Below are 56,629 nucleotides of genomic sequence, written 5' to 3'. Positions count from 1 at the left end.
GACCTTTATGCCCAACAGGTATTTGCCGGGGGTTTGGCCGCCGTTGGCCGTGGCCAGGGTGAAATAGCCGATGAATGCGACGGAGTTTAGGCCGTAAACCAGCCATACCAGCGAGAACAGCGCCTCGAATTCTCCCATATCACTCGTATCGCCCGCCAGTGTGCCCACCGAAACGATAACGGTGAATATGACGATTATGAAGTTATCCAGAAAATATGCCACGAACCGCCGGATAAACGAGGCGTAAAGGGCAGGGGGGGCTATGGAAGGAGAAGGACCCTCCAGAGGGGGAGGCAATGCGGGAGCGGCGGGCGGCGCCGGATTTTCCTCGCTTATATTTTCCACAAGGCCGACGGGGCTAAAGTTTCAGGCCCAGGTCGTCGTCGCCTATTTGCAGATCCAGATCGCCCAGGTCTATCTCTTCATCGCCACCTTTTTCACCGAACAGGTCTTTATCGTCCAGAGAGAGCTCTATGTCGGCGAAATCGTCTTCTTCAGGTTTTTTAGCGGTTTTGGCGGCGGCGCCTTCTATCTTGACGGTATCCTCATCGGCTTTGGCGTCTTTTATCTCGATATCGCCTATCCCCTCGATGTCCAGATCCAGGGAAATCCCTTCCTCCTCTTCGGCGGCGGACCCGCCTATGACTATTTCCCCAGGCTCTTCCACGGCGGCGGCTTTTTCTTCCAGGGCGGACAGGGTGATACCCCCTTCGTCCTCTTCATCAAAGCCTCTCATTACAATGCCGCCTTCTTCTTCCGGCTCACCCAAGGATATGGATCCGCCGGTCTCTTCTGCGGGGGTTTTTTCATCGCCCATGCCGATGTCCAGCTCATCCCCCAGGCTGAGGGTGAAGCCGCTGTCGGAGGCGATCTCGTCTATACCGGCGTCAAACTTGATTCCTATGTCTTCCGTTCCGCCGGTTTCGGAGAGGATCTCTTCGGTGGACTCGCCGAAATCAAGCTTAATGTCGTCGGCGGAAAACTCCGCTACGGCGGGCTCCTGCGCTGACGGGGCTGAAACATCTTCTATGAGGATGCCGTGATCCGCTTCCTCATGGAAAGAGAAACCGGCTGGAGCTGATGGCTCCGCGGAGGGCGCGGCCCCTTCCACAAAAGTGAGGACGCCCAGCGACACCGGCTCAAGGAACTCAATGCCATACTGTTGCTTATGGGAGGATAAATCCTTAGAGCATTTTTTGCAGGTGTCCAAAAACTCGAAACTGACGTAACTGCAATACGGGCATCTCATTTGGAAACTTCCCCCAAGCCGGATAATTTAAAGATAATTATCGTATAAATAACACAAAAAGTCAACAGGATTGAATTATTTACTTCATCCTATTTCTAAGTTTACACAAAATTTCTATGCCTGAAAAGTCTTCGCTAACCTCTCCAGCCCCTCTTCCGTGTTTACTAATGGGGTGTAGCCTAACTCTTCCCTGGCCTTTGTTATATTAAAGTAGTGGGGCATGGCCAGTTGTTGCGCAAGAAACCGGGTCATGGGCGGCTCGTCGTTTCGTCCCAAAACGCCATAGATAAATTCCAGCGCCCCGCCGATTGTGTACGCCACCGGGTACGGGATATGTTTGGTCACCGGTTTCCCTCCCAGTTTTTCCAGGATGCGGTTTACGAACTCCCAGCAGTTCACCGGCTCCCCCTGGCTTATGAAATAGGCGGAACCCGCCACTTTGGAGCCTGTTTCCAGCCGCTGGGCCGCCAATAGATGGGCATCCGCCGCGTTCTCCACATATACGGTGTCTATAAGGTTTGCGCCATCGCCCACTATCCGTAGCCGTCCGGCCTTGGCGCGGGCCAGCAGGCGGGGGATTAAATTCGTGTCCCGGGGGCCCCATACCAGATGTGGCCTGAGGGAGCATGTTAAAAGTCCGGGGCCGTTGGCCTCTAAAACCTCCCGCTCCGCTATGGCCTTGGTCATGGGGTAGAAGGCTGTGTGTTTGGCAGGGTATGGGTATGTCTCGTCTATTCCTTCGTGGGGTTTGCCGTCGAACACCACCGAAGGCGAACTGGTGAATACCAGTTTCCGCGCGCCCTGGGCCCTGCAGGCGTTGATAACGTTCCGCGTGCCCACCACGTTTGTCTGGTGAAACTCCCGGTGATTCCCGCCGATACCAACCTTGGCCGCCACATGGAAAACCGTGTCCACCCCAGCCGTGGCTTTCATCACCTCATCGCTTTCGCCCACGTCGCCGCAGAACGTCTTCACCCCCATGGCGATAAGCTCCGGCTGAGGGTTTCGCGACAGGGTTTGAACATCGGCCCCAGCCGCTAAAAGCTTTTCTACGATATACCGCCCCAAAAAGCCGCCTCCGCCGGTTACCAGCGCTTTCATGGCGCCGCCTTGTAGAAACCGGAAGCGGGCAGGGACTCGGCCCAGTCTTTAAGATTTTCGCGGAATATCTTGGCGTTGTGCCGGGCATCGGTAGGAAATTCATTATGGAACACGATTAACTTGATGGGAGCGCTGATCGGGTTTTTGGCTCCCAATTCAAAAAGCTCCGAGGCGATTTTCCCTTTATCCGCATCGCAGGATGAGCGGTTCAACTCCACCACTATCACGGGCATCTGCTCAGGCGCCTGCCCGATGCCAATGAGCGCGGACCGGAACACCTGCGGATGCTGGTTGAACACCGCCTCGCAGGGGATGGTGAACAAAGGGCCATTATTTGTGACCACCCGGTGGCTTTTCCTGCCGCAGAACCATATCCTGCCTTTTTCATCCTTGTATCCGGCGTCCCCCATACGGTGCCACACCGCGCCGGTTTTTTTATCATATATCTTCGCCAGCCGGGTGTTTTCGGGCAGTCCGTAATATTGCCTGGTCACCACTGGCCCTGTGGCGGCGATTTCGCCAATCCGGCCTGGGGCAAGGCAAAGGGTTTCATCCCAATTATCAATCACCCCGTCATTGATCCCGATTATCTCCACCCGGATCTCCGGCAACGGTTTTCCCACGCATACCCCATGTCCCTGTTTGGTGGATTCCGAGGTTTCGCTCAAAACTTCCTCACCGGTGATGTCGGCTATCGGAAGACATTCGGTTGCGCCGAAGGGTGTGTGCGTGGCCGCGCCCGGGGATAGGACCCCATGCCGTAGCAGACGGTGGTGGATGGAGTCCCTCACCGGCGCTCCGGCCATGAGCGCTTTTTTTAACGTGGGCAGTTTCACGCCGTTATCCACGCAATAGGCGCTCACCTTTCGCCATATGGCAGGGGAGCCGAAAGTGAAAGTGACTTTCTGGCTGTTGATTGCCTCCACCACTTCCGCCGGGTCGGCGGAAACCGGGCGTGTGGGATCTATTCTCGGGATCACCACCCTCATGCCCATGGACACCGAGAAGAGGGCGAAAAGCGGGAACGCCGGCAGGTCCACATCGTTCCCGGTTATCCCGTACTGTCTTTGTATCAGCCGCACCTGCGCGCCGAAAATGCCATGCTCATAAACCACCCCTTTCGGGGCGCCGGTGGAGCCGGAGGTGAACAGGATGGCGGCGGTGTCTTCTTCCCTTGTGGGGGCCGTTGTGAATGGTTCGGCGCCCTCTTTTCTAACCTTTTTCCACGAATGGCCGCCCCAGAAAAGCCTGGGCCCCACCGTGATGAATTTATCAACGGTCCTAAAGTAACCAGGATAAAGAATCCTGCCTATGTGGGCCTTGGGAATACCGATAAGGGCCGAGGCTTCAGCCTGCCGGACGCAGTTTAAAAAATTCTGTTTCCCCACGCCGGGATCAATCATCACCGGCACGGCGCCGGTCTTGAAAAGGGCGAACGCCAACGCCATAAAATCGAATCCCGGTTTTACGAATAGCAGGGTTCGCGCCCCGTCTTTTATCCCCAATTCCCGAAGACCCCTGGCGTACCTGTCGCACTCATCGTTCAACTGGCGGAAAGTGTGGTGTTGGTATCGGGTGCTGGCGCCATGCCCGCTTATGGGGACAGACACGGCTACCCTGCCGGCGTATTTACCCGAGGCGGTGGTGAGCAGATCGCCAACGTTGAAAAGACCGCTCATTGGGTTCTTTCAAGGAACGCCTTTATGAAGGGGATTATCTCCTCGTGGGCGTCTTCCAGCGCCAGATGCCCGGCGTTGGTTAGCATGTGCGCCTCCACGTTTTTCAGCCTTTTGAGCCATTCTTTTAGAAACCCCTCGTGGAAGCAGAAATCCTTCATGCCCCAAAGGGCCAGGGAAGGGGTGTTCTCGAAAATCTTCAGGTTATCGCCTATGTTCTCCACCAGCCTGTAAGTAGGGTGGGCGGGCGACATGGGAATGTCCTGCACGAACCGGGCAATGGCTATCCTGTTCTCCGGGCTGTCGTATGGGCCCAGGTAGCCCTGTTTTACCGTGTGGGTAAGCCTCTCCGGTTTGTTGGTGGCCATTTTAAGGTTTATGGCCCCACCGGCGAATGCGTTGAGTTTCCTTACAAGAAACTCCCCCACATAGGGCCACGCGCAAACTTTTATCCTCATAGGCACGTCGGTTGAGGGGAAAGCGGCGGTGTTGAAAATGATGATGGATTTAACCATCTCCGGATTCCTGATGGCGTGGCCAAAACCTATGGCCCCGCCCCAGTCATGCACCGCCAGCGTGAACCGTTCCAGCTTTAGTTTGGCAACAAGCGCCGACAGGTTGCCTATATGCGTTTTAAGGGTGTAATCGTAATCCTGCGGTTTGTCCGAAAGGCCGCAACCCATATGGTCCGGGGCTATCACCCGGAACTCCCCCCGCAAGGCCAGCGCCAGTTTCCGGTAATAGAACGACCATGTGGGGTTGCCATGCAGGGCCAGTATTACCGGCGCCTCCTCCGGCCCCTCGTCCAGATAACTTAGCTGATGGCCGTTTATGTCTATTCTTTTGGGGGTGAACGGGTATTCGTCCCTTATGTCGGCCAGATCAATCCCCATGGCCGCTCCTCACCATTCCAGCCCCAGCATTACGCTGTTGAGCCCGCTTCCTATGCCCATCAACACAGCCCTATCCCCTTTCTTGAACGCTTCTTGCTCCAGCCCCATGCCAAAGGTTATGGGCAGGGAAACCGACCCCACGTTCCCCAAAAACTCCAGAGTGGCGAAATCTTTGGCCATGTCCACCCCGATGGATTGATACAACAGGCGCCGGTGGGCCACTCCCACCTGATGGGTGAAACAGCGGCTTATGGTTTCCGGGTTCCAGCCGGTATGGCTGATGAAATCTTTCCACGTATCGGCGGCCAGTTTGCAACCCGCTTTCAAAAGCTCTTCCGAATCGGTTTGCATCAGCGGCGTGGCGTTGGAACTGAAGCCCAGGTCCATATCGCTGGTGCACAGGTTGTTGCTGGAAGTGTCCGCCCGGGCCACGCCCCCAATAAGCTTGAGGCCGGTTTTGGATATTTTGCGGGAGGCCAGCGTTACGGCCACTGCTCCGGAGCCTATGGTGAGCGAGGCGAAAGCCAGTTTCACGCTTTGCCGGGTAACGTTAGGGTCGGACAACAGCGAGTTTATGGTGCTTTCCACCAGCGTTTCACCCATCTCCCCCGCCATCACTATTCCCGCCTCGATATGGCCAAGCTCAATCATCGCGGCCAGTGTAATTATTCCGTTCAATACTCCAAGGCAAGCGTTGGATATGTCGAACACCATGCAGTCGGGGCGCAACCCCAGGCTGTTGTGCTCAAAACTGGCGGTGGCAGGCTCCAGGTAATCCCTGCAAACCGCGCAATGGAACAGCGCGCCGAATTTTTCCAGCGGTATTCCCGACGCGGCCACGGCTTGTTTGCCCGCCTCCTGGGCCACGGCGCTGGGCCGCGTGCCGGGGTTCCAGAACCTGCGTTCCCGGATGCCGGACATAAGCTCCAGCCTTCCATGGGGCAGTTTGAGACGGTCGTAAAGAGGCGCCAGGCGTTCCTCTATCATGGCTGAGGTAACCACGTTGGGCGGAAGAATATACCCAACCGATTCAATACAGACGTTTTCGAACTTCATTACGTTGGCGTTGGCTCAAAATAAAACAGTTTCGGGTTTGGGTGGTGTCCCAGTTTGAATCTCAAATAACAGACAGATCCTTCACTTCGCTTGCGCTTCGCCCAGGATGACAATGTTATCAACGGCTTTTATATTGTCATTCTGGGCGTAAGTGAAGAATCTCCCCTGTACTTTCAAACTGAGACACTACCCGGGTTTGAAAACCCTTGATACAAACGTTACATTCTATATGTTGAGGCCGCCAATTGCAAAAATCCTGTGGTAGGCGTATATTTTAATAAAGAGTATGAATTATTCACTTATACTCTTTACTCACTCCGGCGGAAAAGGTGATCATGAATGCCAACCTGACTAAATCCTGAAAAAACAATGGATAATCTTGGAGGCACAAACCAAATTGAAGCGTCCAATCCGCATCGCCTAGAAGAAAAGGCGCCAGGTGAATTTTATTCCCATCGCTTCTCTCCAAAATTACTTCTCATTGTATCCGTGTTGGCTATATTCGCCGCGGAATACATGGGAATGTTGGTTTTGGAGATGTTTCAAGATATGCATTATTTGGCCAAAGCGGGCCTGGACGCTTTGTTCATATCATGTACCGCGTTGCCTCTCATCTACTTATTGTTTTACCGCCGTATTCTCCGGCACATGGAGGATATGCGTAAGGCGGCCATGGATTTGAAGCGTGACGATGATTGGCATAAATCAATATTGAACACCACCAACGACGGTTTCCTGGCTTTTGACGATAAACTGCGGTTTCTGGAGGTTAACGCCGCATACTGCAAAATGACCGGGTATGGTCACGATGAACTGCTGAAAATGTCGGTGCTTGACGTTGAAGCCGATCACAATCCCGATAAAATGACCATCCAAAAGGAAAAAATAGACAAGACCGGCTTCACGCGCTTTGAGACCCGCCACAGGCGGAAGGATGGAAGCCTTGTGGATGTTGATCTAAGCGTCTCATATCTCCCCCAATATGAAGGCGGGCGGTTCATATGCTTTCTCCGCGACATCACAGAAGCGAAGCTGGCGCGGACCAGGTTGCGGGAAAGCGAGGAAAAATTCAGGATAATCAGCGAATCCGCCAACGACGCCTTGATCATGGTGAATCAACGGTGGGAGGTGTCTTATTGGAACCGCGCCGCCGAGCGGATATTCGGCTGGCCGGCCGGGGAGGTTGTCGGGGCGCAATTATTTGGTCTGCTCCTTCCATCGGCGAACCGCGCCGACGATAACCGGGTCTCCGGCCTTTTCAGCCAGACGGGCGAGGGGCCCCAATACGGAAAAACCGTGGAATTGGCCGTTTCCAGACGCGATGGGATGGTTTTTCCGGCGGAATTTTCGTGGTCCATACTTAGAGCTGGCGACGGATGGAACGCCATTGGAGTGGTAAGAGACGTGTCGGAGCGTAAGAAGAAAATGGAGGAACTTATGCTCCAGTCCGAAAAAATGGCGATTATCGGGCAAGTGGCGGCGGGGGTAGCCCATGAGATCAACAACCCGCTTGGTTTTGTTTATTCAAACCAGGCATGGATTGAAAGAAACTGTGTCGCCGCTTTCGACTTGATGGGCGAAGAGGGGGGCGTTATCACTCCCGAGATCAAAACCCGGATTCTGCGGTTGAAAGAAAGCTTGCGCGAAGTGATGGCCGAATCGGCGGAAGGGCTAAAAAGGATCATGAAAATCGTGCAGGACTTAAAAACATTTTCCCATCCATCGGGCGAAATGTGGGAGCTTTCCGACATCATAACGATAGTGAACAGCGCCCTGAACATGATGCGCCACGAGATAAAATACAGGGCCGATATCAATTGTGAATATGGCCCGGCGCGGATGGTGGAATGCGTTCCGGCGCAACTGGGGCAGGTTTTCATGAATATTTTGTTAAACGCGGCCCAGGCCATGGATGCGCGTGGCGTCATAACCATAAGGACCAGCGCGGAAAATGGCGGCGTTGTGGTGGAAATCAGGGATACCGGTAAAGGAATCCAGCCCGAACATTTGAACCGGATATTCGATCCGTTTTTCACCATCAAGCCCGCAGGTGTGGGTACAGGATTGGGTCTTGCCCTGTCGCGCGAAATCATAAACAGACATCATGGGACAATATCCGCCGAAAGCGAATTCGGTCACGGGGCTGTTTTCCGTGTATGGCTTCCTGTTGCCCAGCCCCATCCGGAGCCGGTGGTATTTTGACGGTCTTCCAGAATTAACCCGGGCCGTCACATAATGCCTGACCCGCCCGCCTGGAAAAAGCCGATATGTATTCAAACAAAACCCTGTGGCAAGCCCGGCCCGGTGCTATAATTTCCGCTTTAACTGATACATTGCGCTGGAAACAATGGGAAATACCGCTGAAAACGACATACAAAACATCCGGGACGAATTTATAAGCTCGCTTACGGCCGCCGAGGGGCTGGCCGGGGTGGAAAGCGTCCGCGTCAAATACCTGGGCAAAAAGGGGACAATAACCAACATCTTAAAATCCCTGGGGGGCCTTTCGCCGGAGGAGCGCAAGGCGGCGGGCGCTCTGGCCAACAAGCTTAAAGCCGAAGCCGAAAGCCTTGTGGCCGAAAGGGAAGAGCGTTTTAAAAAAGAAGAGCGCGCCCGCAAGCTGAAAGAAGAACAGCTGGACATCAGCCTGCCTGGCGCCTACTACCGCGCGGGCAGTTCCCACCCCATTCCGGCCACCCTTATCGAAATATGCGAGGTGTTCACAGCCATAGGTTTCACCGTGGCCGAGGGGCCGGAGATAGACACCGAAGAGAACAACTTCGACATGCTCAATTTCAAGAAAGACCATCCCGCCCGCGACATGCAGGACACTTTCTACATAAGCGAGGGTATCCTTTTACGCGCCCACACCTCCACGGTGCAGATACGCACCATGCTAAAACAGAAACCGCCCATCGCCATAGTGGCGCCGGGGCGGGTGTACAGGCGCGATTCGGACCAGACCCATTCCCCCATGTTCCACCAGATTGAAGGGCTGTTCGTTGACACAAACGTGACCTTCAGGGACTTGAAGGGGATACTGAAAATCTTCCTGGAATCCACGTTCCGCAAGGGCATTCCCATACGGTTCAGGCCCAGTTTCTTTCCGTTCACCGAGCCTTCCGCCGAGGTGGACATAGGTTGCACAGTGTGTAACGGCTCCGGATGCAGGATGTGCAAGAACACCGGCTGGCTGGAGATAATGGGTTGCGGCATGGTGGACCCAAACGTGTTCGAGGCGGTGGGGGTGGACCCGAAGGTTTACTCCGGTTGCGCTTTCGGGATGGGCGTGGAGCGCATAGCCATGCTCAAATACAGGTTGTCGGACATCCGCAAATTCTACGAGAACGACATGCGGTTCAACCGGCAGTTCACGGGTTTGCGGTAAGGTTTTTAACGGGGCGCGGTTACCGGCCCAGGAACGCCCCAAGCCGTCTTACGCCTTCTTTAATGTTCTCTTCGCTGGTGGCGTAGCTAAGGCGGATGTATCCCTCGCCGGACGGGCCGAAATCCACCCCCGGCGCCACGGCCACCTTGGCTTTCGCCAGCGCCTCCATGGCGAACGAAAGCGAGTCGCCGGAGAATCCTGAAACGTCCACAAAAACGTAGAACGCCCCTTTGGGCCGGATGGCTATTTTCAATCCAATCCGCTCCAGCCCATCAATCATCAAGAGCCTTCTGCGGTTGAACACCGTCCGCATCTCTTCCACATGGCTGGCGCATTCCGTGATAGCCGAAAGGGCCGCCCACTGGGCCACCGACGAGGCGGAAATATACAGGTTTTGCTGGAGTTTTTGCATGGGCCGGACCAGGTTTCCGGGCGTTATGGCGTATCCCAGCCTCCAGCCGGTCATGGCGTACCGTTTGGAGAACCCGTTTATCACGATATTGTCGCCGGGCAGTTCAAGGATAGAGGTTGGTTTATCCTCGTAATGCAGGCCGTGATAAATCTCGTCGGACACTATGCTAACGCCAAGACTTGCCAGGCGCTCCATGGCATGCCTGCCCATCATGGAGCCGGATGGGTTCGATGGGGAGTTTATTATGATGGCTTTTGTCTTTAGGGAAAGCTTTCTTTTCACGCTCTCCATGGTTAATTGAAAACCCTCGCTCTCCCGCGCTTGCGCATACACCGGTGTTCCACCAAGGAACCTTATGAAGTTCGGGTAGCACGAGTAACACGGATCGGCGATTATCACCTCGTCGCCAGTATCAATAAGCGACGCCAGGGCCATGAACAGGGCGTTGGATGACCCGGCGGTTACGATTATCCGTTCCGGATTTACTTCCACCCCATAATCTTTCGTGAAGCTTGCGGATATGGCCTCCCGCAGTTCCGGCAGGCCCAGGCTTGGGGTGTATTTTATGTGCCCACCCTCAATGGCGGCGATGGCGGCTTTCCGCGCGGGCTCCGGCGTGTCGAAATCCGGCTCGCCTATCTCCAGGTGGATTATGTTTTCCCCGGCCCGTTCCATTCGCCGGGCTTCCTCCAGCACGTCCATTACGATGAACTGGGTGATTTTGGATACCCGTCCGGAAGGCTCGCGCGGCATGGTCACGCCTTGCTGAAATGGTAAAGCGCCGCGCTCACCGCGCAAAGCCCGGCGGTTTCGGTCCGCAAAACAGTTCCGCCCAGCGAGGCGGTAACAAACCCCCGGGCCGTAAGCCTTCGCGCTTCATCGGCGCTCAAACCCCCTTCAGGCCCCACCACCAGTATCAACGAACGGCCTTCGCCGCTATCGGCCAGCGCGGACTTTAAGGAGGCGGTTTCTTCCTCCCATAGCGTAATGGAAATGTCCGCCAAAGGTATCTCATCTATGGTGGAGACATCGGCCACCATGGCCGGTTTATGGGCCCGGCACTGTTGCGCCGCGGCCTTGGCGATAGCCCTCCAGCGCTCAACCTTTTGTTTCATGCCCGCCTCGTCCGGCCTGGCCACGCACCGTTCCGTAATGACAGGTATTATCTTCTCCACCCCCAACTCACAGTTCATTCGGATGATATCGTCCATCTTCCTGCCCTTGGGAAGCGCCTGGGCCAGGGTTATAGAAGGGGCGGTGGAGGCTTTCGAATGACTCTCGCCGATAACTTGCGCTTCCACCAGGTCGCGCTCGATACGGCTTATTTCGCAGGACAGTTTCGGGCCTTCGCCGGTGGATACGGTAATGATGTCCCCCGGCGCCATGCGTAACACGGCGCATATGTGGCGGGCGTCCGGCCCCTGGATGGTAACGGTGTCCCCCGTCACGGCGCCGGGCTCCACGATGAACAGCCTCAAGAGAGCGCCTCGCTAATGGTGTTCATCGTGCGGCGGGGATGGCGCAAATCATTTCACCCCGGAGCCGTCCACCGCCATGTGGCCGGTCTTTATGGAACACAGCGACGCGCACATGGTGCAAACTTCCTGGTCGTCCGGGTTTGTTTCGGCCCGGCGTTCCCTGGCCTTTTGCGGGTCCATGGCCAGGTTGAACTGGGCCTCCCAGTCCAACGCTTTTCTGGCGCGGGCCATGTTGTCGTCCCAATCCCTGGCGCCCTTGATACCCTTAGCGATGTCCGCCGCGTGGGCGGCTATGCGGGTGGCGATGACCCCGTCGCGCACGTCTTGCGGCGTGGGCAGGCGCAGATGCTCCGCCGGGGTGACGTAACACAGGAAATCCGCCCCGGACGAGGCGGCGATGGCCCCGCCGATGGCGGCGGTGATGTGATCGTAACCCGGAGCCACGTCTGTCACCAGCGGGCCTAATACATAGAACGGGGCGTTGTTGCACAGCCTCTTCTGCAACTGCATGTTGGCGGCTATCTGGTTCAACGGCATGTGGCCGGGGCCTTCTATCATCACCTGCACGCCAGCTTTTCGCGCCCGTTGGGCCAGTTCGCCCAGCACTATGGTCTCCTGCACCTGGGCGCGGTCCGTGGCGTCCGCCAGGCATCCGGGGCGAAGCCCGTCGCCAAGGCTCAATGTCATGTCATATTCCCGGGCTATCTCCAGCAAACGGTCATACTGGGCGTACAGCGGGTTCTCGGCGTCGTGGTAATCAATCCATTTGGCGTGTATGGCTCCGCCCCGGCTCACTATGTCCAGCAGGCGCCCCTCTTCTTTCATCCTTCGCACGGACTCACGGGTGATGCCGCAATGGATGGTTATAAAATCCACCCCGTCCCTGCCGTGGTCCTCTATGGCGCGGAACATGTCCTCCGCCGTCAGGTCCAGCAGGTGTTTCCCTTCGGCCACATTCTCGGCGGCGCATTGGTATATGGGCACCGTGCCGATGGGAACAGGGCATTGGGCCATCACGGTTTTCCTTATTAACGGTATGTCGCCGCCCGTGGAAAGGTCCATTATGGTGTCGGCCCCGGCGGATATGGACACGCGCATCTTCTCCAGCTCGTTCTCCATGTCCGTGTCGTACCCGGAGGAGCCGATGTTGGCGTTGACCTTGGTTTTCAGCCCCGCGCCGATGGCCAGACCTTCGATGTCATGCCGGTTGTTCTTGGTGATGACGATGGAGCCGTTCAATATGCCGTCGCGGATGAACTCCGGCGAGACGTTCTCGCTACCGGCAAGGGTCTTCATGGCGCCGGTGATCTTGCCCTCGCGGGCGGCCAATAGCTGTGTAGTCATGATGTTACATCCCGTGTTTCAGGCGAATTCCAATAATAAGGCGCGCGGGCGCGGATATGCTGATGAGGGGGATGGCGATGGCGTCCATTTGCGCATCCCTCCGCCGGCATTACCCGGATCAGGTTGTAAGGGTTGCTTCTCAGCCTGTGTCAAGAAAGGCGCCCCTTGCGCGTTAACAATAGATTTAAAGATAGCGCAGGGGGCGAATGGAAGTCAAATATGGCGGATTGAGGATTTGATGCCCTAAAACTCGCTCAACACCCTCTTGGAGGCGGAACGGATAACTCCGCGCCATTGCTGGTAAACCTCGCGGAACACGTTCTCGTCCACCACGGTCACCATCAGCCCGGCCCGGTCGCCGCCGGTAAAGGGCCTTACGCCCACCCGGTAATGACCCTGCACGTTTTTGTAGAAGATCATTTGCCGGTCGTAATCCTTGCCGTCATACATGCCGTATTTTGAGATGTACTGGTCGGTCATGGACTCTGGCGTAAGCAGACCCGACGGGTCGCACACCACATATTCGTAAGAGTACAGTTTGCCGGTCGCGGCTGGTTTGGTTTCAGCGGCGGTGGTGACTGCCGCAACCGGGCCCGACAAAAACAAAAGCCTCGGCGCGGAGCCGCATCCCTGTTCCGGGGATGTCACCGTCATCACCGGTATTTTAGCGGCTATGCGTTCGGATATCTTGATGTCTTCCGGAGCCGGGGCCCACACACTTAGTTTGTCCGCGTCCTTGGTGAACTTGAGCCAGTTGGTTTGCCCCGAGTCTTTCAAGGCCGGGGCCGTTTCCAAAAACAGGGGCGCGCCGGGGGTGAACGGGCCGAAATCCACCCGGTTCTGCCGGATCTTCACCGGCTTGTCGGCGGCCATGGCCGTGGTGGCTATAACCATAAAAAATATCGCAACCAGCATTATCACTCGTTTCATCGCGCTACCCTCATGTTTACGGGGTGGAACAGGCTCTTGTCATTCACCGCCAGGCTATACCTGGGGAACTCGGTGGAGTCTCCCCTCAAAGGAAAACGGTACAGCGCCGCCGAACCGGGCACATGGCTCCCCAGCGAAACTTTCATACCCTGGATGTGGGGATTGTTCGAAAGGTACACGCCGGGAACCGATGGGGAACCGTGGCCGTAAACCCAGCCGTAAAGGCTCTCTATATCAGTCTTCCACCGGTTTTCCACCAGGAAATATACGAATCCCGCGTCCCGGTCTATATAAACCGGATCCAATGGCCTGGCGTTGCTGGCCATGGCGGGGCCAAAGGCAATAATTGCCCAAACAGCCAGCGTGAAAGGCAGAATTTTCATGTTATACGCCCTGGTTTACCTTTTTTCCCTTCTGGTGATGGATAAAAGCAAGCGCCGGGCCAAAATGCGGTTTGCTTGATTTGGCTGTTGAAATATACTAACCCCATCCCCGGCGCCGGGGACAATAACAGTTCGCGTTCGAGGTTTGGGAAATGTCCGATTTTTATGACTTTAAGGGTATAGAGGCCAAGTGGCGCTCAATTTGGGAAAAGAATAAGACTTTCGCGGTGGAGCGGGATCCCGCAAAGCCCAAATACTACCTTCTGGAGATGTTCCCATACCCCTCCGGCAAAATACACATGGGGCATGTGCGAAACTACACAATCGGCGACGCCATCGCCCGCAGGAAAACCATGATGGGGTTCAACGTGTTGCATCCCATAGGGTGGGACAGTTTCGGCATGCCCGCCGAAAACGCCGCCATCGCCCACAAGTCCCATCCATCCCCGTGGACTGTGTCCAACATAGACAGGATGCGGGAACAGTTCAAATCCCTCGGCCTCTCATACGACTGGGATAGGGAGCTGGCCACCTCACACCCAGGTTATTACAAATGGACCCAATGGATATTCGCCCGCATGTTCGACGAGGGGCTGGCTTACCGGAAGAATTCCTTCGTCAACTGGTGCGAAAGCTGTCACACCGTGCTGGCCAACGAGCAGGTGATAAACGGCCAGTGCTGGCGGTGCGACTCGGTGGTGGTCCAGCAGGAGCGGGAAGGATGGTTCCTTAAAATCACCCAATACGCCGAGGCCCTGCTCAACGCCTTGGAAGAATTGAAAGACAACTGGCCCGAGAGGGTGTTGACCATGCAAAGGAACTGGATTGGCCGGAGCGTGGGGGCGGAAGTGGATTTTCCCATAGAAGGGGGCGGAGCCCTCAGGGTTTTCACCACGCGGCCCGACACGCTTTATGGCGCCACGTTCATATGTCTGGCCCCGGAGCATCCGTTAAGCCGCCAACTGGCCGCCGGTACGGAGCTGGAAGGCGAAGTGGATGAGTTTATCCAAAGCGTCATCAACCAGGACAAAATAGAGCGTTCCGCCGAAGGAGCCGAGAAGAAAGGGGTGTTCACCGGCCGTTACGCCAGGAACCCGTTGAACGGCGAACTTGTGCCCATCTGGATAGCCAACTTCGTTCTTATCGAGTACGGCCACGGAGCCATTATGAGCGTTCCGGCCCACGACCAGCGGGACTTCGATTTCGCCGTGAAGTACGACCTGCCTATCCGCATCGTCATCCTCCCGGAAGGCAAAGGCGCGGACGAGGCGGGCGAGATGGACGCCGAATCCATGGCCGAAGCCTATGATGGCGATGGATTGATGGCCAATTCCGGTCCGTTCACCGGCTTGCGCAACCGGGAGCAGGGGATTGAAAAGGTCATCGAACACCTGGAGGCGAAAAACATCGGCAAGAAATCGGTGAACTACCGCCTCCGCGACTGGGGCGTTAGCAGACAAAGGTACTGGGGCGCGCCTATCCCGGTGGTGTCTTGCCCCAAATGCGGGCCCGTGCGTGTGCCCGATGAACAATTGCCGGTGATATTGCCCACCGATGTGGAGTTTCCGGAGGATGGCAAATCGCCGATAGCCTCCCTCGACAGGTTCATTAATACCACCTGCCCCAAATGCGGTGGCTCCGCCCGGCGGGAGACCGACACTATGGACACGTTCATGTGCTCCTCCTGGTATTTCACCCGCTACACCTCCCCACGGCTTACAACCGCCATGGTGGAAAAAGATAATGCAAACTATTGGCTTCCGGTGGACCAGTATGTGGGCGGCATCGAACATGCCGTTTTGCACCTCCTGTACGCCCGGTTCTTTATGAAGTTCCTTAAAGACATCGGCGTAGTGCCCGTGGGGGAGCCGTTCCAGCGGCTTCTCACCCAGGGGATGGTGATTAAAGACGGGGCCAAAATGAGCAAGTCCAAAGGAAATGTGGTGGATCCGGACGATCTGATCAACCGGTTCGGGGCGGACGCCACGCGGCTTTTCATCCTCTTCGCCGCCCCGCCGGAGCGCGACCTGGAATGGGACGACGCGGGTATAGAAGGCGCCTCGCGGTTCATGAACCGTGTATTCAGGATCGTCAGTTCCAACGCGGAGGTTGTAAGCACCGCTGGCTCGGCTTCTGATGGGCTGGACGGGCTGGAAAGGGAAACCGCCTCCCTGCGCCGCATGACGCATAAGACCATCGCCCGGGTGAATAACGATTTCGAGCGGTTTCAGTTCAACACCTCCATCGCGGCAATCATGGAGTTCGTCAACGCCCTTTCGGCGTTCAATCTGAAAGAGGGTGACGTTCAGGGGGCCGCTATTCTGAGGGAGGCCATTTTAACTCTCATAACTCTTCTCCAGCCTATCACCCCCCATCTCTCCAGCGAGCTTTGGGAAACTGTTGGTGGGGAAGGGGAGATAAACAGGACCTCCTGGCCCATCGCTGACGAAGCCTGCATGAAAGAGGATGAGATAACCGTAGTGGTGCAGGTAAACGGTAAACTTAGGGGTAAAATAACCTTGCCCGCCGGGGCTAGCGACGAGTTAGCGCAAAACACCGCCCTGGCGGATCCTAAGGTTAAAGCATCGCTGGAGGGCAAGCCTGTGAAAAAGGTGATTGTGGTGTCAGGACGGCTGGTGAACATAGTTATATAAGCCTATGCCGATAGCGCCATAAGCATAGTTTAAGCCTATCGGCATGGGCATCTCGTGGGCGATATGGGTATTCCTTTCAGGAATCCGGAATTACTAAAAGATTGGCTGGATTCCTCTTCCCTCCGCCTTATCCCGCTGGAAGTGTGAACCTGAAAACGCTTCCGGCGCCGGGCGAGGATTCGGCGCTTATTTTTCCTCCAAGGTTTTCCACTATTTTCTTGCACACGGCCAGCCCAATGCCGGAACCGGAGAACTCCGCTCTGGAATGGTTGCGGGCGAACATGCCGAATATTTTTTCCTGAAACTGGGGCTCGAAACCAATCCCGTTGTCTTTCACGGAAAATTCCCAGAACGCGCCCTCGGGAACCGCGGAGACGCTTATGCGTGGCGTTTGACATTTCGGCTGGAACTTTATGGCGTTTGCAAGAAGATTCTGGAAAACGCCGGTAAGCTGGCTTTCTACAGCAATAACGGCAGGCATAGCTGATTTCTCGATCACGGCTCCCGATTCCTGAATAGCCGCCGCCAGCGCCAGGATCGCGTCATCAACGCAAATGCCGGCATTCACCGTTTCCGGGCTGTTTTCACTTACTGTTACGCGGGAGTAGGCGAGGAGCCCTTCAATGAACGAGGACATCCTCCTTGCCCCATCCACGGCGTGATTGATATAAATGTTAGCGTCCTGCCCCAGATTTCCGCTGTATTCCTTTCTCAGCAGTTGCAGGAAACTTATGACTGTGCGTAACGGCTCCTGAAGATCATGAGACGCTACAAAGGCGAACTTCTCCAGCTCCTCATTGGATCTTGCCAATTCCCCAGCCAAAAGGCTGACCCTCTCTTCGGCTTTCTTCCGTTCAGTGACATCCATTCCCATGGTCAGCGCGGCGCGCCTTCCATCGGCCAGGCGGGGCAACTGGGCGCTGTGCATTAGCCAAATAAGTGTTTCTCCTTTTGCTGTGGTTATACGGCGCTCACCTTCCTCCCGGATTCCGGAAAGGCTGTAACTCTCGTCCAGTTCGCGTTTCATGGCGCTACCCGAATCGCCGAAGGCTTTTTGCGCCCAAAGGCCAGTTGTGCGGATTTCGGCTCGGGAATAGCCGGTTAACCCGGTCCACGAATTGCTTATGAGTAGAATCTCGCCCCCCTCCGCGTGCATCATGGCTGGATGTGGAGAGTTTATGATAGCTTCCCGGAACCTGGTTTCACTGTTGCGGAGGTATTCGTTGGCGTTGACAAGCTCCTTTGTGCGCTCACGCACCATGTCTTCCATTCGCGCATACGCCCTGCGCAACCTCCATCCGCCAAAGGCCAGGGAAGCGAAAACCGCCGCCACCAACAGGGCACCCATGGCATAAAACAGGCGCGGATCCACTCCATGAGGTTGCAGGCCAATCCATTTTACCCATATCTCATCTCGCTGGCTCTGGGGTATTGTGGCGATGGCCTTGTTAAGAATCCCCACAAGCTCCGGCATATCATTGCGGACACCTATGCGCACACGGTTAACAAACCCGGCCTCGGCCGCCACTTTCAGTTTGGTGATGCCGAATGTTGTAATGGCGTGGCTGGCGGACGCAAAGTCTCCAACATACGCGTCCGCCTCACCCAAGGCGACGGCTTCCATGGCGTTAGATGTGGTTTCCACTGGTAGGAGATTGATTTCCGGATGTTCCCTTTTCAGCCATTCATGGGCAACGAAATTCCTGGCTACCGCCACCACCTTACCGGACAGGCTCGATATTCCTTTGACGTGTGGGTAATCCGATCTTGTGATGATCACATATGGAAGGTCGATAAGCCCGTCGGAGAAATTCATGTATGTGTCCCGCTCCGGGGTCTGGCCGAGAATCATTACCACATCCAGTTCTTTTTTCCGGATTCTTCTTAGCGCCTCTCCCCAGGGTATTCCGTAATCGGTAAGTTCAAGCTTCACGCCAAGCTTGTTTTCGATGAGCGCCTTGTACTCGCTGGCAATGCCGGAGAGTTTTCCGCTTGAATCAAGCATCATTATGGGATCCCAGGATGGCACGCCGCCGAGCCTTAAAACAGGGTGGGCGCGCAACCATTCCCTTTCAGCGGCTGTTAGCGGTTGGGGCATGGGCCTGGGCTGGGCGAGCGCATTGGCGCTGAACAGACAAAACCCCATGAACAGCGCAATGGCGAAACATGGCATTCTTCCAGCGAACATTTTCCGCCCTGAAAAACGGAGGAGATGGAGAACGCGTTTAATAAACCTGAACCTATTATACACCTTACATGTAACACAATAAGTTGAAATAGCGCGGGTTGTGTGAAAGAATAACTGGCTGGATTGCGTCATCAAGAGCGTTAACGGCTAGATGGCGGTTGGATTACAAATTTTCCGGGACATTAAGAGTATCCAGGTGGCGTTGATGATGAAAATAGGGGATTTATTATTAAAGCCATGACGAAGATAGAAACCCGATTAAAGGCTTCCATCGTACCCGCGGCCACAATGGCCATTGTGGCGGTTGCGCTTGTTTTCAACCCCGCGCAGGCCGCCAAGAAGAAAAAGGCGGAAACACCCCAAGCGGCGAAAAGCGCGGAGCCTGCCGCCTCCAACGGATCGCATGATGTCAACGGTGTGTTCTTCGAAGGATTACTCCTGGACGCCGACAATAAGGCAGGCAAGGGGATAATCAGCATCGGCGCTAAAAACGGTGTGAAAAAAGGGGACAGGTTCATCATCATCCGGAAGGGTGAGCCGATTATGGATCCCGGCACAAAGAAGGTTATTCGGATTAAGCAGACGATGATGGGCGAGTTGGAAGTAATCGCCGCCAACGAATCTTTCTCCGACGTGAAGATAACCAAAGGCTCTTCGGACGTGGCCAAGAATGACGTGATCCGGAGCAAGACCTCGGCTCCGGCAGGCGTAAAAGCCAAAGCGGTGAACTTCCGTAAAATAGAAGTCTCCTGGAACTACCAGCCGGAGCCGGAAACGAAAGGTTATCAAGTTTACCGGGCAGACTCCCCCTCCGGTGAGTTCAAACTTGCCGGTAAGGTTTCCAGCCAGGAAACTTTGCGTTATCTGGACGAGCATTCTTCCAGCATGCCAATGGAAGACTCGAAGTATTATCACTACAAAGTCACCGCCATCAACTCTCTGGACAGGGAGAGCGATAAATCAGCTGTGGTTTCTGTGGCTAGCATGGGCCCTCCATCACCACCCAGAGGATTTATCGGCGAGTCTGGAAAAGTGCGTTCAGCCCCGTTGAAATGGGAGCCTCACGATTTGGACGTGGCAGGTTACAAGATATACAAGGGAGATTCGCCCACCGGCAAGTTTGAGCTTATAAAAGACATAAAGGGTAAGGGGGAGAAGAGTTTTATAGATTATAATCCCGGCGGCTCCGCCTCAGAACCCAAGCTGGATGATTCCAGAACTTATTATTACGCCATATCAGCATATAGCCCTTTCAATGACGAAGGGCCAAAAAGCCAACCCTCCCTGGTAAGGACGGCCAACCCTCCGTCGATAACAAAAGATTTCGGAGCCAAAGGCTGGCAACCGCGCAAGGTGCCGCTTACCTGGAAAGCCCATAGCGATGAGAATGTCCGCGGCTACTATATTTACCGTTCCAGCGAGGAAAAGGGGCCCTATGCCCAGATAACGGAGATAAAGGGCCGCGAGAAGACCAGCTTTGTGGACATGGGCGATTCGTCCATATTCAGTGGCGGTGGCGCCATGGGGAAACTGAAGGATTTCACCCTCTATTTTTATAAGATAGAGGCGTATAACTGGGCCGGTTCCCGCTCTGGCATGAGCGAGGCTGTATCCGCCACCACCAAGCCCGCCCCCATGGCCCCCGAGAACCTTAAAGCCACCGGCAACCGGCCCAAACAGGTTCCCTTGGACTGGCGGAAGAACCCGGAGCCGGACATAAAGGAATACCGCGTTTACAGGGCCGATGATGAGAAGGGCGCGTTCAGGAAGATTATAGATATACCAGCGGACAGGAACTACCATCTCGACAGCGGGCTGGAAAACAGCAAGACATATCTCTACCGCATCCAGGCAGTGGATGTGTTTGGCCTTGAAGGGGAGACATCTGGTATTGTCAGTGGGACCACAAAAAGCCCTCCTGCTCCACCGGCCGGCCTTAAATCGTCCAGGGAAGGCGAAAAGGTTGTTCTCCGCTGGGAGAAAAACAGGGAAGTGGACGTGGTGGAATACATCGTCCACAAGCGCGGTTTCTTCGGCTGGCAGAAGGTGGGAAGCGCCAAAGACTCATTCTTTGTGGTTCCGGACATGAAGGCCGGATCCAAGGAGGATTTCGCCATATCTTGCGTGGACGCGGATAAGCTGGAAAGCGAGAAGTCCGGCGTGCTTACGGTGGACCTCCGGTAATAATCAGTTTACCGCGCGGCTGAACAGCGGTTAAAGCCTGCCTAAAAGAGCGTTGCTTTACGCCTCTCCTGTGGGTTAGGATTATTCCAAAGGATGGGAGAGCGGCCGTGAACTTGAAAAAAGCGCCCATACATATTCATCACATTGGTAGCCATTTTACCAATGGGCTTTTTCCGGTGGCCTCGGTTCTTCTTACCGCCTTCGTTTTAACGGGCGACAGGAGCTTTGAAACAGCGGCGTTCTATTGCGTTGTTTTCGGCCTCCTCGGGATTCCGCCCACATATTTATCTGGTGTGTATGACTGGAAAACCAGGTTCAAGGGCCGGCGCACCCGAATATTCGACCACAAGATCGGGTTTGGCCTGTTCTTCCTCACCATCTCCCTGGCCATGGTCGTGGCGAGGCTGATATGGCCGGAGATCATGCTGGAGGAGACGGCGGGGAAATGGGTTTATCTTGTTTCCCTTTATGCGGCCACCGCCGCGGCCACATACCTGGGCCATTTGGGCAGTAAATTCTTGAACTGAAGCTCACAAGCGAAAGAAATGCCGCAGGGAGATTGCTGGAATGTCTGACAAGAAACTTATTAATGAGCTCAAGGCCAAGATAGAAGCGCTGGTTATTGCCATACCCAAAGAACTTTCCGCCTATGAGTTTTACGTGGACCTGGCGGCCAAGTATGAGGACCAGGCTTCCAAGGAGATGTTCCTGTTCCTGGCCAAACAGGAACTTTCGCATAGAGATACGCTGGAGCGCCTGCTGGCGGACCTTCAGGCAAAGCTGGAGCAGGCGCTGACAGGCAGGAAAGCCTCTTAAGCTAAAAGGCAATGTTTCTTCTTGCGGGCCATGTGATGTGGATAGCCGGTGGGCGCCGGATGGATTCTGATTCGGGGCTAAAACCGCCACCGGTGGATTTATAACCATTTCCTGAGGAGTGGCTGATGGCTAAATACGTTTGTGACGTTTGCGGTTACATTTATGATCCCGAAGTGGGCGATCCGGAGAGCGGAATAGCCCCCGGCACTTCATTTGAGGATGTGCCGGATGACTGGGTTTGCCCGGATTGCGGAGTGACCAAAGCCCAGTTCAGCAGGGTGGAGGAATAAATCCGGCCAGCCGAAGTTTTAGCGCGATTTAAAAACGCCCTGGAAGGGATCCCGATAAGGGCTCTACCAGGGCGTTTTGCGTTAAAAGGTTATTTCCTGACAACCAATGGTATGGCTATGGTGTCGTTGGGTCTGAGGCTCTCTATTTTCGAGTTGTTGTTATAAAGCCTCACAAGCCACAGGGGCGGTTCGTTAGGTTCGGAAGAGACGATATCCCAAATCGTCTGTCCCCTGCCAACAGTTACGACCTTCTCCCCATCCACCCGGAAATCGCTGAAGAAATCCTCGATGATCCCCATGTGATATTCCATCCGCTTGCGCTCAAATTTATCCCGGGACACCTTGTTGAGAGGCACTTTCACCGAACCGCCGATGCGGAACGATTTGGCGGCGCTCCTGCCGTTGAGCCGCAGTATCTGCCTGCGGCTTACGTTGAGCCAGTCGGCGTAATGCCCCAGGGTCTCTTCGCTTTTTATCTTCACCAGACCTACGCCGGAATTTATCACCCTTACGGAGAAATCCTGGGGCCGCACTTTCAAGGTTTTGCCGTTTATCGTGAACGCCGCTCCATCCTGCGTGATGATGGGTTCCATATAGTTTTTGGCGAAACTTTTTTGGTCCGGCTCGATGGATGCCAGATCATCGGAAGCATTCCTCGACGCGACAGGAGCCGGAACCACCGGAGAAAGGGAGGCCACTTGTGTCCCCATGTCGCTGGTTGAGTCTTCAACCTCGCCGCCGTCCAGGATCAGTTTTTGCCCTGGGTGGATGCGGGCTTTTTTGGAAAGGCCGTTTAGCGAGGATATCTGCGCCACGGTCAAACCGTATTTCTTGCTGATGGCGAAAAGTGTCTCGCCACGTTTAACGTAATGGAAATCGGGGGACTCCTGCTCCTGCGCTTCATCCGCCACGGCGGCTTTTACCGCGGCCCCTTCGAGCGGAGAGGAAGGGAGCGCAACCTGTTTAATATCATTCACCACGGCCTGCTTCACCGTTACTGGCGCTGGTAGCCGATTATCCAGCGACGCCACCTCGATGGTTTCATACAAGGTCTCAGGCACCCTGAGCTTCATTCCCCTCCGAACCTTTAGCGACCGTAAACGGTTGGCTTTTTTCAAAGCGGCCACCGTGGTTCCATAGGTTGCGGCGATGGAGCGCAACGTTTCGCCTTTTCTGGCAATGTGAGTTATATATTCAACCCTTTTGGACGATGGTTTGTTCATGAGCCGGGCGGAGGCAAGGGACGGCGCGGGCCTGCGTTCATCCGAGGCCATCGCCACGTTGGTCCTGATAAGCGTATCCATGTTAGTGGTGACAGGCGCCCGGAGACGGTATCCCGCGGGAATGGGTCGCTTGCCGGTCCAGACTACCGGCCTCAAAGAAAGGTTGTGCTCTTTAAGGGTCTCCACCGGGATTTTCAGCGCCGCCGCCACAGTTGAGGGGGCGACGCTTTTCGTAAGCACCACCTCGCGGAACCTGTATTCCGGTTCGAACTCCACCGCTTCGAAGTATTTTTTATAGTCCCGCGAAACTTCCATAGCCGCCATGAACTCGGAGTAAAAGTTTTTTGAGGCGAACCCGAAAGACTTGCTTTTATAGTTATTGATGATCTCCGCCATGTCGTCGCCATGAAGCCGCTTGGCGTTTTTCATTCCGTTGAGCCCATGGTTATAGGCGGTGATGGCCAGCGGCCAGGACTGGAGCTCGTTATAGTTGATGCGCAACAGCCGCGCCGCCGCCTCGGTTGCGGCTATGGGATCCCGCCGTTCATCCACGGTGTAATCAACCCGCATGAATAGCCGCCCGGTGTACCTCATGAACTGCCAGATACCCGCCGCGCCAACGCTGGAATATGCTTTGTAGTTGAACGATGATTCCACGTGGGGCAGGGCGGACAACTCTTCGGGAAGGCCATAGGCGCGGAACACTTCACGGATATAGTTGATGTATTTTCCCGACCGCTCCAGCCCTTTCTTGAACCGGTCCGCCTGGCCAAGCTGTAGCCGAACGCCCTCAGCCGCATCGGAGAATTTCCTGTTACCAGGGATGTGGCCGAACTTGGCGGCTATGGCCTCCTCTTCGGACGTAATCGCGTTGCCCTTGTTGCCGGCCAGTCTGTTTAGGATGGATACGATGCGGCGCTTGCGCTCTATAACGTACCGCTTGGGATGGGCGTCCAGATCCACCACTTCATAAATTATGTTCAGGTCGTCATTGTCGTGGATGACCACCTGGCGGGTGGTGTATATGGAGTATATCTTCTTCCAGAAATCCACCCTGGAGCGCAAAGCGGGCGGTACCGCGAATTGAGGGCTAATTTCCCGAGGGCCTTCTTTATCACTGACGACGCTATCAGGATTGATAGAGGCGGTCCCATCCAGGCCTTCCAGCTTTATCTCTGTTTCAGGGTCGCGGGAAGCCTCGGACAGCGCCGGGCAAACCGCCACCAGTGAAAATATCAGCAATATTAAGGCATGCCACATCTGTTTTTGCCCCATGATGAATGTGGAATTTATTCTAATTGAGTGTAAGTTGATATAAATTACCTGATTATCAACCCTTTCTCAACAATAATCGCGCTGTTTTATAATCGCCGGGCGATGTAACGAAACAAGCGCCCGGCCTGGAAATTTATCGTTTCGTGGGCGAGGATTCCATTCCAACCCTCAATGCGCCAACGGCGAAAAATCCGGTGACCGTGGTGATGTAGTCCGGCAGGGATTTAGTGATAAATTCCGTGCCGGTAATGCCCCCTTCCAGAAATGGCGTAACATCGCCGGTAAGGAACGCCGCCGTGGCCGCCAATATGCCCGCCGCAGAGGCTATGTAGGTTTTATACCCGGCCATCGCGCCGCGAAGCTCGAAAAGAAACCTGATAACGCCTAAAATCTGTGTCATTTTTCCTCCTTCTTACGAGTGTTTGAAAATATCGCCGGGAATCGCCACCAAAACCGCGCAACCCAGATGGTTAAGGGGCGTGGCTCCTTTTTGCCATCGGCTCCGGCTTCTTGTTCGGGTTTCACGTCAGCTGTCCCTGGACATCACAAGCCGCGCCGAGCGGCCATTCTGATCCCATGCCTCTATGACGTAAGAGCCCAAAAGGTCCGGAGCGAATGACCAGGAAGAGCCGTAAATACGTTCTGAATCCAGTGTGGCCCCATCCGGTTTTGTCACGGTGATCTGGTACACGATCTCCGGCAAATTCATGGAGTCCATGATGAATACCGTCCATTGCGACGGCGCGATTATTTCCCCGGTGGCGCTATCCACCACAGCCGGGGTTACCGCCACTTCCAGCGATAGTGACGATGAAGATTCCGTCTGGCCGGTTTGGGAGGATGTTACGTTCCCGCTCTGGCTTGTGGATGTGGTGTTGGTGGTGTTGAAGTTGCCGCAAGCCGTGAACGACAGGGCAGTAGCCAAAATCAATACGATCCTCATTTCACCTGCCTCCTTCCGCAAGGGTGGCCAAGCCCAGAAGGATGGCGCCCACAAAAAGCGCAACCACAAAAAGCGCAACCCGGGCCGTGTTCGCAATAACCTCACTCATTTTCCGAGACCTCCGGAAAAGCTGGCGCGGTATTAATGAACTTGCGGGCCAACGCCCCAGCCTCTTCCGGGTCGCTCATGCCGTGGGCTTCCACCACCGTCATTATCTTTACGGAGCGGGAGCCGGATACGCCTGCATGGAGTGACGCGCCTCCACAACCAGCAAGCGAAATGATCGGGGCGGCGGCCAGCCCGAAAAGCGCCAGCGCCCCCAGGGCCGCGGGCCGTTTGTCATGCGGGAAAAAACTCATCTGTATCCTCCTTTAAAAAAAGTTCGCGTTCCGCCAAACGCCGTTTTACGAGACCGGGCAGGGGTTTTCCCCGGGCCTTCACCCATCGTTTGAACTCTTCGGCGGCCAGGGCGTAATCGAGGGCGTTCAAGCGCCGGAGAAGGGCGGACTTCCTGAAGCTTTGAACCCCAACGTTGTAAACGAACGACACCAGCGCGGAAAACCGGTTTGCGGTGAGTTGTACTTTCACCAGCTCAGACACGGCTTTTTCGAACGCCGCCAGGTCCAGCCTTAACAGCCGCTCGGCCTGATCCTGCGAAAGGGGCGCGTTAAATCCCTCGGGCAACGGGCCTGTATGCCCGAAACCGATGGTAGGTTTGCCAGCTGGACAAAGATACCAATCGGCTCTAAAACCTTCGCTATCCATGATCAGCGCCAAACCCTCGCTGTTTGTTTTCATCCCTCTCACAGGTTCAGCGCGGCCCCCATTGTGTATATGGTCATGCCGCCGGAGCCCGCGTCCCGTTTGTAATAGAACTGGCCCGCGTCGTTGAGGGGAAGCTCCTGATATGCGCGGTTGATGCCATAGGCATAGGCCGAGGCGTTGGAGCCGTCCAGCGAGAATGAAAAGTTATTGGTTCCGCCGTCCAGCGTGAACCTCGCCGCCACCGACATTGGAGGCAAAGTGGGGGTAACGGTGGTGAATGTGGTGGCGGTACCGGCGCTCAAGTCGGTCACCGGGGTGTTGTAGTAATAGTTGTTTCCGCCCTGCCTGAACCCAAGGAAGTTGGACGAGGCGTTGTTGCGCGCGGCCCCCAACAGGCGTTTGTAGGTATAACCGGAGGGCATTGATGGCGTGGAGCCTGAAATGGAGAAAAGCCCGGCCACGGCGGTTCCGTTGGAAATGGCCCACAGGTAATACCACGCGCTGGCTGACTCGGCGCCCGTGTCCAGCCCATTGGCTCCGGTAACGGTGATGTCCACGGTGAGGCTGACAGCCCGCATTTTCACTTCCGCGCCGGCGGAGTCTTCGAGGGTGATGGCGTCGGCGGTGATGTCCACCTTGCTGTTCGGCGCGGTGGCGTTGTTCTTTATTACAAGCCTTGCGAAGGCGCCAAAACCCGATGATGAACCGCCTCCGCCGCCGGAAACGGTGGCCGGTTCGTAGCGGGAGTTGGCTGAGACGTACTTTAAAACCTGCCCGTCGGACGGCGCTGTGGAGACCACGGACACGCCCTGAATCTTGTCCGCGTTCCACTGGGCTGTGGCGTTTCCAACCTGCGAAGCGGTGACGCTGTGCGGATTTGCGGTTTCGGTGATGTGAGATTGTATGTTGGCATTGGCGGGCTCGTAAGTCCCGGTGTGATTGTGGCTCAACACGGAATATGAAGCGTCATGATTGTGCGTTGAGGCGGCGAAGGCCGAGGCGTCCTGCCCGTCCAGCTTGTCGGCGTTCAATCCCGTTACAAGTTGCCCCTGGGCGTTGGCGCCTAACGCAAAAGGCGCCTGCGCCGTAGCCGGGGCAAAAGTGTGCGCCGCGGTGATGCTGGCGGAAACGGATTCCCCCACAAGTTTTGTGGGGCCGTCTGGAAACGTGAAATCCCGGTTGGCTGTTAATCCCGTGGTGAGCAGACGGGCGCTGTTACCGGTGTAATTGATTTCGAACGAGGCGGCGGAGGTTCCCAAATCGGTGTTCTGGTTGTGCAGGCGCGAGTCGTTACCCTGACAAACGGTGTTGGCGGTGGCGCCGTAAACAGGGGAGATGACCGCGTCCACGTTATTGCCGGTGTTGGATACGCCGTTGGCGCCGGTGACGGTGTTGGTCTGCCCGCCGGAGCCGCCGGATGGGTTTTGCGGATTAAAAAAGATGGCCGATGACGAGAGGGCGAACCCCAGCTTCGTGGTGGTTTGGGCGGTGGTGACGGTTCCCGAGGCGGAGAGATAAACGTGTTTGTCCGCCGGGCCGAAATTCCAGCCGTTGTCCTGCACGCGCCCGGCCAGGGTGAGCCTGGCCGGGCTGTTCGAAGAGACGGTTTCGTTCACCACACCAAGCGGATCGCCCATCGTCACGGCGCCGGAAGCGGCAAGATACGCCTTCTTGGCGCCGGATCCGTCATCTTTTATAACGGCCACCTGGCCCGCCGGGAGATTTTCGGCGGCGGTTATCTGGTAGATGAGCGACGGCGCGTCCAGCGTGTCGAAATTCTGGTTGAGCCACGCGTCCCAATTGTCGGTGGAGCCTTGAAGGATTTTGGCCAGGGCGCGGTTTGGGGTGTAGCCTGAAATTGGCATCGGTCAGTTCTCCTGAATCTGGCCAAGGCCGAAAGGGGCCTGGCCGAATGTGGTTTGTCCATAGCCTCTACGGGCCTTGAGGTACCGCCGAAGGTTTAGTGTAATGGTGGAAAAATCGCCCTCGGCGAGGTTTCCCGGGTCTATCTCCACCGAGACCACACGCATTTTAGTGTTCGAAAGCGAATCCATGGACGCGCTGATGGTGGCGATATCGTTGGGCTCCAAAGCCAGCGCGGGCCCCAGAGGGAAGGTTAGTTTGTAATAGTCCGCCACGTCGCAATACTCGTTGAGAATTTCCAGCGCGTATTCTTCGGCGGTTTGGGTAGAGGCTGTGGCGGGCATTACGGTTTCCAGCCGTTTGACCCCATAAACATCCACGGAACCCTGGTCGCGGAAAGTGGAGGTGATAACGGCTCCGGAAGTGTCCGTATAGGTGACGGCCACTTCGTTTATCACCGACTGCGGGGCGGAACGCAAGCGGCTGATCATTGGGGCGCCGTCATCACCGGCCAGTAATCCGGCTTCGTTTATTACCGCCAGCCCGCCGGTTGCGGGCGGGAGATTAAAATTGCTGGTGATGGCGGATTTTTCAACCAGGTCCCACTTGCCGGAGCTGTTGTTGAACGATAGCTCGCGGTTGGAGCTTAATGCCACGGAACAGGCGAAAGTGAACGCGTCCTGCTGGGAGTCCACCCGGTATTGGAGCGCGGGCAGGGAGGGGTCCGTAAAACCCGAACCGATGGAGCCGGAAGGCAGAATGCGTTGGATGATGTCTCCGGCGGTAACGGCGCTGTCGCCCATGATGGCGGTCACCTTGGGAGATTCCAGGGCGGACTCCACCCCATCGAACAGCGCCTCCAACTCCACCGAGAGCAGAATGAAACTGTTGGTAAGCGGCCATTGGGTTCCGGAGAACCAGAGCCGCACCCGGTCGTCGAACCCATGTGCGCCATCAATGGCGCTTATGGCGTCGGCGGTGACATCGCGGGAAAGCTCGAGGATGTCCCAATATCGCGGGTCGGGGCTGGTTTGGGTGTACGGATAGCCGTTGTTGTTGGGCCAAATCTCGAACTGGGCGCCTTTTTGATCTTTGTTGAGCCACCAGCCGGAGGATGCGATGCCCGCGCCGTCATTTAACTCCGAGGCGGCGAAAGAGTAGCTTTGCCCGAAAATCTCCAGGTTGAACGAGCCGGTGGAAACCTCCAGCCCCGTGTAACGCATTACGAACCGGACGGAGGCCAGGCGGGCGCCTATATATGGATAGCGGATGGAGTTTATAAGCCCCAGGGTTGTGGAAGCGGGCGCGCCGCCGCCGGAGGCAGGCACGGCGAAATCGCCGAGGATGCACGGGTTGGTGTCGGCGTTGTATCCATAGGGATATTGCGCGGTGAGCTGTTGGGGGCGTAAAAACTGGTCGCCGGTGGTGAAGACCGGATCCACCGCCGTCCACTTTAGAAGGATGGATTTTGGGTTGCCTATCTTGCCCAGCGCCCCGGCCCGGGCCAGCTTGAGCCATGCGATGCCGAACGGATTGTCTATGACGTAATCGGCGGCCGCAAGCTCTTCCCCGTTGACGAAAATGGATTTTATGAACGGCCCCGGCTTGCCGGGGTTGTGGCCGTCGCTGGCATTGCCGGTATCCGAAGGGCCGTGATGGAACTGGTACGGGACGCCAGTAGGAGGCTCGGCGCTGGAGTATGGGCCATAGCCTGTTTCGTCTGAACGCCTCCACAAACCCTGGGCGCTGGGGATGAATAAAGGCTCCGCTCCCAGAAGGGGCGTGGGTATGAAGTAATTGGCGGGGCCGGAACCGCCGATGTCGTAACGCCATAGGGAGCCGGAAATCTTGTAGGGAGGGGCGATGACGGATACGCGCCAGTCGCCCAGATAAATGTCGCACGGGGCGGGGAATGGGATAGCATCCGCGCCGGACGCGCCGAAATTCACCAATATGTAATTGACTCCGGTGGCCGGGTCGAAAAGCGCATCGGGGCCCGCCAGTGTGCCCGCCCGTTTGGGCTGTAAGAGGGCCACGCCATCGCTAACGGCGTTATCGCCGAAGACCTGCGGTTTCCATTGCCCAACGAGGTTTTCCGGCAGGCCTTCCCACTGGTTTGCGCTGTATTTGCCGGTGAGAAGGTCGCCCAGCTTTGTTTCCTGCGGGTCTGCTCCGGAGTGGCCGGCCACGATGTCCAGCGGGCATATGAAGGGCGTTATCTCCCCGGCCAGTTCCGGAGCGCCGGTGATAATGGTGAGCAGGTCGTTCTGGCTGGAACCGGATGGCTCCATCAAACCGGCTCCGTCCAGCCATAGATAGATGGTGGCGGTGGACGCGGCCAGGTCGTATTTTCTGAAATACCAGCTTATGTTGGGCTCGCCGGGGCCGAGAGCCTCGCGGAAGTTTACAAGCTCCACGGTGATGTCCGACACGCTGACGCCGCCCAGGTTGGGGTCGAAATACCTGTCTATGCCGCCCCACTGTTTCACCAGCGGAAGCCAGTTTGCGCCCCAGAGGGTTACAGGCCTGTCGGCGAGATAGAACACGCGGCCCGGTGCGGCGCCCTCTTTCATCGCAAGCTTCAACAGCCATGCCGGTTTTATGACGCCGGAGGACAGGGCGGCCAACATCGTGTTAGATAATGTTTTCACGTCAATCTCCGATAGGATTCAGCCGGTGATAAGCAACTCTATGGGGCCGAGGGTCCATCTGCCCGGCCCTGTGGGGAAAGAGTCCACCGACACGGAGGCCAAACGCGCCTGATGGACGGATCCGTCATGGTTGCGGTACTCAAACAGCGCGCCACCTGCGGTTGCCAGGAACCCGGAGCCGGAGGGCGACATAAAAGAGTCCCGCTCGGCGGTGGTGAGGAATTTGTAGGTCAGCTGAATCCGCCGCTCGGTGACGGGTGAGGTCTGCCGGAAAAACGAACCTCCGGCGGAACGCCCTTCCGCCTCGAACCTTATGAAGGTGAACCCGGCGCCCTCGATGGCCGGCCAGCGGGATGGGGCGAAGGTGGCCGTGGCCGAGGCGAAGGAGGGGTAGGCCATTTCCGGTTTTACAGCCATGGCTATAATCCCTCCACGCCGCCAGAGAACATGCTTTTACGGCCAGACCGGATGAGGTAACGGTTAATCTCCGGGGCGATTTTCGACCGGGCGTAACGCCTTTGATCGGCGGCTGGCTTCCCATGGGCGGCTGATTGCGGTTTCGACAAAGGTTTAACCGCGCCGGTGGCGGGCGCCGCCCCGCCTTTAAGGAACCGCGTTACCGTTCCGGCTCCGGTTTTGATGTAATTCATAGTGATAAAACTCCAGCGGTTAATTGTTGATGCCCGGGTCAGTAGGCGGACAGGTCTTCCTGATAAGAGAGGCTGTATTCGGCGCCGTAAACGGTGACGGAACGGGACGACTCCACCACGGTTTCCCGCTCCAGGACCAGCGGCGTAATCTCCAGCCCCAACGTCTGGTTTAACAGCAAGCGCTTGGAGGTTTCCAACAGCGTGTAAACCTCGCGCCGCCGGGCGGGCTCCGATTTCAAGTTCATGGAGGCGTGGAGGACTGCGAACCGCACGGTACGCTCGAAACACGGCTCGTCATCGGGCAGATATGTGGCCCCGGTGAAGGTGACCAGCGCGGCGGGCAGAAGTACTATTGTCTGGTCGCGCCCGGTCAGAGCTTCTTCGAACTGCCCTTCGTAGGAGCCCAGAGTCCTCAATGGGCCGCCGTTGGCCACGCTCATGGGGGCCAGGGCTGTCAGGACGGCGTCTTCTATCTCGCTTATGGTGTAGTTCATGGATCACCTCTGGTAACGGTCACATCCCTTTAAGAGAGTCGCGGGAGAAAACCCGGCCCGGCGCGGAGAAAGTGAGGGCGGAGGCCACCGAATCGGCGGGTGGCGGATTTTCCGGCGCCCCGTCAAGGGTTGCGTTACCCTCGGCCACCCCTTTCAATACCGTCATGGCGCGGTCGTATGCTTGCGACCATGCGGGCGACTCCACCGAGCGGAACCGGTGCAGGCTGACGATAGCGATTGTGGCCGAAAGGTCCGCCACCAGCGCGGGAACCGGGCTCATGGGGGTCTTGTAATGCTTGGCCACGAACGAGTCTATGAGCGCGTCGGCGTCGCGGATGGCCCGTTCCACCTTCGCGGCGTCCACGGTTCCGGTTCCGGCGGTGTCTGTAAGCTCGATGAGCGTCCGTTCGTCCAGCTTCTTTGTTATGTCGTCTATCACGCAGTAAGACATTTATTCACCATTCCTTTTTTTGTGGCGGGCCGCCTCGCCGAAACGAAACGGCCCGCCATGGGAGAGGAGGGGAGAGGGCGGAAACACCCCGGCCAGCGGGAGGGGTGGTCATGCCGCGCTTGACGCGGCATCAGGCTCTGTCCTGATGCCGGCTCGCGCTGTCGCTTGGCCGGGATGACAATAAGGCGCACGGCATGATTATCGCCGCCAGCCCTTTCACAAAGCCCCGCCGGTGGAGCCGAAAATGAGCTGGGGCAGGCCATAACCTGCGGCGCCGCGATAGTCCACGCCGTAGATGTACTCCTTGCGCATGAACACGTTCTCGTCGTCGGGGTTGTCCAGGGAGACGAACTGCGCCTCTTTCCTCATCTGGAGGATGAAAGGTTTCACCGGTTTTTTCAGACACGCCAGGAACCAGTGCGTGGGCGTGGCGGAAAGCTCCGGCGCCACTATCACGTCGGCGGAGTTCTTCCACACGTTGGAGACGGCCCCGGTGGCAAGGTCGGCCCGGAGGATGTCCAGCGCCTCTTTTTCCAGCTGGGGCGGCACGATGATGTGCGACGGCATAACGCGCATGGGCCTGCCGTCTTCGTTGACGAGGCTCATCATGCCCTGCCGCGCGGCCTCGTAAGAGGCGGCGGAGAGCGGGTCCACACCCTTGTTGCTCCAAGGGGAGAGGGCGCCGTTGGGATGGGCGGTGTCGAAGAAATTCATGCCGTCGAAACATGGGGTGGTGAACCCGGCGGACAACATGCTGAAGATAAGCTCGTCGGGGTGCTGTTTGGCGTTCTCGCCCAGCTGGGAGAAGAGCGGGGCGTACACGCCGATGTTGTCGTCTTCCACGTCGTTGCGGCTGACGGCCACGGTGGCCTCGAAATCCCGGTTCTTTATCACGAACCCGTTCATGGCCAGGTCTTTGACGGCCCGCTCGCCGATCCACTCTTTCAAGCCGGGGAAGGCGCCAAGCCAGCGGTACTCCTCCTGTTTGGTTTTCGAGTCCACCCGCATGGCCAGGTCATTGGAGTGGGTGATGGCGGCCTCGTAGGCTTTTGAGAAAACGGTTTTGAAACCCCGCATGGTGTCGGACAGGGTTTGCCGGTTTATGACCGGGCCAAGGATGACCGGCCACATGGCCGAATGGGCGGAGCTTTCGCCATCGCCAGAGACGTAAGCGGCCACTGCGGCCAGAAGAAAAAGAAGAGCCATGGTTATGTGAGGCATTTTCGACAACCTTCCTTTAATGGGTTATTACGGTTAACGGTCCTTCTAGAACCTGCAGGCGGAGAGTATGTCCACGAACACCGACGCCGAGGAGACCACCTCCACGATCTTTCCGCAACGGATGTGGCGGAGCTGGATGGTGTCGGCCTGGTCGGAGCCTGGCAAAGAAGCTGAAGTGACCAGCGCCAATATCTGCGAGCCGTCGGCGGCTGTGAGTACGAATTCGCCGCCCGCGCCCACGTTAACGGCGGTTCCGCCGCCATAGGCGAGAGTGGTTCCCGTGGCGGTGTATGAAAGCTGGCGGGAACCGCCCCGGCTCATGGGTATCCGTTTAAGCGATACGCCGGTGACGTTCACCGGCTGGGCCACGACGCCCCGGCCCACGGTGTTGTCGTCCACCACGTAGGCGTCGGCGTTGATGTCGGCCATGCTCATGCCGGAGGCGTTGAACTCGAACACGCCCGACCGCCGCCCTTCCACGCTGGCGTCGCCGTTGGCTCCGGTGAGGTTGTCGCCGCGGTAGTCGGCCTTGCCCGCGAAAGTCTGGGCGGAATTGTCGGCGGCGGGCACGGCGTAGCCCGAGGCGTTCAGGTTCACCAGCGACCCGGAGTACACAGCCGTTGCCGCGGCCACGGGGTAGGCGAAGAGCGCTCCGTCCTTGCGGATGGATTTTCTGTCGGATGTAAGGTTGGCCACTTTATTGATCTCCTTTTCTTGCAGGGCGCTTCACGAAGCGCCCCTACGGTTTTATGCGGGCGCTTCACGAAACGGCCCCACGGTTTTATGCGGGCGCTTCACGAAACGGTCCTACGGTGAATTACAGGTTTCCGTATTTAGCGAAATCGGACTCGGAGATGTTGAGCAGGGCGCAAACGTTGGCCTCGCTCTCCGATACCGGTTTTTTCCCGGAGGAACAGGTGGTGATGTAGCCCCCCAACGGCGCCGGGGGGCCGCTGTTGGCCAGGAACACTTTCAAAGCCTCGGGGTTTTTTCTGGCGAGGTTATTGGCCCACCCGGCCAGGGCGGGGCGCAGTTTGCCCGCCGATACCGCATCGTTTACCAGTTGGGTGGTCTGCGACTCGACATCCCGGGCGGCCTCTTTTGCCATCTCTTCGATGCGGGCCAGAATCTCTTCCTCAGTGGCGTCCGGCGTGAGGCCCAGCAGGGCCACCTTGTCGCCCAGGGCGGTCTTTAACGGCTCCGCCTGCGCGGACGGTTTTTCCAGTAGCGCCTTTACCGCCTCCAGCGCGGCGCTGTCTGGCGCGTCGGGGCCCAGCCCCAGAATTTCCCTTATGGATCGGTTTAAATCACTGGTCATCATGGTCTCCTTGTTGATTGGGTATTCGTTAACCAAAGGGGGCATTGCGTGGATGTTGGGGTTGTTGGTCAATCCCAGGTTGAGAATGCCGTTTATACTTTTACCGTCGGTGATGAACACCGGCGACAGGAAGCGGTACTCTTTCGACTCAATGGCGTTCAACGCCCCGGCGGTCCATTCGATGACCGCCTCCACGCCATCTTCGGCAAGACGGGCTGTGGCGGTTTTTACCCATCCGGCGGCGGGGGCGCGGCCACATTCTTTCAGCGATTCGTGCATGTAATCCACCACCACGTCGCGGCCCCAGGACTGAAACTGTTTTAAAATCCGCTCCGCCGTTTGACGGTCCACCACTTGTTCGCCCAATGGATGGGGGAAAACCCCCAGCGGCGCTATAAGGGTGTAACCGTCTTTTGCGTCCAAAACCGTTCCGTTCATTTCAATTGCCTCCTTTGGGAGAGAGGGGCGAGTCCATATCCCCGATGAGCGGCACGCCGGTTATCTCCGCCGCCACCCGGGCGGGAACCTGGGCGCCCAGTTCTATGAGGGTTTTCAACTGCGCCAGTTTTTCCTCCGACTCCCCGGCGCGGGTGAGGCGGGTGACGACGCGCGGATATCTGGCGCGAGGGCCGAAATTTACGTCCACCAGGGGGCGGACGAAATCGTGGGTGAGGGTTTCGTCCAGCGCTTTGCAGTCGAAGGCCAGGATGTCCTGCCGCACAAGGTCGTGCACCTTGCCCAGGGCGTAGGCCCCGCCGGAGCCACCGGAAACCTCGGTGGTCAATGTTTGCCCCAGCACGCGCTTGGATTTAAGCCGGTTGAAGAACTCCACCGCGTCCATATACAGGGCGCTGTTTCCGGAGACGGCGGACTGGATGAACTCTATGGTGGTGTCGTCGGAGATGACCGCGGCCGCGTCGGAGCCCAGATTGGCCACGGCGTCTTTGAGCGTGGAGCGGGCCTGTTCATCGGCGGTGGGGCGGTATTTGCCCAGCCGCAGGGGGATGCCGTATATGTCCATGAACGACAGCCAGTCTTTCACGGTATAGTTGGTGAACAGGTAATACCAGGCGATGCCGCGATAGAGCCCGGATTTCAAAACGTCCCCCGGCCCGTGGGCGGTTTTGTGGAAGATGAACTTGTCGCGGGGCAGTTTTATACCCGCGCGGTTATGGGGATCCAGGTAATTCGGGAAATCCAGCAGGCGCGCTGGGTCTTCATAATCCACGAAGGTGAACAGCTTTTGAGGCCGGGGGGCTATCTCGGTGACAACGGCCTGACCCCCGGACACGTCCCAGATCATTTCCGCCATGGAAAACCCGTGGCTGAAGGCCGACATCAGTGACGCCAGCAGAGACTGTTTGCGGGGCAGGTTTTCGAAAACCTCCCGCACGAAGGCGGCTATCTTTTCATCTCCGGCGGAGGAAGAAGCGGGGGCCACGTCACGGTCCTTGGAGATAACGGCGAGGGCGCGGGTTTGGGATACGGCGCCCAAGTGCAGGTCTTTCTCGCCCATTTCATCGAACAGGGCCATGGCCTCGGCCACATCACCCGCGTCCAGCCCGTTCAACACCGCCGTGAGGGAGCCGGGCGTAAGGGCGCGGGGGGCGAGCCCGGCGTAGAAGGTGAGAGGCCGGGTGGGGATTATCTCCCCTTTTCGCGGGACAGGCTTTCGTGTCATCGCGGCTTTCTCCATTGTTGCTTTCATTTGTTAAACCAGAGCCCCGCGCCGCCGTGACACGGAGACATAATCCGACGTGGCGGGCCGGTCTTCACGCCGGGCGGCGTCCAGCGCCAGGAACAGGCTCCAGGCCAAGTCGGCGTGATGGGCCTCGCCCCCTTCGGGCTGATAAATGGTGGCGCCGGACCCGGTGACTATCTCGCGGATGGAGCCTATCTCCGCCATCAGTTCCCGGTCGGCTGGGATCTTTATCCTGCGGTCGGCGAAGGCGTTGTAGGCCCCGGCCACCAGGCGGGATTTGGACTGGAGGGTGAACGTTACGCCTTCGGCCACGCCGGGATAGGCGCGTTGGAGCCGCTCGGCCATGTCCATGCCGATGCCGGTGGAGTCCATCCGCAGTCCGGCGCAACCGAGGGAAAGGACCGTTTCCAAAGCGCTCCGTTGCCGGGCAAAAGGAGTATCCCGCATGGATACGGTCATGCGGGTTTCAAACCTTCCCGCGTGGAAGTCCAGTATCACCATGGCGGCCTGGTCTTTTTTCCTGCCCGGGTCGAACCCGGCGAAAAGCCTTCCCTTGCGGTTGCGGCGGAGCCATTCCCAATCCGTATCCGAAGGGACGCGGGCCACCTTGCGGAACACCAAATGCGCGCCGGGGTCTTCGGCGAAATCCGCCTCGGCGCAGGCGATGATGACGTTCATGGGGAATGCGGCGTTCTCGATGTCGCAAAACTCGAGCTCCGACTCCTGCTGGAAGGCCCGCAGGGGCATGGAGGCGAAAATGGTTTTCAAACTGGCGGAGCCGTACTTGGCCACCCGGGCGCCGGTATCCATAGACGGGGCGTTTTGGGCGGCCTCCGCCACGCCCACGCACAGCGCCGAGCAGAGCCACCATGGCGTTTCGTAACGGACGAAGCCCGGATAAACACCCCGGCAAACGTCGTGAAACACGCCCCCCTTGCCCAGGGGGGTGGACTCGATGGTCAAGATGTCATCCATATTCCGCGCGGTGACGTGCAGGGCGCCTTCGTATATGGCCTGGGAGTTCCAGCAATGGGGAAGCTCGGAGATGCCCACGTCGCCGCCCCGGCCACGCGGGGCCTTTGCGGCGAGGGAACGCAAGACGGCGCGGCGGCCGTTGGAGTTTACAAAGGCTATCTCGTCCTTGCTCCGGCGGACGCGTTTTAACCGCCAGCGGAGCGGAAGGGAGTCGTGCAACTCGTCCACGTAATCTATTTTTCCCCGCGCCTCTTCCCGGTTCATGCTTACGAACACGCCGGAGTAGCGCCCCCGGGTCTGGGAGCGGATGAAAAATTTCATGGCCATTATCCAGGAGCCTCCCACCCGGCGGCTTTTAAGGAGGCACACAAGCTTGGCCGGGTTGCGCAGGTAGCTTTTCTGCCACGGGTCCAGCTTTACCGCCTGGCCGTTGGCGCCCATAAGCCCCTCGGCGAAATTGGCGGGATCAGCCAGCCAGCCCAACAGCTTTTCCATTTCCGGCCCGCTCCTCGCCACAATCCCCGGCGCCGTTGAGCATGGCCGCCGATAACCGTTCGATTCCATCGTTCTCCCTTTCCATTTCCTCGATAGATTCCCTGTCGAACTCCGCCCCGGCCCAGCTTAGAAGCGGTGCGCGCAGGGCGCGGATCTTCTCCTGGTCCTCTTCGCCGGACATCTCCTCCACCTTGGCGAGGATCTTCACGCACAGGCGGGCGGCGGTTTTTTTAATGGCCGCGCTGTCTTTGCTCCGGCTCTCCTCGCGCCGGGCCTGCAACCTGGCCCTGCGGTAATAAATATCCAGTTTCAACAGCTGTTCCATGGAGATGCGTTCCAGCGCCTTGTCGTCGTCGGCGTATCTGCGCAGGAGGTCGCGGTATATGGCCAGCTCCAGCAGGGCGGCCATGTCTTCCACGTCGCTACCGGTTTTGGCCCGCTCCAGAAACTCGCGGATGAGCCTGGCGCCTTCCTGTTTGAAGTGGCGCTTCAGCTCCATGGCCTGGGTCTCCATGTCGTCCGGAACGGCGCGGAGGGTAATAGAAGTGTTACTCATGGCCGGTAACTCCGGGGTCTGCGGCTATGCCGTCGGCCACGTCCATCCCCAGCGCGGTGATGCGGGCCAGATAGACCACGTCGCCGTTCACGGGTTGCGACCTCAGGTCCAGAAAACCTTTTCCCGACAAGTACCAGATGTGGAACCGCACCTGGTCTATCAATACGCGCTCCATGCCCTGGTCGGCCAGGGTCATGCCCATTTCGTCGTCGCCGTTGAAGGATTCCGGGAACTGGCGGCAATAGTTGAGCAGGGCCTGGCGGATGGACTTCTTGGCGGTGAGGGCCGAAAGGTCTGCCCTGCCGGGAAGCACGCCGTCGTCTTCCATGGCGCCGTCCACTATGTCTATCCCGGCGGGGGTTATCTGCGCGGAGAGCGCCCCGTCGCCCAAGCGGGTGATGGAAACGTAACCTTTCTTGGCGAGGTATGAAAGGCAGTCCCGGACGGATTTGGCGTCCATGTCCGGGAAGCGTTTTCGAAGGGCGCCGGCTATGGCCCGGTCTGCCTGCGGGAAGAGGTATAGCCCCGCCAGAAGCTGGAGGGAGAGCCTTCGCAGGGCGCGAATTTTGTCTGTCTGTCTTGGCTGGGCCATCAGTTTTTGACTCCATGAGAAATGACGTGGTTGTATATGGCTTCCACCATCCCCTGAAGGTTAGCGGCCAGCAGGTTGAACTCGTGACGGGTGACCAGATGGCGCCGCTCGTTTTCGATGCGCTCTTCCAGCGCTTTTCTGGTGGCGGAGTCGCTGGCGGCCTGGTGGCGGGAGATTCTTTCCAATTCGGCGCGGCGGGCCTCCATGGCCGTATCCATGCGGTTGGAGAGGTCTTTTAGCTCGGCGCGGTAATCGTCCAGCAGGTCGCGCAGGCTCCGCTCGATGCGGTACTTGGTTTCGCCCATGCTGGCGCCCATCTGGCTTTTCAGCTCCGCCACGGATCTGGCGTTGTCGTCTATCTTCCCCTCCACCTGGGCGATGGCGCGGCGAAGCAGGGCCAGCAAAGCCGACCAGCCGACGCCGATGACGGCCAGAAGGAAACGGTTGTCGGACAAAACGTAATTTTCCATGGTCACGCTGGAATGGCGCATAAAAGCGCGGTAAAAGAGCTGTCACCCCGGCCAAGCGGAGCGCGAACCGGGGCCACGGCCTCAAGCATGGCGCTGACAGGCCATGATCCCGGGTCTTCGCCTGCGCTACGCCCGGGATGACGTGGCGAAGGTGGCGAAAAACGGTTTGAGAGCCCGACTAACGCGCCCCCGGGAAAAAGATGGGGTTGAGGATACGCGGTGGAAGGGACGGCTCCCGTTCGCCGGGCCATGCCCCGAATGTTGAACGGGGCGGGTGGGAACCCAGTAAGGCGGGATCCGGCAAGGTTGGGGGTAACCGTTCCGGAGAGGGGGACGCCCGGGAGCCGTTCCATCCATCGCGTAATCACTTCAGCCTCCTTCGTTACGTTTGTGGCGGGGCCGGTCCTTTATAGGGGCCAGCCCCCGCCAAATACCGGCGGCGGGGTTTGGAAGACCCCGCGTTGGCCGAGGGTTTAATAAACCCGTCATCGGGTTCCCAAGGCCCGCCGCCCGGCCAGCCACAGCCAGCCACGGAACGCAGTCTAGCCGCTATGTTTGCGAAGGTTAATCGAAGGTGGAGGAAAAGGAGAATTTGGAGGATTTGAAGGACTTGAGGGATTTGAAAAAGATGATAAAGATGAAAAACGTGGGGAAGAGGAGGATGCCGTGGTCAGCGACCACGGGGTAGCGAAAAACGTGGGGAATCCGTGGTAGGGCGATATCCAGTAGGGGCGATTTGCAAATCGCCCAGGGTAACTCAACGGGTCGCCAGCACGGGAGTCCGTGGTCAGCGACCACGGGGTAGCAATTATAAAGGCGCGCTGGGGGGAACTATAGCTACCGCACGGTGACAGACTCCATCCAGCTTATGCACTGGGCCATTTTCTGTTTCATCTCGGGCAGGGTGTAGTGGGCGCTACCGGAATGGCCGGGAAGTATCCACTCGAAATCGTATTCCGCCAGGCGTTTCATGGAGGCTATCTGCTCGCTCCACGAATACCAGCAATGGTTGTTGAACGCGGTGGGATGGGAGTGGCCCGGGTTTTGCGCCAGATGGTCGCCGGTGAAAAGGAAACCCTTGTGCAGAAGGCACATACTGCCTTTGGTGTGGCCGGGCACGGGGATTATTAATAGGTCGTCCGCCAGTTTCACCGGGTCCTGCCCATCTATAAGTATCTCCACATCCTCCAGCCCGCGGCGCTGGTCCCAACCGCTCAGTATCCGTTTCGCCTTGAAATGGGCGGCGAAAGCCGAGTGTTCGGCTACGTCGTCTTTATGGGTGAGGAAAATATATTCGATGCCGCCCATGGACTGGAACTTCTCGATTAGCTCCGGCTCGAACCGGGGCGAGTCCACCAACACGTTCCCCTCTGGCCTTCGGACGAAGTATGACGAGGCGCCGAAGCTGAGCGGCGAGTTGAACCCGCAATAAAACACTTCGCCGTCTATCAATTGGGGGAACAGGGCGCGGGTTTGGGTTAACCCCTCATCGTTGGCTTCCAGCCGATTCTTTATCGTTGCCATAAATTTAATATACACCCCCTGGCGGGATGAGGGCCAATGCGGGCGTGGCTAAACGCCGTCCGGGGTGAAGGGTGTCCACTTTGGGGGATTGGACGGATCGTAATCCGGGTTTGCCCCGGCTATCATGCTTTGGCACCGGTCGCAGAAAAACCCGGCGTATTGGGCGGTGATGCCGAACACCTGGTAGCGGATGTCCGGTTTAAGCCCCGCCTCGGTTTTAAGGGATGGTTTGAACACCAGGTCGTAATAAAGCGACGAGCCGGTATAGCCTTTGTCCTCCGACCAGTTCCGGTGCTGGGCCAGGACCCGGCCGCCGCGAAGTTTTAAAACATCTACCAGCGGCTGGAGATGTTTGCAGGATTTCATGATGGCGCCTCCTGCCGGATATGGTCGCATTATTTTACGAGGGAGGATATTACGAATATTTGAAGACGCTGTTGCATCCATGGGAACCGCCCCGGCGAAAGGCTTCGCCTTCGCCACCCCTCCTTGTTAAGGCGGGGAAAAGGAGCCGTGGCCGGGCGATATCCGGTAGGGGCGATTTGCTAATCGCCCAGGGTAAGCCAACGGGTTGCCAGTACGGGAATCCGTGGTCGGGCGACCACGGGGAAGCGATTGAAGGGCGGCCACGGGGTGGCGAAAGGATGCCGTGGTAGGGCGATGTCAAGTAGGGGCGATTTGCAAATCGCCCAGGGTAACTCAACAGGTTGTCAGCACGGGAAACCGTGGTCAGCGACCACGGGGAAGCGATTGAAGGGCGGCCACGGTTTATCTACATCGCCAGCGTGTCAAGCATGGCCTTGTGGATGTGGCCGTTGCTGGCTACGATGTCCGCGCGGTAAAGGTCCAGTTTTGTTCCATCGCTGGCGGACAATTTCCCGCCCGCCTCGGCCACTATCAACGCTCCGGCGCCCATGTCCCACGGTTTTAGATGGAACTCCCAGAACCCGTCCAGTCTGCCGCAGGCGACATAACACAGGTCTATGGCCGCCGCGCCGGGCCGCCGCACCGCCTGGGACAGCATGGCGAAATTGGTGAAGTGTTTAATATTGTTCTGCTCCACCGCGCGTATCTCATAGGGAAACCCGGTGGCCAGCAGGGAACTTATCAGGTCGTTCGTGGCGGACACTTTTATAATGTCTCCGTTAAGGTAGGCCCCGCGCCCCTCGGCGGCGTAAAACATTTCGTTCCGTGTGGGGTCGAACACCGCCCCGGCCAGCGGCTCCCCGCCATAGGTTAGCGCCACCGAGGCGCAATAAACCGGGAACCCGTGGGCGAAGTTGGTGGTGCCGTCCAGCGGGTCTATAAGCCAGCGGAAAGGGGAGGAGGCGCCGGAGCCGCCTTTTTCCTCGGCCAGGGTATCGTGGTCCGGGTAGGTTTCCCGTATCACGCGGATGATGGCCTCTTCACAGGCCAGGTCCGCCTCGGTCACCAGGTCGGTTTCCCCCTTCTTGCCCACGGTGAACCCGCGTGAGCGGTAATCTTCCTGTATCTTTCCGGCTTCCCGGGCGGCCCGTTTGGCCACCGAGAGGGCCTGTTCCAGGTCTATGTCCAGATAACTCATCTCACACCTTCTTTTCGATCCATCCGCCGCCCAACAGCGCATCTTCATGATACAGGACTACCGCCTGGCCGGGGGTGATGGACATTTGCGGCGACTCGAATTCGACGGTGGCGGAATTATTTTCGCCCGGCGTAACCTGCGCCGGCGCGTCTTTGCCCTGATGGCGGATCCGGGCGGTCAACGCCAGCCCGGCCAACTCCTGCGGCGGGACGAACCAGTTCATCCCCCGGGCAAGCAGTGCCTTGCCGTATATGGAGTCTTTATGGCCCACCACTATCCTGTTCCGCTCCGGTTCGATGGCGGTGACGTATAGCCGTTCGGAATGGCCGATACCCAGCCCGCGCCGCTGGCCCACGGTGTAGAAAGGATAGCCTTTGTGGACGCCGATCTTTTTACCGGTGTCGTCCACAATATCCCCCGATGGGGTGTTTTTACCCTCGGGCAGGCTACGGATGAACCTTCCGTAATCGTTATCGGGGATAAAACAAATCTCCTGGCTCTCCTGCTTTTGGGCCACGGGTAGCGCGTATTTATCCGCCATCGCCCTTACCTGGGTTTTTGAATAACCGCCCAGGGGGAACAGGATGCTGTCAAGCCTTTCGGGTTTGATGGAGAACAGGAAATAGCTTTGGTCTTTGGTGTCGTCATGCCCCCTAAGGATGACTTTGCGGCCCATGAACTCGCCAATGCGGGCGTAATGGCCCGTGGCCACCAGCTCCGCGCCGAAAGAGGCGCCTTTTTTAAAAAGGTAGTCGAACTTTACCTCGGAGTTGCACAGGACGCAGGGGTTCGGGGTTCTGCCTTTGAGGTATTCAGAGACGAAATAGTCCACCACTTTCTCTTTGAACTCGTTCTGCGTGTTCAGGGTGTAATGGGGGATGCCCAACCTCTCCGCCACCCGCCGGGCGTCTTCCGCGTCGTCCAGCGAACAGCAGGCGCCATGGCGTCTTTCCACCTCTTCCGGAGCGTCCCACACCTTCATGGTGACGCCGATGAGGCGATGGCCAGCGTCTTTGAGCAGGGCGGCGGTGACGGAACTGTCCACACCCCCGCTCATGGCCATCAGGATCAGTTTGGAGTTCATTGGTTAAGCTATCCTTATCTGGGTAAAAATATACCGGAGAACTCCAATTATAATGGCGCTAATTTAGGGGAGGGTTACAAAGCGGATGGAGCCATCCGCTGGGCGGTGGTGAGCCAACCAATTGTATTTACATTGGGAATAATGGTAGCGGAGGAGGGACTCGAACCCCCGACACAGCGGATATGAACCGCTTGCTCTAACCACCTGAGCTACTCCGCCGTATCAACTGTGTGATTGGCATCACCGGTTTTCGTTCCGGCGGGGCGTTCCGCTTCGCCCTCCTTGCCGGTTGGCAACAGAATATCCCGCGTGTACTCCTTGCAATGCAGGGAGGTGGTTTGGTACTGGAACTTCAAGTTGCACGTGGCGCGCCAGGCGCACACGGCGCATTCCGTTACGCTCATCCCGAAAACCGAATGAAATGAAAATTCTATCCAGCCGGGAGCGTCATGTCAAGAATATGTGTAGAAAGGTGTCCCAGTTTGAATATCAAATAATGGACAGATCCTTCACTTCGCTTGCGCTTCGTTCAGGATGACAATGTTATCAACGGATTTTATATTGTCATTCTGAGCGTAAGTGAAGAACCTCCCCTGCACTTTCAAACTGGGACACTACCTGTAAAAACGTTGTTAGGGAACGCATCGGGACGGCGGTGGAAGAGGAGCCGTGGTCGGGCGATATCCAGTAGGGGCGATTTGCTAATCGCCCAGGGTAGGTCAACGGGCCGCCAGCATAGGAATCCGTGGTCGGGCGACCACGGGGAAGCGGTAGAGCAGGAGCCGAGGTCGGGCGATATCCAGTAGGGGCGATTTGCTAATCGCCCAGGGTAGGTCAACGGGCCGCCAGCACAGGGAACCGTGGTCGGGCGACCACGGGGAAGCATCGAAAGAAGGGCACGGGGAAGCGATTATAGTGCGAGTGGGGGGGAGCCGGTAACGCCGATCAGTCGTTCTGCGTACCGGTGGCGTAGGCGTGGCGGATCTTTTTGCGCAGGGCGGCGAAATCTTTCATGGAGTCTATGAACGCCTCGAAATCCTCCTCCGGCAGTTCGTGCAGGACCCTGTCGAACTCCACGGATCCGGCGCCGTTCCATATGTCCCACGCCAGGCGGGCCAGTATGTCCGCCGTGTCCTCCAGGTCCAGCGTGTCGGGGTTGGCTGTGGTGTCGAACCTTTTGCCGTCGCCGGGGAACAGGATGGAAAGGAGCGTGGGGCGGTTGCGCAAGAGGGTTTTGATGGCGTTGATGCGCATTAAAACGTTGGTGGTGGACAGTTCGCTCATGGTTTAAAACCTTTAGCCCAGGCCGCACATGCCGCTACGGCATCCGGGCATGTTGGGGGAGCCGCAGGGGCCGGAGGTTTCGCACCGGGGCGGCAGAGCCGGGCCGGAATGGGCCACCGACGGGGCGAAGACCGACATTTTCTTTACAATCGAACCGCTGGAACATTTGGGGCAGGTGAGCGAGGCGGCGCTTTCGGCGGTGAAAACCAGCGCCTCGAACCCGGCGCCGCAATCCGCGCAGGTATATTCGTAAATGGGCATAAAACCGGGTAAACTCCAATTAAGCTTTGAACCTTTATAATATCCAAAAAATGTTGTATTTTCAATTTCAACTGGTAATATAGGAACCCTTCATAAGGCCACGCCGGAAGGCGTTTTTAATATTGAGAGGAAATAAGGAAAATGGCAGATAAAACTACCGCCGGCAAACTGGCGAAAGCTACGGAAAAGCTGAAAGCCGTAAAGGGCGGTGAAGACGCCGTGGCCCTGCGCGCGGCGAAGAAAAAAGTGAAACGCGCCCAGCGGAAACTGAAGGTTGAAAAAATCATTGGCGCCCGCAAGGAGGCGTATGGGACCAACCGGCAGAAGAACCTGGACAAGGCCGCCGAGAAAGCGGCCAAGCTGAAAGCCGCCAAGGAAGCGGCCCTGAACGCCGCCGCCGAAAAGGCCGCTGGCGCAGGTTCGGCGGAGTAACTTTAATACCGCCTTCACCCGGCATGGCTTTAAATGGCCGGGTGAAGGACGCTCTCCGATGATAGACCCCTCCGTTATAAAACCCCATCTGGACCGTCTTTTAAAACGGTTCAATAAAAGCTACCTTGCGCCAGACCCGCTGGCCGCCGCCCTGGAGTTTGATTCCAACCCCGCGGACCTGGAGGTTTCGTGCCTCATCGCTGGCGTGTTCGCCTATGGCCGGGCGGACCTTATCCAGCGCAACGTACACAGCATTTTGCGCTCCATGGACTGCTCCCCGGCGGAGTTCTGCGACCGGTTCGCGGTGAAAGATGACGGGAAATGGATGCGGGGGTTTTCGTACCGGTTCAACAAGCGGGAAGACCTTTCGGCCCTCATAAAAGCCATAGGGAGCGCCCGGCGGAAACATGGTTCGTTAAAGGCCCTGTTTCTGGAAGGGGACGCGCCTTTGGAAGAAACCATATTGCCGGGGCTAACCCACTTCGTGACCCATCTTCGCCGGTATTCGGGTAGAAACGCCCAGTCGTTCAACACGCTGTTGGCCGACCCGTCGCTGGGCGGGGCATCCAAACGGTGGAACCTGTTCCTGCGCTGGCTGGTAAGGAAAGACGGCGTGGATCCCGGCCCGTGGCATGGGGCCATATCCACCGCGCGGCTGGTGATTCCGCTGGACACCCACGTGGGGCGCATAGCGCGTCAACTGGGCATGCTGGACCGCAACGCCAACGACTGGAAAGCCGCGCTGGAGCTTACAAGGTTTTTGAGAAAGCTGGATCCGCAAGACCCGGTGAAATACGATTTCGCCATTTGCTCATATGGCAAGCTGGGCTATTGCGTGCGGCAGGTTGATCCGGAGAAATGCAGGACGTGCGACCTGGACCCGGTGTGTTCACGGTTGCACGCGGAATGACGCGGGAATCCGTGGCCGGGCGATATCCAGTAGGGGCGATTTGCTAATCGCCCAGGGTAACCCAGCGGGTTGCCAGCACGGGAGTCCGTGGTCGGGCGACCACGGGGAAGCGTTGGAAAACCGTGGTCAGCGACCACGGGGAAGCGGTTGGAGGGGCACCTCCTTTATGGCCAAACTTGCTTCATCCGCTTCGCCGGGGTCGCCCGACCCCGGGTAGGAATCAGAAAACACCCTCCCCAAACCCCTCCATCGAAGGAGGGGTGAAGAGCAGGAGCCGTGGCCGGGCGATATCCAGTAGGGGCGATTTGCTAATCGCCCAGGGTAACCCAACGGGTTGCCAGCACAGGAGTCCGTGGTCGGGCGACCACGGGGAAGCGTTGGAAAACCGTGGAAGGGCGACCACGGGGAAGCGGTTGATGGGCGGGTACGGGGAAGCGTTCAACGGACGACATAAAGGGGCAGAACTGTTTCGCGCGTTAGCCCTGTATCCGGCCGATAAGGTCGCCAGCCTGGTCTTTGAGCTCCTGATTGTCTCCCGCCTGTTCCAGGACGGCGCGGGCGTTCTCCAACGCCTTGTCCGCGTTTCCTGTGATCCTCTGAAGGTTGGCGAGCAACAAACGGCCGCCGGTGAAATTTGGACAGGCGTTGATCATGGAGGCCAGGATGTTCTCCGCGTCGGCGGTCTGGCCGTGGCCTATGAGCATGTTGGCCAGGGTTATGTACGCCTCGGGGCGGGTTGGAACGCGTTTTATGGCCGCCAGGTAGCGTTCGGCGGCCTGTTGTATCTGCCCCTGGCTCTCGGCGTTTTCCCCGTCGCCCAAAAGGATGATATATCCGTATTCGGAGGAACTGATGAACATGGAGGCGTGCTCCATGCCGTTCTCCAGTTTCGTCAGGTAGGTGTCCGGCTTTAGGTCCGCGAATTCGTCCAGCGCCCACCAGGAAAGGTGGTCTTCATATTTGTTTTCGGAGCCCGTTTCCCTTAGCCATTCCTTGCCGATAGGGAGGTTTAAGATAAGGCCCATGTTGGCCCGTTCCATGGCCGAATGGAAAAGCGCCCAACCGTCGTCTTTGGTGAGATGCTCCAGCATGTCGCCGATGATGATGATGTCGTACCGGCCCAGTGTGTTTATAACGTCTTTGGCGTCGCCGATGTGGATCTGGTCGTATATGTAACGCTGGTGGGGCTGGATGTATGGCTCGTAAATCTCGATACCCTCGATGCGGGTTTTCCATTTGTCTTTTGTCACCCGTTCGTGGAAAACGTCCAGAAGCTCCCGGCACAGGAACCCCCAGCGGCCGAACCCGATACCCACATCCAGCACGCTGGCGGGGCCGTTCTTTAGCACGTGGAACAGCACATGCCGCACATGGCCGATGGAGCTGGTAGCCATTTACAAAACACCTCTCGAATCCGGATGAGTGGATATGTTACCACCCGTTACGTTTCACGCAATGTTAAAAGCGGGCTAAGGAGTCCGTGGCCGGGCGACCACGGGGAAGCGGTAGAGCAGGAGCCGAGGTGGGGCGATATCCAGTAGGGGCGATTTGCTAATCGCCCATGGTAAGTCAACGGGTTGCCAGCACAGGAAACCGTGGTCAGCGACCATGGGGAAGCGTTACAGTAGGAGCCGTGGTCGGGCGGCCACGGGGACGCGGTTGGGGGGGGGCAACGCAAAGCCGGAAGGGGGCAAATAATCCGCGGAACCGGGCAGTTTGAGCTTGACTTTTATTTTGGAAAAAGAACACAATTTATGTCCCGAACTATGCTTGGATACGATGTGCCGCAAGGGTTCCCGGGTGTTTTTCAAGACGGTGATTCGTCCAGTGTATTTAAGGCGGGGAATGTCTAAATTATTAAAAACAAGGGGCGTGGAGAGAACGACAGCATGGGACTCAATCTTACACAGAAGATATTAAAGAGCCATCTTGTGGAGGGCAACCTCAATCCCGGCGAAAAGATCGCCATCCGTATTGACCAGACCTTGACCCAGGACGCCACGGGCACCATGGCGTACCTCCAGTTTGAAGCCATGGGGATCCCCAGGGTGAAGACCAAGCTTTCCGTATCCTACGTTGACCATAACACTCTGCAGACCGATTTCAAGAACGCGGACGACCATCTGTATCTCCAGAGCGTTGCGGCCAGGTACGGAATCCACTTCTCCCGCCCGGGCAACGGCATTTGCCACCAGGTGCATCTGGAGCGGTTCGGCGTGCCCGGCGGCACACTGCTGGGCTCCGACAGCCACACGCCCACCCAGGGCGGCCTTGGCATGATAGCCATAGGCGCTGGCGGGCTGGACGTGGCCATGGCCATGGCGGGCCAGCCTTTCGAGCTTCCCTGCCCGAAAGTGCTTTCGGTGCGGCTGGAGGGGAAAATGGGCCCCTGGGTGTCCGCCAAGGACGTTATTCTGGAAGTCTTGCGCAAACTGACCGTGAAGGGCGGGGTTGGCAAGATAATGGAATACACCGGCCCGGGCGTGAAAACGCTCAGCGTGCCGGACAGGGCCACCATAACCAACATGGGCGCGGAGCTTGGGGCCACCACCTCGGTATTCCCTTCGGACGCGAAGACCCTCGAGTTCCTGAAAGCCCAGAAACGGGCCAACGCGTGGAAAGAGCTGGGGCCGGACAAAGGCGCGGTTTACGACGAGGAGATTGTTATCAACCTGTCGAAACTGGAGCCGCTGGTAGCCCAGCCCCATATGCCCGACAACGTCATAGAGGCCCGGAAGCTTAAAGGGGTGAAGGTGACCCAGGTGGCCATAGGCTCCTGCACCAACTCCTCTTACCGCGACCTGATGATAGTGGCCAACATGCTCAAGGGCAAAACGGTGCATCCCGGCTGTTCGCTGGTCATCAGCCCCGGCTCCAAGCAGGTGTTCAAGATGATCTCCGACAACGGCGCGCTGGCCACTTTGATAGCCGCCGGCGCCAGGATACTGGAGTCGGCCTGCGGCCCGTGCATAGGCATGGGGGCGGCGCCCAACTCCGCCGGGGTGTCCCTGCGCACGTTCAACCGCAACTTCAAGGGCCGCTCCGGAACCGACGATGCGGGCGTGTACCTTGTAAGCCCCGAGACCGCGGCGGCCTCGGCCCTGAAAGGGGAGATAGCCGATCCGCGCAAGGCGGGGCTGAAATACAAGGGCGTCACCCTGCCCAAGGCTTATGAGATTAACGACAACATGCTGGTGGCGCCCGCGGCCCCGGCCAAGTCGGCCAAGGTGGAGATAGTGCGCGGGCCGAACATAGCGCCCCTGCCCAGGTTCGACGCGTTGCCCGGCTCCCTGTCGGGCCCTGTGCTGTTGAAGACCGGGGACAACATCACCACCGACGACATCATGCCCGCCGGGGCGAAGGTCCTGCCCCTGCGGTCGAACATCCCGGCCATATCGGAATTCGTGTTCGAGCGGGTGGACAAGAGTTTCCCGAAACGGGCTAAAGACGCGGGCGGCGGTTTTGTTATCGGCGGCGCCAACTACGGCCAGGGCTCCTCGCGGGAGCACGCGGCCATAGCGCCCAAGTATCTGGGGGTGAAAGCGGTGATAACCAAGTCTTTCGCCAGGATACACATGGCCAACCTTATAAATTTCGGCATCCTGCCGCTGAATTTCGTCAACGAGCCGGACTACGACAAGATAGACCAGGGGGATGAGCTGGAGTTGGACACTTCCGACCTGGGGAACCTTGTGGTGGTGAACAAGACCAAGGGCGCCCGGATACCGGTGAAACACGCCATGGGCGGCCGGGACCTGGACGTGATGAAGGCGGGCGGTTTATTAGGCTACGCCGCCGCCAAGGCCGCCGCGAAATAATCGCGCGGCCTTCGGCCGTTGTAATCGAAAACATGTAAGGGCTTTTAAAAAGGAGCGGGAATGGCGAAGAAGAAGATAACCGTCATAGGCGCCGGTAACGTGGGCGCCACCACCGCCCAGCTTCTGGCCTACAAGAAGCTGGCGCACATCTACCTGGTGGACGTGGTGGAGGGCATACCTCAAGGGAAGGCGCTGGACCTTATGGAGTCCGCCCCGCTGGAAGGGTTCGACTCCAAGATAGTCGGCCTCAACAGCTATGAGGAGACCGCCAATTCCGACATCGTGATAATCACGGCGGGCGTGGCGCGCAAACCGGGGATGACCCGGGAAGACCTGCGCGACATAAACGCCGGGATCGTCAAGAAATGCGCGGAAGAGGCCATCAAGTATTCGCCGAACTGCTTCATGATAGTTGTAACCAACCCGCTGGACACCATGACCTGGGTTGCCATGAAAGCCACCGGCCTGCCCAAGCACAGGATACTGGGCATGGCGGGGGTGCTGGATTCCACCCGGTTCCGCTCCTTCATAGCCATGGAGCTTGGGGTGTCCACCCAGGACGTGCACGCCACGGTGCTTGGGCTTCACGGCGAGGATATGGTGCCGATGCCCCGGCTGTCGTCGGTGGCGGGCATACCCATCACCGAACTTCTGCCAAAAGAGAAGATAGACTCCATGGTGGAACGCACCCGGCAGGGCGGCGGCGAAATAGTGAAACTGCTGAAGACCGGCTCGGCGTATTACGCCCCGGCCTCTTCGGTGGTGAACATGGTGGAGTCCATCGTGCTGGAGCGGAACCGCATCGTTCCAGCCGCGGCCTACCTGGAGGGTGAATACGGCATTAACGGCCTGTTCATGGGCGTGCCGGTGAAACTTAACTGGACGGGTATCGAGAAGGTTATCGAGCTGAAACTGACCCAGGAGGAGATGGATGCGCTCCACAGGTCGGCGGAGGCGGTGAAAACCTCCATGAGCCAGCTGAAGGTTTAACCGTCCCGTTACTTTTGCTGATTTGCGCCGCCGGGTTTATATAGCCCGGTCACCCCGGCCAAGCGAAGCGCGAGCCGGGGCCGCGACCTTATATGTATTTGAAAAGAGGCCCTGATCCCGGGTCTCCGCTTGCGCTACGCCCGGGACGACATCGCTGAAACGGCGCTAAACTATTTGGGCAACAGCCCGAAAAGACCTCTCCATTGAACCGGTAAATGTGTTATTTATTTAGGATAAAAAAAGTCTGGTGGCGGGTTTATGGAATGAACGGCGCGGCGGACCTGATTCGGGAAGCGGTTGTGGTGTTGGACCCGCATGGGCGGGTGGCCCAGTTTAACCGGGCGGCCTCCACCTTTTTCAACATACCGGCGCCCAGGGCGTTCGGAAAGAAATGGAGCGTCCTGGCCCATCCGTTTTTTGCGGGCGAAGGGGCCGTAGTGTTGCACGAGCCCAAAACCTTGCTGGGGGAGGCTTTTGAGGCGCAGGGCCAAACCGTGGCCCTGGTTAACGGGCAAAAGATACCCATCCATTACCGCCTGGCCAAAACGCGCTTCTCTAAAAGCGACAAGGCCATGGGCCATGTTATCGTCATGGAGCCCGTATCGGCGGCGCCGGGTAACGGAGCCGAGAAGCTTCGAGAGGTTGAGGCGTTCCGCAACCGCATAATGTCCGTAATCTCCCACGATATCCGGTCGCCCCTCACCTCCAGCATCGGGCTTCTGCGGCTTCTGCTACGGTCATCCAAAGAGCCTTTGGGGCAATGGCAGAAAACCGTGGTGGAAACCCTGGAGCGTTCCACGATCCAGCAACTAAACCTGCTTGAAAGCCTTGTGGAGCTTACGCGCATCCACAAGGGCACGGTGGAGATGAAGCCGGCGCCGGTGGAGGCGGTATCGCTGATCCGGGAATGCGTGGAGTCGGCCCGGAACATGGCCGGGGACAAGGGAGTGCGCCTGGAGGTACTGGAGCGGCCCGAGGCGTGGGTATTCGCCGATAAAGAGCGGCTGGCGCTGGTGCTGGGCAACCTGCTGGCCAATTCCATCAAGTACACACACCACGGCGGAACGGTAACCCTTTGCGCGGAGCCGGAAGGTGATGATGTAGTTATCATGGTGAAAGACACCGGCGTGGGCATAGAGCCGGAACGGATAAACAAACTTTTCGAAATAAACTCCAAAGCGGCCACGCTTGGCACAGCCGGGGAAAAAGGCGCCGGGCTGGGGCTTGCCATATGCAGGGAGATAACCGCGTTGCACGGCGGCGGGCTGGAAATAAAATCCAGAGAAGGTGAAGGCTCCACGGTGTGGCTACGGCTTAAGCGTTATTCGAAACAGGCGGGGTAGGGCGGAATAAAGCCAGTTTGGATTAGCCAGCCCCGCCGTCCACCATCCCACTCCGGAAAAATGCTAGAATAGTTCCTGTGCAGATTTCCGTGGCCGGGCTTTTCAAAAGTCCGGTGAAATCGCTCAAATACCTAATCCGGTCAAACGGTTTCAAGGCATTCAGGTTCCAGCCTTCCAAACCTTGATTTAACGGTTATTGCGCGCTCTAAAAAAACGCAAATTGCCTGATTTTCAGTGAATATATGGCGGGAAGACGAAAAGAGAAGAGATATTCGGCTGAGGAGCTAGGCATTAAAGGGCAACTGATCCTCTATCCCGATCCCATGCCGATTGACATAAAAGTATTGGACATCTCCAAAACCGGAGCCGGTGTGGTGACAGCCTCCATCATCGGCGCCGAACAGCGGCGCGAGATAGAAGATTTCCTTTCGGCGGCCAGGAAGGGGGTGCTGGCGCCTGTGCAACTTCTGCTGGAAGGCTTGCGGATACCCGTGGCCATAGTGAACAAGGTGGATGACACCCGGTACGGCCTTCACATCAGCGAAAGCGGCCACAAGGCCCTTGCCGCGCTGGCGGAAAAGGGGAAAGCGCTTTTCGCGCAGGTTATGGAGCGGTTGGGCGGCATGGGAGCGCCGGAGAAAGAGGCGGTTCTTTATGAGTACGGCTCGATAGCGGAGCTCCCCGGTGAAATCGGCAAGCTGGTGGGTTCGGATAATTTCGCCGACAATCTCACAAGGGCCCTGCTTGCCGCAACCGGGGAAAGAATCCGGAAGGAAGGTGGAGAGGCCAAGGGGCAGGAGAGAAACATGTGCGCCATGTTCATCAAGCTTGCGCGGGAGAAAAAGGCCAATCTTCCACTGTTCACCGGGATAGCGCTGGATTACCTGCTCCATGTGAATACGGAAACCGGGCTGGCTGACCTTCTGCCCGCCGCCGCGGACATGATAATCAACGACGGCAGGATCGTTTCCGGCGCCGAGTGGGAGGCGATCAAGAAAAAGGCCGGTTCCGCCGGGCGGGAAAAAGGAGCCGTTCCACAACCCCTTGCGGATATGCCCGCAACCCACCCCATTGTCCGCCTTATAAAGCTAAGGTTTGACACTTTCAATTCGAGGAGGTTTTTTCTTAGCAACCTGGGGGACATTGTACGGGAACACTATGTAAAAACTTTTTCAGATCCGGCGGGCCCGGTGGCGGAATTTTACGCCAGGAGCGCGGATAACCCGAAACTGATAAAGACAACCCTGGCCCGGTGGATCCAGAACGAGATAAACGAGCGGAGCGGAGAGCGGACCAACCTTTTCGAGAGCTTGTTCAAACAGGCCATGTATGAGTTCATGATGAGGGGCAGGACGTCCAACATCACCTATGACGATATTTGCGACATATACGATGGCAAACTGCCGTACGACCTGATGGTGGTCAGGGAAAAGTTCCTGGGGGCGGTATGCGGGGAGATAGACCGGGGGGTGACGGCCCGGCTGGACGAATACAGCCGGGAGATGGATTATGACCTGGCTAAAAAGGAGGCTGAAAAAGAAGAGGCCGTTAAAATAAGCAAGATGACGCCGGTGGAGCTTGTGGTCCGCTTCCTCTGGCCCAAGGTGCTGTCGCTGGGCCTTACTTCCAGCGTTCAGAGGGAAGTGGCCAAAACGGCGCTGGAAGAGGATAAATGGCGCCTTATCTACGCCCTTGGCGGCGTGCTTGTTATTCCCCATTTCGCGTATAGCGAGATGGAGTCCCTTACCCGCAAAAACGCGCAGGGAGGCGGGCTGGACGACCTGTTCACAAAAATAGACCTGTCTGCGATGTATTCGAAAACGGTGCAGGACGCCAACGGGAAGGAAGTGCGCGACCTGTTCGGGGCTTATGTGGACTCGCTGAAGCCGGACTTCGCCCGGGAAGCCGTGCTGGACAGGGTGATCAAACAGACGCAGTGGAACACGTACCATATACTCAGCCGTTCAGCCGCGCATTTCGGCAAGGTTTTCGGCAAGAACGACGCGGAAGTGCTAAAACTTGTGCGGGAGAGCGCCATAATGCTTGAGCCGCCGGAAGAGGGGATGGTTTAACAAGTGGCGGTTGGCGATGGCCCGATCTTCGGTGGTGTCCCAGTTTGAATTTCAACGGCCTGTTGCCCGAACCGTTTCCCGCAATGTCACACCGGCCAAGCGAAGCGCGAGCCGGGGCCGCGACCTTATATGTATTTGAAAAGAGGCCCTGATCCCGGGTCTCCGCTTGCGCTACGCCCGGGACGACACCGCTGAAACGGCGCTAAACTATTTGGGCAACAGCCCGTCAAATAACAGACATATCCTTCACTTCGCTTGCGCTTCGCTCAGGATGACAATGTTATCAACGGCTTTTATATTGTCATTCTGAGCGTAAGTGAAGAATCTCCCCTGCACTTTCAAACTGAGACACTACCCGATCTTATTTAGGTTCGTTTGTTTTGGTAATATTGACGGGGAAAGCGATTCCTTTAAAGGCCAGCCAAAAATCACGAGTAAAATATTTATTAAATTCTTCCCGCTTCATAGCCCTGTTTGGCTCTCCAGCATTTTTGCGCGCTGTAAAAAACCTTTTCGCTCCCTATACCGTAGAGTAGAGTCTCCAAGAGCCTATAATCCAAAAGTCACTTTCAGGGCGTTGTTCACTGCTGTCATGTCCGTTATGGTTCCAAGGGCTTTGTCTATCTCAACCAGCCGCACAGTAGCCACATTGTCCATCATGATCACGGAATCGGTAAGCAATCCGGCCTGTTTGCCTGTATTTGAATCCTTGTTGATTCTTATGCGGCAGGGATGGCCGTCACGGGCAAGGTTGCTTGTTATCATGGCTATGATGACTTGATCCAATTCTGTATTTGGAGTATCGGCTTGAACCACCAAGGCAGGACGGCGTTTTGCGGTTATGAGATCAGAATTGGGAAAAAGGACTAATACGATCGCCCCTTTCTTAAACCTTGTCATAAATATCCATCCCCTCGGCGTTCCAGTCGGCTTCAAATGTTTTCAGCCTGCTTTTCAGATCAGCCGCCTCGGTTATTGATATTCCGCGAGCCTGCAAATCAATCGATCCCGCTTCCCCCGAATTCAGAAAGGTCACAATTATTTCTCCTTCCTTCAATTCCGGCTCCTCGTAAAGCTCAATCTTGCCGTTCTTGTAATGACCCCTTATTGCCTGCAACATGTTTCAAGCCCTACCATATTAATGATGTCATTATAACCCAGTAAATGTCATTGACCACATCGCTGGCGCCGGTGGTTTTTATCAGCAACTCCCCTAACCGGGGTGAAATTGCGGACATTCGAGACTCTCCTTATAATCACGCCATAAGTTTAATCCTTTTCGGCAAAACCAGGCAATCTTCGACCGGTGTTTTTCATTCCGGCAATGTTCTTTGCGCCAGCTGGTGTTAGAATTGCCCCGTAACAACGCGAACCACCCATGCGAATAAACAACGCGCTTATAGACGAGGCCACTTCGGAGGCGTTTCCGATGGTCTGCGGGCGGGTAATCGTTACCGCCCGGGACGGGTATTGGCTGAACGAGGCCATCCGCGCCACCACGGGGCTGGCCACCTCCATCATCGGGTGCGACGCGGAGGCGGGTGTGGAGCTTTACGGGGTGGAAACGCCAGACGGGCGGCCCGGCGCATCTATACTTATCTTCGCCCGCAGTCTGGAAAAGCTTGGCAAAAGCCTGATCAAAAGGATAGGGCAGGGCGCCA

56 protein-coding genes, 1 tRNA gene and 1 riboswitch (2 of these 58 only partly in view) are annotated in these 56,629 nt (G+C 57.4%); of the genes, 15 read left to right on the top strand and 42 right to left on the bottom strand.

Annotation, left to right across the window (positions count from 1 at the left end):
- The 6 genes from HY751_03160 to HY751_03135 all read right to left on the bottom strand — a co-directional run.
- Window positions 1–345, bottom strand: the 5' portion of a protein-coding gene (locus HY751_03160) for an RDD family protein (GenBank protein MBI4665393.1). The gene continues 168 nt to the left of window position 1, outside the view; the window shows 345 of its 513 coding nt (coding positions 1–345); its start codon is at window positions 343–345; the stop codon falls past the left edge of the window.
- Between the two features lie 13 nt (window positions 346–358).
- Window positions 359–1,249 carry a hypothetical protein gene (locus HY751_03155; GenBank protein ID MBI4665392.1) on the bottom strand — a complete coding sequence of 297 codons (891 nt, stop codon included), beginning with the start codon at window positions 1,247–1,249 and terminating at the stop codon, window positions 359–361.
- A gap of 114 nt (window positions 1,250–1,363) precedes the next feature.
- A complete protein-coding gene (locus HY751_03150) occupies window positions 1,364–2,350 on the bottom strand; it encodes an NAD-dependent epimerase/dehydratase family protein (protein MBI4665391.1) in 987 nt (328 codons plus the stop codon).
- On the bottom strand, window positions 2,347–4,029 hold the full coding sequence (locus tag HY751_03145; protein ID MBI4665390.1) for an AMP-binding protein: 1,683 nt from the start codon (window positions 4,027–4,029) through the stop codon (window positions 2,347–2,349). The genes HY751_03150 and HY751_03145 overlap by 4 nt, the downstream gene beginning before the upstream one ends.
- Window positions 4,026–4,919, bottom strand: coding sequence for an alpha/beta fold hydrolase (locus HY751_03140; GenBank protein MBI4665389.1), 894 nt, complete (start codon window positions 4,917–4,919; stop codon window positions 4,026–4,028). Before HY751_03140 ends, HY751_03145 begins: the two co-directional genes overlap by 4 nt.
- A 9-nt stretch (window positions 4,920–4,928) precedes the next feature.
- Entirely contained in the window at window positions 4,929–5,975 is a 1,047-nt protein-coding gene (locus HY751_03135) for a 3-oxoacyl-ACP synthase III (protein ID MBI4665388.1), read from the bottom strand.
- 657 nt (window positions 5,976–6,632) lie between these two features.
- Between HY751_03135 and HY751_03130 the strand changes: the two genes are divergently transcribed.
- Both HY751_03130 and pheS read left to right on the top strand, forming a co-directional pair.
- Window positions 6,633–8,177: a PAS domain S-box protein gene (locus HY751_03130; protein ID MBI4665387.1), complete on the top strand. Its 1,545-nt coding sequence runs from the start codon at window positions 6,633–6,635 to the stop codon at window positions 8,175–8,177.
- A 145-nt stretch (window positions 8,178–8,322) separates the two neighbouring features.
- Entirely contained in the window at window positions 8,323–9,363 is a 1,041-nt protein-coding gene (gene pheS / locus HY751_03125) for a phenylalanine--tRNA ligase subunit alpha (GenBank protein MBI4665386.1), read from the top strand.
- Between the two features lie 19 nt (window positions 9,364–9,382).
- Here the strand turns inward: pheS and HY751_03120 are convergent, their stop codons facing one another.
- From HY751_03120 to HY751_03100, 5 genes are all read right to left on the bottom strand, one after another.
- Window positions 9,383–10,528, bottom strand: coding sequence for a pyridoxal phosphate-dependent aminotransferase (locus HY751_03120; GenBank protein MBI4665385.1), 1,146 nt, complete (start codon window positions 10,526–10,528; stop codon window positions 9,383–9,385).
- A gap of 2 nt (window positions 10,529–10,530) precedes the next feature.
- The gene (locus HY751_03115) at window positions 10,531–11,253 is read right to left on the bottom strand and encodes a 16S rRNA (uracil(1498)-N(3))-methyltransferase (protein ID MBI4665384.1); all 723 of its coding nucleotides are present in this window, start codon (window positions 11,251–11,253) and stop codon (window positions 10,531–10,533) included.
- Window positions 11,254–11,301: 48 nt separating this feature from the next.
- Window positions 11,302–12,600: a phosphomethylpyrimidine synthase ThiC gene (thiC, locus tag HY751_03110; GenBank protein MBI4665383.1), complete on the bottom strand. Its 1,299-nt coding sequence runs from the start codon at window positions 12,598–12,600 to the stop codon at window positions 11,302–11,304.
- A gap of 75 nt (window positions 12,601–12,675) precedes the next feature.
- A riboswitch (TPP riboswitch) is annotated at window positions 12,676–12,773 on the bottom strand.
- A 67-nt stretch (window positions 12,774–12,840) separates the two neighbouring features.
- Window positions 12,841–13,527, bottom strand: coding sequence for a hypothetical protein (locus HY751_03105; GenBank protein MBI4665382.1), 687 nt, complete (start codon window positions 13,525–13,527; stop codon window positions 12,841–12,843).
- The gene (locus HY751_03100) at window positions 13,524–13,910 is read right to left on the bottom strand and encodes a hypothetical protein (GenBank protein ID MBI4665381.1); all 387 of its coding nucleotides are present in this window, start codon (window positions 13,908–13,910) and stop codon (window positions 13,524–13,526) included. The genes HY751_03105 and HY751_03100 overlap by 4 nt, the downstream gene beginning before the upstream one ends.
- 152 nt (window positions 13,911–14,062) lie before the next feature.
- Between HY751_03100 and HY751_03095 the strand changes: the two genes are divergently transcribed.
- Window positions 14,063–16,564: a leucine--tRNA ligase gene (locus HY751_03095; protein MBI4665380.1), complete on the top strand. Its 2,502-nt coding sequence runs from the start codon at window positions 14,063–14,065 to the stop codon at window positions 16,562–16,564.
- Between the two features lie 127 nt (window positions 16,565–16,691).
- On the opposite strand, the gene HY751_03090 is transcribed toward HY751_03095, so the two are convergent.
- The gene (locus HY751_03090) at window positions 16,692–18,752 is read right to left on the bottom strand and encodes a transporter substrate-binding domain-containing protein (protein MBI4665379.1); all 2,061 of its coding nucleotides are present in this window, start codon (window positions 18,750–18,752) and stop codon (window positions 16,692–16,694) included.
- A gap of 237 nt (window positions 18,753–18,989) precedes the next feature.
- Between HY751_03090 and HY751_03085 the strand changes: the two genes are divergently transcribed.
- From HY751_03085 to HY751_03070, 4 genes are all read left to right on the top strand, one after another.
- Window positions 18,990–20,936: a fibronectin type III domain-containing protein gene (locus tag HY751_03085; protein MBI4665378.1), complete on the top strand. Its 1,947-nt coding sequence runs from the start codon at window positions 18,990–18,992 to the stop codon at window positions 20,934–20,936.
- 176 nt (window positions 20,937–21,112) lie between these two features.
- On the top strand, window positions 21,113–21,463 hold the full coding sequence (locus tag HY751_03080) for a hypothetical protein (GenBank protein ID MBI4665377.1): 351 nt from the start codon (window positions 21,113–21,115) through the stop codon (window positions 21,461–21,463).
- A 40-nt stretch (window positions 21,464–21,503) separates the two neighbouring features.
- A complete protein-coding gene (locus tag HY751_03075; protein MBI4665376.1) occupies window positions 21,504–21,752 on the top strand; it encodes a hypothetical protein in 249 nt (82 codons plus the stop codon).
- Window positions 21,753–21,877: 125 nt separating this feature from the next.
- A complete protein-coding gene (locus tag HY751_03070) occupies window positions 21,878–22,042 on the top strand; it encodes a rubredoxin (protein MBI4665375.1) in 165 nt (54 codons plus the stop codon).
- 89 nt (window positions 22,043–22,131) lie between these two features.
- On the opposite strand, the gene HY751_03065 is transcribed toward HY751_03070, so the two are convergent.
- From HY751_03065 to HY751_02975, 19 genes are all read right to left on the bottom strand, one after another.
- On the bottom strand, window positions 22,132–24,525 hold the full coding sequence (locus HY751_03065; GenBank protein MBI4665374.1) for a LysM peptidoglycan-binding domain-containing protein: 2,394 nt from the start codon (window positions 24,523–24,525) through the stop codon (window positions 22,132–22,134).
- A 148-nt stretch (window positions 24,526–24,673) separates the two neighbouring features.
- Entirely contained in the window at window positions 24,674–24,940 is a 267-nt protein-coding gene (locus HY751_03060) for a hypothetical protein (protein MBI4665373.1), read from the bottom strand.
- 126 nt (window positions 24,941–25,066) lie between these two features.
- Entirely contained in the window at window positions 25,067–25,483 is a 417-nt protein-coding gene (locus HY751_03055; GenBank protein ID MBI4665372.1) for a hypothetical protein, read from the bottom strand.
- Window positions 25,484–25,584: 101 nt separating this feature from the next.
- Window positions 25,585–25,842, bottom strand: coding sequence for a hypothetical protein (locus HY751_03050; protein ID MBI4665371.1), 258 nt, complete (start codon window positions 25,840–25,842; stop codon window positions 25,585–25,587).
- Window positions 25,823–26,281 (bottom strand): lysozyme, encoded by a 459-nt coding sequence (locus HY751_03045; GenBank protein MBI4665370.1) that lies wholly within the window; start codon window positions 26,279–26,281, stop codon window positions 25,823–25,825. Before HY751_03045 ends, HY751_03050 begins: the two co-directional genes overlap by 20 nt.
- Window positions 26,282–26,286: 5 nt before the next feature.
- Window positions 26,287–28,113: a hypothetical protein gene (locus HY751_03040; GenBank protein MBI4665369.1), complete on the bottom strand. Its 1,827-nt coding sequence runs from the start codon at window positions 28,111–28,113 to the stop codon at window positions 26,287–26,289.
- 3 nt (window positions 28,114–28,116) lie between these two features.
- The gene (locus tag HY751_03035; GenBank protein ID MBI4665368.1) at window positions 28,117–30,762 is read right to left on the bottom strand and encodes a hypothetical protein; all 2,646 of its coding nucleotides are present in this window, start codon (window positions 30,760–30,762) and stop codon (window positions 28,117–28,119) included.
- Between the two features lie 18 nt (window positions 30,763–30,780).
- A complete protein-coding gene (locus HY751_03030) occupies window positions 30,781–31,179 on the bottom strand; it encodes a hypothetical protein (GenBank protein MBI4665367.1) in 399 nt (132 codons plus the stop codon).
- Between the two features lie 2 nt (window positions 31,180–31,181).
- Window positions 31,182–31,412 (bottom strand): hypothetical protein, encoded by a 231-nt coding sequence (locus HY751_03025; protein MBI4665366.1) that lies wholly within the window; start codon window positions 31,410–31,412, stop codon window positions 31,182–31,184.
- 38 nt (window positions 31,413–31,450) lie between these two features.
- Window positions 31,451–31,906: a DUF1834 family protein gene (locus HY751_03020; GenBank protein MBI4665365.1), complete on the bottom strand. Its 456-nt coding sequence runs from the start codon at window positions 31,904–31,906 to the stop codon at window positions 31,451–31,453.
- A 19-nt stretch (window positions 31,907–31,925) separates the two neighbouring features.
- Window positions 31,926–32,357, bottom strand: a complete 432-nt coding sequence (locus HY751_03015; protein MBI4665364.1) for a DUF1320 domain-containing protein — start codon at window positions 32,355–32,357, stop codon at window positions 31,926–31,928.
- A gap of 216 nt (window positions 32,358–32,573) precedes the next feature.
- Complete coding sequence (locus HY751_03010; GenBank protein ID MBI4665363.1) at window positions 32,574–33,578, bottom strand: Mu-like prophage major head subunit gpT family protein; 1,005 nt, start codon at window positions 33,576–33,578, stop codon at window positions 32,574–32,576.
- Window positions 33,579–33,623: 45 nt separating this feature from the next.
- Window positions 33,624–34,274: a hypothetical protein gene (locus HY751_03005; protein MBI4665362.1), complete on the bottom strand. Its 651-nt coding sequence runs from the start codon at window positions 34,272–34,274 to the stop codon at window positions 33,624–33,626.
- 121 nt (window positions 34,275–34,395) lie between these two features.
- Window positions 34,396–35,334 carry a hypothetical protein gene (locus HY751_03000; GenBank protein MBI4665361.1) on the bottom strand — a complete coding sequence of 313 codons (939 nt, stop codon included), beginning with the start codon at window positions 35,332–35,334 and terminating at the stop codon, window positions 34,396–34,398.
- A gap of 1 nt (window position 35,335) precedes the next feature.
- Window positions 35,336–36,604, bottom strand: coding sequence for a DUF935 family protein (locus tag HY751_02995; GenBank protein ID MBI4665360.1), 1,269 nt, complete (start codon window positions 36,602–36,604; stop codon window positions 35,336–35,338).
- A gap of 3 nt (window positions 36,605–36,607) precedes the next feature.
- Window positions 36,608–38,068, bottom strand: coding sequence for a hypothetical protein (locus tag HY751_02990; protein MBI4665359.1), 1,461 nt, complete (start codon window positions 38,066–38,068; stop codon window positions 36,608–36,610).
- On the bottom strand, window positions 38,040–38,624 hold the full coding sequence (locus HY751_02985) for a hypothetical protein (protein ID MBI4665358.1): 585 nt from the start codon (window positions 38,622–38,624) through the stop codon (window positions 38,040–38,042). Before HY751_02985 ends, HY751_02990 begins: the two co-directional genes overlap by 29 nt.
- The gene (locus tag HY751_02980) at window positions 38,617–39,216 is read right to left on the bottom strand and encodes a hypothetical protein (protein ID MBI4665357.1); all 600 of its coding nucleotides are present in this window, start codon (window positions 39,214–39,216) and stop codon (window positions 38,617–38,619) included. The genes HY751_02985 and HY751_02980 overlap by 8 nt, the downstream gene beginning before the upstream one ends.
- Window positions 39,216–39,707, bottom strand: coding sequence for a hypothetical protein (locus tag HY751_02975; protein ID MBI4665356.1), 492 nt, complete (start codon window positions 39,705–39,707; stop codon window positions 39,216–39,218). The genes HY751_02980 and HY751_02975 overlap by 1 nt, the downstream gene beginning before the upstream one ends.
- 534 nt (window positions 39,708–40,241) lie before the next feature.
- Between HY751_02975 and HY751_02970 the strand changes: the two genes are divergently transcribed.
- Complete coding sequence (locus HY751_02970; protein MBI4665355.1) at window positions 40,242–40,400, top strand: hypothetical protein; 159 nt, start codon at window positions 40,242–40,244, stop codon at window positions 40,398–40,400.
- Window positions 40,401–40,523: 123 nt separating this feature from the next.
- On the opposite strand, the gene HY751_02965 is transcribed toward HY751_02970, so the two are convergent.
- The 8 genes from HY751_02965 to HY751_02930 form a co-directional block, all read right to left on the bottom strand.
- Window positions 40,524–41,210, bottom strand: a complete 687-nt coding sequence (locus HY751_02965; protein ID MBI4665354.1) for an MBL fold metallo-hydrolase — start codon at window positions 41,208–41,210, stop codon at window positions 40,524–40,526.
- Between the two features lie 48 nt (window positions 41,211–41,258).
- Window positions 41,259–41,576 (bottom strand): hypothetical protein, encoded by a 318-nt coding sequence (locus tag HY751_02960; protein MBI4665353.1) that lies wholly within the window; start codon window positions 41,574–41,576, stop codon window positions 41,259–41,261.
- 406 nt (window positions 41,577–41,982) lie between these two features.
- Window positions 41,983–42,753 (bottom strand): inositol monophosphatase, encoded by a 771-nt coding sequence (locus HY751_02955; GenBank protein MBI4665352.1) that lies wholly within the window; start codon window positions 42,751–42,753, stop codon window positions 41,983–41,985.
- 22 nt (window positions 42,754–42,775) lie between these two features.
- On the bottom strand, window positions 42,776–43,831 hold the full coding sequence (gene mnmA / locus HY751_02950) for a tRNA 2-thiouridine(34) synthase MnmA (protein MBI4665351.1): 1,056 nt from the start codon (window positions 43,829–43,831) through the stop codon (window positions 42,776–42,778).
- Window positions 43,832–44,000: 169 nt separating this feature from the next.
- Window positions 44,001–44,077: transfer RNA gene (locus HY751_02945), tRNA-Met, on the bottom strand.
- Window positions 44,068–44,262: a hypothetical protein gene (locus tag HY751_02940; GenBank protein ID MBI4665350.1), complete on the bottom strand. Its 195-nt coding sequence runs from the start codon at window positions 44,260–44,262 to the stop codon at window positions 44,068–44,070. The genes HY751_02945 and HY751_02940 overlap by 10 nt, the downstream gene beginning before the upstream one ends.
- Before the next feature lie 541 nt (window positions 44,263–44,803).
- Window positions 44,804–45,142 carry a hypothetical protein gene (locus tag HY751_02935; GenBank protein ID MBI4665349.1) on the bottom strand — a complete coding sequence of 113 codons (339 nt, stop codon included), beginning with the start codon at window positions 45,140–45,142 and terminating at the stop codon, window positions 44,804–44,806.
- 12 nt (window positions 45,143–45,154) lie between these two features.
- Entirely contained in the window at window positions 45,155–45,403 is a 249-nt protein-coding gene (locus HY751_02930) for a zinc ribbon domain-containing protein (GenBank protein ID MBI4665348.1), read from the bottom strand.
- A 141-nt stretch (window positions 45,404–45,544) separates the two neighbouring features.
- On the opposite strand from HY751_02930, the gene HY751_02925 reads away from it, so the two are divergent.
- Entirely contained in the window at window positions 45,545–45,835 is a 291-nt protein-coding gene (locus HY751_02925; protein ID MBI4665347.1) for a hypothetical protein, read from the top strand.
- Window positions 45,836–45,893: 58 nt separating this feature from the next.
- On the top strand, window positions 45,894–46,745 hold the full coding sequence (locus tag HY751_02920; protein ID MBI4665346.1) for a TIGR02757 family protein: 852 nt from the start codon (window positions 45,894–45,896) through the stop codon (window positions 46,743–46,745).
- Window positions 46,746–47,221: 476 nt separating this feature from the next.
- Here the strand turns inward: HY751_02920 and HY751_02915 are convergent, their stop codons facing one another.
- The gene (locus HY751_02915; GenBank protein MBI4665345.1) at window positions 47,222–48,139 is read right to left on the bottom strand and encodes a tetratricopeptide repeat protein; all 918 of its coding nucleotides are present in this window, start codon (window positions 48,137–48,139) and stop codon (window positions 47,222–47,224) included.
- 495 nt (window positions 48,140–48,634) lie between these two features.
- Here HY751_02915 and HY751_02910 point away from each other — a divergent pair, with 495 nt between their 5' ends.
- The 4 genes from HY751_02910 (at window position 48,635) to HY751_02895 (ending at window position 54,968) form a co-directional block, all read left to right on the top strand.
- Window positions 48,635–50,563 (top strand): aconitate hydratase, encoded by a 1,929-nt coding sequence (locus tag HY751_02910; GenBank protein ID MBI4665344.1) that lies wholly within the window; start codon window positions 48,635–48,637, stop codon window positions 50,561–50,563.
- Between the two features lie 60 nt (window positions 50,564–50,623).
- On the top strand, window positions 50,624–51,553 hold the full coding sequence (mdh, locus tag HY751_02905; GenBank protein ID MBI4665343.1) for a malate dehydrogenase: 930 nt from the start codon (window positions 50,624–50,626) through the stop codon (window positions 51,551–51,553).
- A gap of 263 nt (window positions 51,554–51,816) precedes the next feature.
- Window positions 51,817–52,896, top strand: a complete 1,080-nt coding sequence (locus HY751_02900) for a hypothetical protein (GenBank protein ID MBI4665342.1) — start codon at window positions 51,817–51,819, stop codon at window positions 52,894–52,896.
- A 242-nt stretch (window positions 52,897–53,138) separates the two neighbouring features.
- Window positions 53,139–54,968, top strand: coding sequence for a hypothetical protein (locus HY751_02895; protein ID MBI4665341.1), 1,830 nt, complete (start codon window positions 53,139–53,141; stop codon window positions 54,966–54,968).
- A 549-nt stretch (window positions 54,969–55,517) separates the two neighbouring features.
- On the opposite strand, the gene HY751_02890 is transcribed toward HY751_02895, so the two are convergent.
- Entirely contained in the window at window positions 55,518–55,868 is a 351-nt protein-coding gene (locus HY751_02890; GenBank protein MBI4665340.1) for a type II toxin-antitoxin system PemK/MazF family toxin, read from the bottom strand.
- Window positions 55,855–56,088, bottom strand: coding sequence for a hypothetical protein (locus HY751_02885; GenBank protein ID MBI4665339.1), 234 nt, complete (start codon window positions 56,086–56,088; stop codon window positions 55,855–55,857). Before HY751_02885 ends, HY751_02890 begins: the two co-directional genes overlap by 14 nt.
- A 258-nt stretch (window positions 56,089–56,346) precedes the next feature.
- Here HY751_02885 and fhcD point away from each other — a divergent pair, with 258 nt between their 5' ends.
- Window positions 56,347–56,629 carry the 5' end (the start) of a formylmethanofuran--tetrahydromethanopterin N-formyltransferase gene (fhcD, locus tag HY751_02880; GenBank protein MBI4665338.1) on the top strand. Its footprint extends 605 nt past the window's final position, so 283 of the gene's 888 nt are visible here — the first part of the coding sequence; it begins with the start codon at window positions 56,347–56,349; its stop codon lies off the right edge, out of view.

The organism is Nitrospinota bacterium (assembly GCA_016208975.1).
In the GTDB taxonomy this organism is placed as follows: domain Bacteria; phylum Nitrospinota_A; class UBA7883; order UBA7883; family JACRLM01; genus JACQXA01.
This window is presented reverse-complemented; position numbering and strand designations above follow the sequence as displayed.

What these genes read in the sequence shown, in the direction of transcription:
- HY751_03155 (MBI4665392.1), bottom strand. Translation starts at nt 1,249, where the DNA reads ATGAGATGCCCGTATTGCAGTTACGTCAGTTTCGAGTTTTTGGACACC.
- HY751_03150 (MBI4665391.1), bottom strand. Translation starts at nt 2,350, where the DNA reads ATGAAAGCGCTGGTAACCGGCGGAGGCGGCTTTTTGGGGCGGTATATC.
- HY751_03145 (MBI4665390.1), bottom strand. Translation starts at nt 4,029, where the DNA reads ATGAGCGGTCTTTTCAACGTTGGCGATCTGCTCACCACCGCCTCGGGT.
- HY751_03140 (MBI4665389.1), bottom strand. Translation starts at nt 4,919, where the DNA reads ATGGGGATTGATCTGGCCGACATAAGGGACGAATACCCGTTCACCCCC.
- HY751_03135 (MBI4665388.1), bottom strand. Translation starts at nt 5,975, where the DNA reads ATGAAGTTCGAAAACGTCTGTATTGAATCGGTTGGGTATATTCTTCCG.
- HY751_03130 (MBI4665387.1), top strand. Translation starts at nt 6,633, where the DNA reads ATGCGTAAGGCGGCCATGGATTTGAAGCGTGACGATGATTGGCATAAA.
- pheS (MBI4665386.1), top strand. Translation starts at nt 8,323, where the DNA reads ATGGGAAATACCGCTGAAAACGACATACAAAACATCCGGGACGAATTT.
- HY751_03120 (MBI4665385.1), bottom strand. Translation starts at nt 10,528, where the DNA reads ATGCCGCGCGAGCCTTCCGGACGGGTATCCAAAATCACCCAGTTCATC.
- HY751_03105 (MBI4665382.1), bottom strand. Translation starts at nt 13,527, where the DNA reads ATGAAACGAGTGATAATGCTGGTTGCGATATTTTTTATGGTTATAGCC.
- HY751_03100 (MBI4665381.1), bottom strand. Translation starts at nt 13,910, where the DNA reads ATGAAAATTCTGCCTTTCACGCTGGCTGTTTGGGCAATTATTGCCTTT.
- HY751_03095 (MBI4665380.1), top strand. Translation starts at nt 14,063, where the DNA reads ATGTCCGATTTTTATGACTTTAAGGGTATAGAGGCCAAGTGGCGCTCA.
- HY751_03090 (MBI4665379.1), bottom strand. Translation starts at nt 18,752, where the DNA reads ATGTTCGCTGGAAGAATGCCATGTTTCGCCATTGCGCTGTTCATGGGG.
- HY751_03085 (MBI4665378.1), top strand. Translation starts at nt 18,990, where the DNA reads ATGACGAAGATAGAAACCCGATTAAAGGCTTCCATCGTACCCGCGGCC.
- HY751_03075 (MBI4665376.1), top strand. Translation starts at nt 21,504, where the DNA reads ATGTCTGACAAGAAACTTATTAATGAGCTCAAGGCCAAGATAGAAGCG.
- HY751_03070 (MBI4665375.1), top strand. Translation starts at nt 21,878, where the DNA reads ATGGCTAAATACGTTTGTGACGTTTGCGGTTACATTTATGATCCCGAA.
- HY751_03065 (MBI4665374.1), bottom strand. Translation starts at nt 24,525, where the DNA reads ATGTGGCATGCCTTAATATTGCTGATATTTTCACTGGTGGCGGTTTGC.
- HY751_03060 (MBI4665373.1), bottom strand. Translation starts at nt 24,940, where the DNA reads ATGACACAGATTTTAGGCGTTATCAGGTTTCTTTTCGAGCTTCGCGGC.
- HY751_03055 (MBI4665372.1), bottom strand. Translation starts at nt 25,483, where the DNA reads ATGAGGATCGTATTGATTTTGGCTACTGCCCTGTCGTTCACGGCTTGC.
- HY751_03050 (MBI4665371.1), bottom strand. Translation starts at nt 25,842, where the DNA reads ATGAGTTTTTTCCCGCATGACAAACGGCCCGCGGCCCTGGGGGCGCTG.
- HY751_03045 (MBI4665370.1), bottom strand. Translation starts at nt 26,281, where the DNA reads ATGAAAACAAACAGCGAGGGTTTGGCGCTGATCATGGATAGCGAAGGT.
- HY751_03040 (MBI4665369.1), bottom strand. Translation starts at nt 28,113, where the DNA reads ATGCCAATTTCAGGCTACACCCCAAACCGCGCCCTGGCCAAAATCCTT.
- HY751_03030 (MBI4665367.1), bottom strand. Translation starts at nt 31,179, where the DNA reads ATGGCTGTAAAACCGGAAATGGCCTACCCCTCCTTCGCCTCGGCCACG.
- HY751_03025 (MBI4665366.1), bottom strand. Translation starts at nt 31,412, where the DNA reads ATGAATTACATCAAAACCGGAGCCGGAACGGTAACGCGGTTCCTTAAA.
- HY751_03020 (MBI4665365.1), bottom strand. Translation starts at nt 31,906, where the DNA reads ATGAACTACACCATAAGCGAGATAGAAGACGCCGTCCTGACAGCCCTG.
- HY751_03015 (MBI4665364.1), bottom strand. Translation starts at nt 32,357, where the DNA reads ATGTCTTACTGCGTGATAGACGACATAACAAAGAAGCTGGACGAACGG.
- HY751_03010 (MBI4665363.1), bottom strand. Translation starts at nt 33,578, where the DNA reads ATGCCTCACATAACCATGGCTCTTCTTTTTCTTCTGGCCGCAGTGGCC.
- HY751_03000 (MBI4665361.1), bottom strand. Translation starts at nt 35,334, where the DNA reads ATGAACGGAACGGTTTTGGACGCAAAAGACGGTTACACCCTTATAGCG.
- HY751_02995 (MBI4665360.1), bottom strand. Translation starts at nt 36,604, where the DNA reads ATGAAAGCAACAATGGAGAAAGCCGCGATGACACGAAAGCCTGTCCCG.
- HY751_02990 (MBI4665359.1), bottom strand. Translation starts at nt 38,068, where the DNA reads ATGGAAAAGCTGTTGGGCTGGCTGGCTGATCCCGCCAATTTCGCCGAG.
- HY751_02985 (MBI4665358.1), bottom strand. Translation starts at nt 38,624, where the DNA reads ATGAGTAACACTTCTATTACCCTCCGCGCCGTTCCGGACGACATGGAG.
- HY751_02980 (MBI4665357.1), bottom strand. Translation starts at nt 39,216, where the DNA reads ATGGCCCAGCCAAGACAGACAGACAAAATTCGCGCCCTGCGAAGGCTC.
- HY751_02975 (MBI4665356.1), bottom strand. Translation starts at nt 39,707, where the DNA reads ATGCGCCATTCCAGCGTGACCATGGAAAATTACGTTTTGTCCGACAAC.
- HY751_02965 (MBI4665354.1), bottom strand. Translation starts at nt 41,210, where the DNA reads ATGGCAACGATAAAGAATCGGCTGGAAGCCAACGATGAGGGGTTAACC.
- HY751_02960 (MBI4665353.1), bottom strand. Translation starts at nt 41,576, where the DNA reads ATGAAATCCTGCAAACATCTCCAGCCGCTGGTAGATGTTTTAAAACTT.
- mnmA (MBI4665351.1), bottom strand. Translation starts at nt 43,831, where the DNA reads ATGAGCGGGGGTGTGGACAGTTCCGTCACCGCCGCCCTGCTCAAAGAC.
- HY751_02940 (MBI4665350.1), bottom strand. Translation starts at nt 44,262, where the DNA reads ATGAGCGTAACGGAATGCGCCGTGTGCGCCTGGCGCGCCACGTGCAAC.
- HY751_02935 (MBI4665349.1), bottom strand. Translation starts at nt 45,142, where the DNA reads ATGAGCGAACTGTCCACCACCAACGTTTTAATGCGCATCAACGCCATC.
- HY751_02930 (MBI4665348.1), bottom strand. Translation starts at nt 45,403, where the DNA reads ATGCCCATTTACGAATATACCTGCGCGGATTGCGGCGCCGGGTTCGAG.
- HY751_02925 (MBI4665347.1), top strand. Translation starts at nt 45,545, where the DNA reads ATGGCAGATAAAACTACCGCCGGCAAACTGGCGAAAGCTACGGAAAAG.
- HY751_02920 (MBI4665346.1), top strand. Translation starts at nt 45,894, where the DNA reads ATGATAGACCCCTCCGTTATAAAACCCCATCTGGACCGTCTTTTAAAA.
- HY751_02915 (MBI4665345.1), bottom strand. Translation starts at nt 48,139, where the DNA reads ATGGCTACCAGCTCCATCGGCCATGTGCGGCATGTGCTGTTCCACGTG.
- HY751_02910 (MBI4665344.1), top strand. Translation starts at nt 48,635, where the DNA reads ATGGGACTCAATCTTACACAGAAGATATTAAAGAGCCATCTTGTGGAG.
- mdh (MBI4665343.1), top strand. Translation starts at nt 50,624, where the DNA reads ATGGCGAAGAAGAAGATAACCGTCATAGGCGCCGGTAACGTGGGCGCC.
- HY751_02900 (MBI4665342.1), top strand. Translation starts at nt 51,817, where the DNA reads ATGAACGGCGCGGCGGACCTGATTCGGGAAGCGGTTGTGGTGTTGGAC.
- HY751_02895 (MBI4665341.1), top strand. Translation starts at nt 53,139, where the DNA reads ATGGCGGGAAGACGAAAAGAGAAGAGATATTCGGCTGAGGAGCTAGGC.
- HY751_02890 (MBI4665340.1), bottom strand. Translation starts at nt 55,868, where the DNA reads ATGACAAGGTTTAAGAAAGGGGCGATCGTATTAGTCCTTTTTCCCAAT.
- HY751_02885 (MBI4665339.1), bottom strand. Translation starts at nt 56,088, where the DNA reads ATGTTGCAGGCAATAAGGGGTCATTACAAGAACGGCAAGATTGAGCTT.